Source organism: Actinopolymorpha alba DSM 45243, from assembly GCF_000373925.1.
In the GTDB taxonomy this organism is placed as follows: domain Bacteria; phylum Actinomycetota; class Actinomycetes; order Propionibacteriales; family Actinopolymorphaceae; genus Actinopolymorpha; species Actinopolymorpha alba.
Genome location: NZ_KB892746.1, coordinates 172,882 through 230,552 on the forward strand (window position 1 = coordinate 172,882; position 57,671 = coordinate 230,552).

At 69.2% G+C, this 57,671-nt stretch carries 48 protein-coding genes, 2 tRNA genes, 1 pseudogene and 1 riboswitch (2 of these 52 only partly in view); of the genes and pseudogenes, 31 read left to right on the plus strand and 20 right to left on the minus strand.

Going from position 1 to position 57,671, the window contains the following annotated elements; translation table 11 throughout:
* From B141_RS0112255 to B141_RS0112280, 6 genes are all read right to left on the minus strand, one after another.
* Nucleotides 1–42, minus strand: partial view of an adenosylcobinamide-GDP ribazoletransferase gene (locus B141_RS0112255; protein WP_063828599.1) — the 5' end (the start) only. The gene continues 789 nt to the left of window position 1, outside the view; only the first 42 of its 831 coding nucleotides appear in the window; the start codon lies at nucleotides 40–42; its stop codon lies off the left edge, out of view.
* Nucleotides 39–1,655, minus strand: coding sequence for a nicotinate-nucleotide--dimethylbenzimidazole phosphoribosyltransferase (cobT, locus tag B141_RS46770; RefSeq protein ID WP_020575461.1), 1,617 nt, complete (start codon nucleotides 1,653–1,655; stop codon nucleotides 39–41). The genes B141_RS0112255 and cobT overlap by 4 nt, the downstream gene beginning before the upstream one ends.
* A 78-nt stretch (nucleotides 1,656–1,733) precedes the next feature.
* Nucleotides 1,734–1,909, minus strand: a riboswitch (cobalamin riboswitch).
* 129 nt (nucleotides 1,910–2,038) lie between these two features.
* Nucleotides 2,039–2,620, minus strand: coding sequence for an HNH endonuclease family protein (locus B141_RS0112265; RefSeq protein WP_237742685.1), 582 nt, complete (start codon nucleotides 2,618–2,620; stop codon nucleotides 2,039–2,041).
* 225 nt (nucleotides 2,621–2,845) lie between these two features.
* A complete protein-coding gene (locus B141_RS0112270; RefSeq protein WP_020575464.1) occupies nucleotides 2,846–3,664 on the minus strand; it encodes a class I SAM-dependent methyltransferase in 819 nt (272 codons plus the stop codon).
* 85 nt (nucleotides 3,665–3,749) lie between these two features.
* A complete protein-coding gene (locus B141_RS0112275; protein WP_026257151.1) occupies nucleotides 3,750–4,214 on the minus strand; it encodes a nitroreductase/quinone reductase family protein in 465 nt (154 codons plus the stop codon).
* A 98-nt stretch (nucleotides 4,215–4,312) separates the two neighbouring features.
* Complete coding sequence (locus tag B141_RS0112280; RefSeq protein ID WP_020575466.1) at nucleotides 4,313–4,741, minus strand: PPOX class F420-dependent oxidoreductase; 429 nt, start codon at nucleotides 4,739–4,741, stop codon at nucleotides 4,313–4,315.
* 100 nt (nucleotides 4,742–4,841) lie between these two features.
* On the opposite strand from B141_RS0112280, the gene B141_RS40310 reads away from it, so the two are divergent.
* The 4 genes from B141_RS40310 to B141_RS45550 all read left to right on the plus strand — a co-directional run bounded on the left by B141_RS40310 (nucleotide 4,842) and on the right by B141_RS45550 (nucleotide 9,165).
* Nucleotides 4,842–5,366 carry a MarR family winged helix-turn-helix transcriptional regulator gene (locus tag B141_RS40310; RefSeq protein WP_157180965.1) on the plus strand — a complete coding sequence of 175 codons (525 nt, stop codon included), beginning with the start codon at nucleotides 4,842–4,844 and terminating at the stop codon, nucleotides 5,364–5,366.
* 527 nt (nucleotides 5,367–5,893) lie between these two features.
* Nucleotides 5,894–6,625, plus strand: coding sequence for an N-acetylmannosamine-6-phosphate 2-epimerase (locus B141_RS0112290; RefSeq protein ID WP_020575468.1), 732 nt, complete (start codon nucleotides 5,894–5,896; stop codon nucleotides 6,623–6,625).
* Between the two features lie 30 nt (nucleotides 6,626–6,655).
* Complete coding sequence (locus tag B141_RS0112295) at nucleotides 6,656–8,167, plus strand: DUF4127 family protein (RefSeq protein WP_020575469.1); 1,512 nt, start codon at nucleotides 6,656–6,658, stop codon at nucleotides 8,165–8,167.
* Entirely contained in the window at nucleotides 8,164–9,165 is a 1,002-nt protein-coding gene (locus tag B141_RS45550; RefSeq protein ID WP_020575470.1) for an N-acetylglucosamine kinase, read from the plus strand. The genes B141_RS0112295 and B141_RS45550 overlap by 4 nt, the downstream gene beginning before the upstream one ends.
* 1 nt (nucleotide 9,166) lies before the next feature.
* Here the strand turns inward: B141_RS45550 and B141_RS0112305 are convergent, their stop codons facing one another.
* Entirely contained in the window at nucleotides 9,167–9,919 is a 753-nt protein-coding gene (locus tag B141_RS0112305; protein ID WP_020575471.1) for a GntR family transcriptional regulator, read from the minus strand.
* Between the two features lie 107 nt (nucleotides 9,920–10,026).
* On the opposite strand from B141_RS0112305, the gene B141_RS0112310 reads away from it, so the two are divergent.
* Nucleotides 10,027–10,587, plus strand: coding sequence for a hypothetical protein (locus B141_RS0112310; RefSeq protein WP_157180966.1), 561 nt, complete (start codon nucleotides 10,027–10,029; stop codon nucleotides 10,585–10,587).
* Between the two features lie 542 nt (nucleotides 10,588–11,129).
* Here the strand turns inward: B141_RS0112310 and B141_RS0112315 are convergent.
* Both B141_RS0112315 and B141_RS0112320 read right to left on the minus strand, forming a co-directional pair.
* Complete coding sequence (locus B141_RS0112315) at nucleotides 11,130–12,407, minus strand: mandelate racemase/muconate lactonizing enzyme family protein (protein ID WP_020575473.1); 1,278 nt, start codon at nucleotides 12,405–12,407, stop codon at nucleotides 11,130–11,132.
* Complete coding sequence (locus B141_RS0112320; protein ID WP_020575474.1) at nucleotides 12,404–13,222, minus strand: RraA family protein; 819 nt, start codon at nucleotides 13,220–13,222, stop codon at nucleotides 12,404–12,406. The genes B141_RS0112315 and B141_RS0112320 overlap by 4 nt, the downstream gene beginning before the upstream one ends.
* 117 nt (nucleotides 13,223–13,339) lie before the next feature.
* Here B141_RS0112320 and B141_RS49220 point away from each other — a divergent pair, with 117 nt between their 5' ends.
* From B141_RS49220 to B141_RS0112345, 6 genes are all read left to right on the plus strand, one after another.
* On the plus strand, nucleotides 13,340–13,693 hold the full coding sequence (locus tag B141_RS49220; RefSeq protein WP_157180967.1) for a hypothetical protein: 354 nt from the start codon (nucleotides 13,340–13,342) through the stop codon (nucleotides 13,691–13,693).
* A 164-nt stretch (nucleotides 13,694–13,857) separates the two neighbouring features.
* A complete protein-coding gene (locus B141_RS0112325; RefSeq protein WP_202805744.1) occupies nucleotides 13,858–15,309 on the plus strand; it encodes a type 2 periplasmic-binding domain-containing protein in 1,452 nt (483 codons plus the stop codon).
* Nucleotides 15,306–17,306: an ABC transporter permease gene (locus B141_RS0112330; protein ID WP_020575476.1), complete on the plus strand. Its 2,001-nt coding sequence runs from the start codon at nucleotides 15,306–15,308 to the stop codon at nucleotides 17,304–17,306. The genes B141_RS0112325 and B141_RS0112330 overlap by 4 nt, the downstream gene beginning before the upstream one ends.
* A gap of 131 nt (nucleotides 17,307–17,437) precedes the next feature.
* Nucleotides 17,438–18,016, plus strand: coding sequence for a YceI family protein (locus tag B141_RS0112335; protein WP_020575477.1), 579 nt, complete (start codon nucleotides 17,438–17,440; stop codon nucleotides 18,014–18,016).
* Between the two features lie 191 nt (nucleotides 18,017–18,207).
* On the plus strand, nucleotides 18,208–19,176 hold the full coding sequence (locus tag B141_RS0112340; RefSeq protein WP_020575478.1) for a TerC/Alx family metal homeostasis membrane protein: 969 nt from the start codon (nucleotides 18,208–18,210) through the stop codon (nucleotides 19,174–19,176).
* A gap of 151 nt (nucleotides 19,177–19,327) precedes the next feature.
* Entirely contained in the window at nucleotides 19,328–22,099 is a 2,772-nt protein-coding gene (locus tag B141_RS0112345) for a sugar-binding protein (RefSeq protein WP_063828593.1), read from the plus strand.
* Between the two features lie 846 nt (nucleotides 22,100–22,945).
* Here the strand turns inward: B141_RS0112345 and B141_RS0112350 are convergent.
* Together B141_RS0112350 and B141_RS0112355 are read right to left on the minus strand one after the other, a co-directional pair.
* Nucleotides 22,946–23,149: a DUF397 domain-containing protein gene (locus tag B141_RS0112350; protein WP_020575480.1), complete on the minus strand. Its 204-nt coding sequence runs from the start codon at nucleotides 23,147–23,149 to the stop codon at nucleotides 22,946–22,948.
* Nucleotides 23,150–23,151: 2 nt separating this feature from the next.
* Complete coding sequence (locus B141_RS0112355) at nucleotides 23,152–24,006, minus strand: helix-turn-helix domain-containing protein (RefSeq protein ID WP_020575481.1); 855 nt, start codon at nucleotides 24,004–24,006, stop codon at nucleotides 23,152–23,154.
* A gap of 402 nt (nucleotides 24,007–24,408) precedes the next feature.
* Here B141_RS0112355 and B141_RS0112360 point away from each other — a divergent pair, with 402 nt between their 5' ends.
* The 3 genes from B141_RS0112360 to B141_RS40320 all read left to right on the plus strand — a co-directional run bounded on the left by B141_RS0112360 (nucleotide 24,409) and on the right by B141_RS40320 (nucleotide 28,217).
* Nucleotides 24,409–24,654, plus strand: a complete 246-nt coding sequence (locus B141_RS0112360) for a DUF397 domain-containing protein (protein WP_063828594.1) — start codon at nucleotides 24,409–24,411, stop codon at nucleotides 24,652–24,654.
* 129 nt (nucleotides 24,655–24,783) lie between these two features.
* The gene (locus tag B141_RS0112365) at nucleotides 24,784–26,622 is read left to right on the plus strand and encodes a hypothetical protein (protein ID WP_157180968.1); all 1,839 of its coding nucleotides are present in this window, start codon (nucleotides 24,784–24,786) and stop codon (nucleotides 26,620–26,622) included.
* Nucleotides 26,623–26,753: 131 nt separating this feature from the next.
* Entirely contained in the window at nucleotides 26,754–28,217 is a 1,464-nt protein-coding gene (locus B141_RS40320) for a diguanylate cyclase domain-containing protein (RefSeq protein ID WP_202805745.1), read from the plus strand.
* 99 nt (nucleotides 28,218–28,316) lie between these two features.
* Here B141_RS40320 and B141_RS0112375 read toward each other — a convergent pair whose 3' ends face one another.
* The 6 genes and pseudogenes from B141_RS0112375 to B141_RS50675 all read right to left on the minus strand — a co-directional run bounded on the left by B141_RS0112375 (nucleotide 28,317) and on the right by B141_RS50675 (nucleotide 31,914).
* The gene (locus B141_RS0112375) at nucleotides 28,317–28,529 is read right to left on the minus strand and encodes a cold-shock protein (protein WP_020575484.1); all 213 of its coding nucleotides are present in this window, start codon (nucleotides 28,527–28,529) and stop codon (nucleotides 28,317–28,319) included.
* A gap of 210 nt (nucleotides 28,530–28,739) precedes the next feature.
* Complete coding sequence (locus B141_RS50285; protein ID WP_169512923.1) at nucleotides 28,740–29,096, minus strand: hypothetical protein; 357 nt, start codon at nucleotides 29,094–29,096, stop codon at nucleotides 28,740–28,742.
* A gap of 67 nt (nucleotides 29,097–29,163) precedes the next feature.
* Nucleotides 29,164–29,370: pseudogene (locus tag B141_RS52785) on the minus strand (glycoside hydrolase family 28 protein); the annotation flags it as partial.
* Entirely contained in the window at nucleotides 29,315–29,932 is a 618-nt protein-coding gene (locus tag B141_RS47365; protein ID WP_084678258.1) for a glycosyl hydrolase family 28-related protein, read from the minus strand. The pseudogene B141_RS52785 and the gene B141_RS47365, both read right to left, overlap by 56 nt.
* 99 nt (nucleotides 29,933–30,031) lie before the next feature.
* A complete protein-coding gene (locus B141_RS50670; protein ID WP_202805746.1) occupies nucleotides 30,032–31,183 on the minus strand; it encodes a right-handed parallel beta-helix repeat-containing protein in 1,152 nt (383 codons plus the stop codon).
* The gene (locus B141_RS50675; RefSeq protein WP_020575489.1) at nucleotides 31,159–31,914 is read right to left on the minus strand and encodes a hypothetical protein; all 756 of its coding nucleotides are present in this window, start codon (nucleotides 31,912–31,914) and stop codon (nucleotides 31,159–31,161) included. Before B141_RS50675 ends, B141_RS50670 begins: the two co-directional genes overlap by 25 nt.
* Before the next feature lie 324 nt (nucleotides 31,915–32,238).
* Between B141_RS50675 and B141_RS40330 the strand changes: the two genes are divergently transcribed.
* The 3 genes from B141_RS40330 to B141_RS0112405 all read left to right on the plus strand — a co-directional run bounded on the left by B141_RS40330 (nucleotide 32,239) and on the right by B141_RS0112405 (nucleotide 34,984).
* On the plus strand, nucleotides 32,239–32,970 hold the full coding sequence (locus B141_RS40330) for a metal-dependent hydrolase (protein ID WP_084678259.1): 732 nt from the start codon (nucleotides 32,239–32,241) through the stop codon (nucleotides 32,968–32,970).
* A 192-nt stretch (nucleotides 32,971–33,162) separates the two neighbouring features.
* Nucleotides 33,163–33,312, plus strand: coding sequence for a hypothetical protein (locus B141_RS49225; protein WP_157180970.1), 150 nt, complete (start codon nucleotides 33,163–33,165; stop codon nucleotides 33,310–33,312).
* A gap of 157 nt (nucleotides 33,313–33,469) precedes the next feature.
* The gene (locus tag B141_RS0112405; protein ID WP_202805747.1) at nucleotides 33,470–34,984 is read left to right on the plus strand and encodes a N,N-dimethylformamidase beta subunit family domain-containing protein; all 1,515 of its coding nucleotides are present in this window, start codon (nucleotides 33,470–33,472) and stop codon (nucleotides 34,982–34,984) included.
* A 25-nt stretch (nucleotides 34,985–35,009) separates the two neighbouring features.
* Here the strand turns inward: B141_RS0112405 and B141_RS0112410 are convergent, their stop codons facing one another.
* Nucleotides 35,010–36,089, minus strand: a complete 1,080-nt coding sequence (locus B141_RS0112410; protein ID WP_020575492.1) for a metallophosphoesterase — start codon at nucleotides 36,087–36,089, stop codon at nucleotides 35,010–35,012.
* 186 nt (nucleotides 36,090–36,275) lie between these two features.
* On the opposite strand from B141_RS0112410, the gene B141_RS40335 reads away from it, so the two are divergent.
* The 7 genes from B141_RS40335 to B141_RS0112445 all read left to right on the plus strand — a co-directional run bounded on the left by B141_RS40335 (nucleotide 36,276) and on the right by B141_RS0112445 (nucleotide 40,220).
* Nucleotides 36,276–37,433: a glycerophosphodiester phosphodiesterase family protein gene (locus B141_RS40335; protein ID WP_020575493.1), complete on the plus strand. Its 1,158-nt coding sequence runs from the start codon at nucleotides 36,276–36,278 to the stop codon at nucleotides 37,431–37,433.
* A 136-nt stretch (nucleotides 37,434–37,569) separates the two neighbouring features.
* Nucleotides 37,570–37,642 (plus strand) — tRNA-Thr (locus B141_RS0112420).
* A 41-nt stretch (nucleotides 37,643–37,683) separates the two neighbouring features.
* Nucleotides 37,684–37,756 (plus strand) — tRNA-Met (locus B141_RS0112425).
* A 148-nt stretch (nucleotides 37,757–37,904) separates the two neighbouring features.
* The gene (gene rpmG, locus B141_RS0112430; protein ID WP_020575494.1) at nucleotides 37,905–38,075 is read left to right on the plus strand and encodes a 50S ribosomal protein L33; all 171 of its coding nucleotides are present in this window, start codon (nucleotides 37,905–37,907) and stop codon (nucleotides 38,073–38,075) included.
* A gap of 212 nt (nucleotides 38,076–38,287) precedes the next feature.
* Entirely contained in the window at nucleotides 38,288–38,737 is a 450-nt protein-coding gene (locus B141_RS0112435; RefSeq protein WP_020575495.1) for an FAS1-like dehydratase domain-containing protein, read from the plus strand.
* Nucleotides 38,734–39,159 carry a MaoC family dehydratase gene (locus B141_RS0112440; RefSeq protein WP_020575496.1) on the plus strand — a complete coding sequence of 142 codons (426 nt, stop codon included), beginning with the start codon at nucleotides 38,734–38,736 and terminating at the stop codon, nucleotides 39,157–39,159. Before B141_RS0112435 ends, B141_RS0112440 begins: the two co-directional genes overlap by 4 nt.
* 20 nt (nucleotides 39,160–39,179) lie before the next feature.
* Nucleotides 39,180–40,220: a UDP-N-acetylmuramate dehydrogenase gene (locus B141_RS0112445; protein WP_020575497.1), complete on the plus strand. Its 1,041-nt coding sequence runs from the start codon at nucleotides 39,180–39,182 to the stop codon at nucleotides 40,218–40,220.
* A 102-nt stretch (nucleotides 40,221–40,322) separates the two neighbouring features.
* Here B141_RS0112445 and B141_RS40340 read toward each other — a convergent pair whose 3' ends face one another.
* Nucleotides 40,323–41,255: a phosphotransferase family protein gene (locus B141_RS40340; RefSeq protein WP_020575498.1), complete on the minus strand. Its 933-nt coding sequence runs from the start codon at nucleotides 41,253–41,255 to the stop codon at nucleotides 40,323–40,325.
* A 353-nt stretch (nucleotides 41,256–41,608) separates the two neighbouring features.
* Here B141_RS40340 and B141_RS0112455 point away from each other — a divergent pair, with 353 nt between their 5' ends.
* The 7 genes from B141_RS0112455 to B141_RS0112485 all read left to right on the plus strand — a co-directional run bounded on the left by B141_RS0112455 (nucleotide 41,609) and on the right by B141_RS0112485 (nucleotide 57,375).
* Entirely contained in the window at nucleotides 41,609–48,595 is a 6,987-nt protein-coding gene (locus tag B141_RS0112455) for a type I polyketide synthase (RefSeq protein ID WP_020575499.1), read from the plus strand.
* 3 nt (nucleotides 48,596–48,598) lie between these two features.
* Complete coding sequence (locus B141_RS0112460; protein WP_020575500.1) at nucleotides 48,599–53,248, plus strand: type I polyketide synthase; 4,650 nt, start codon at nucleotides 48,599–48,601, stop codon at nucleotides 53,246–53,248.
* A gap of 6 nt (nucleotides 53,249–53,254) precedes the next feature.
* Nucleotides 53,255–53,578, plus strand: a complete 324-nt coding sequence (locus B141_RS0112465; protein ID WP_020575501.1) for an acyl carrier protein — start codon at nucleotides 53,255–53,257, stop codon at nucleotides 53,576–53,578.
* Between the two features lie 3 nt (nucleotides 53,579–53,581).
* Nucleotides 53,582–54,400 (plus strand): alpha/beta fold hydrolase, encoded by an 819-nt coding sequence (locus tag B141_RS0112470; protein ID WP_020575502.1) that lies wholly within the window; start codon nucleotides 53,582–53,584, stop codon nucleotides 54,398–54,400.
* Nucleotides 54,397–55,719 (plus strand): nucleotide disphospho-sugar-binding domain-containing protein, encoded by a 1,323-nt coding sequence (locus B141_RS40345; protein ID WP_040421144.1) that lies wholly within the window; start codon nucleotides 54,397–54,399, stop codon nucleotides 55,717–55,719. Before B141_RS0112470 ends, B141_RS40345 begins: the two co-directional genes overlap by 4 nt.
* A 25-nt stretch (nucleotides 55,720–55,744) precedes the next feature.
* Nucleotides 55,745–56,362 carry a TetR family transcriptional regulator gene (locus B141_RS0112480; protein ID WP_020575504.1) on the plus strand — a complete coding sequence of 206 codons (618 nt, stop codon included), beginning with the start codon at nucleotides 55,745–55,747 and terminating at the stop codon, nucleotides 56,360–56,362.
* Between the two features lie 68 nt (nucleotides 56,363–56,430).
* A complete protein-coding gene (locus tag B141_RS0112485; protein WP_020575505.1) occupies nucleotides 56,431–57,375 on the plus strand; it encodes a hypothetical protein in 945 nt (314 codons plus the stop codon).
* Between the two features lie 42 nt (nucleotides 57,376–57,417).
* Here B141_RS0112485 and B141_RS0112490 read toward each other — a convergent pair whose 3' ends face one another.
* Nucleotides 57,418–57,671, minus strand: partial view of an adenosine deaminase gene (locus B141_RS0112490; RefSeq protein WP_020575506.1) — the end only. The gene runs 805 nt beyond the window's last position; the window shows 254 of its 1,059 coding nt (coding positions 806–1,059); the start codon falls outside the window, past its right edge; the stop codon is at nucleotides 57,418–57,420.

Consider the following 57,671-nt stretch of genomic DNA (forward strand, 5'->3'; position numbering starts at 1 on the left):
CAGTCCGGCGCCGCGGCGTACCGATCCGTCGACCTGCCTCATCGGAGTCGCTGCGCGATCCCGGCGGTCGTCAACCACACCTCGTCGGAGTCCGACGCGAGCCGGGAGTTGAGGACGCCGAGCTGGTCACGGAACACCCGGCCCGACCAGGTGGCGGGTACGACCCCGGACCCGACCTCGTTGCTGACCGCGACGACGGACCGCGTGGTCGTCCGCCAGCTCGCGACGAGCGCGTCGACCTCGGCGGCGACGGCCTCCTCGGCGTCCGGCTTCTGGTCCCACAGCCCGTGAGCGTCCATCACGCTGGTCAACCAGGTCGACAGGCAGTCGATGAGGAGGGGCTCTGGCCCGTCCGCGTCCAGATGCGCCACCAGGTCGCGGGTCTCCACCGTCGTCCAGTGTGCTGGGCGACGCGCGCGATGGAGGCGTACGCGTTCCTCCCATTCCGGGTCGTCCGGCGTGGGCTGGGGACCGGTGGCGAGATAGGTGACCGGCGCCGACAGGGGATCCTTGACGAGGCGTTCCGCGGTCGTGGACTTGCCCGACCGCGCACCGCCCAGGACGAGGACCCGCCGGGGTCGAGACCGCGGCCGGGACGGCGCGGCGCTCGGAGTCTGAACGTCAGCCAGCGCGGCGACCTCGCGCAGGACCCGGGCCGCGGCGCCGATGACGGGCAGGGCGAGAACACCGCCGGATCCCTCACCCAACCGCAGGTCCAGGTCGAGGATCGGCCGCAGCCCAAGGGCCGACAGGGCCAGCCCGGCGCCGGGTTCGGTCGACAGGTGACCGGCGAGGAAGGCGTCGCGCGCATCTGGCGCGAGCGCCACCGCCGCCAGGGCGGCCGCACCGGCGACCACGCCGTCCAGCACCACTGGCACCCGTGCCGCCGCCGCGCCCAGCAGGAACCCAACCGTGGCGGCGTGCTCCAGCCCACCAACCGCCGCGAGGACGCCGAGCGGGTCGCCCCGGTCGGGCCGGTGCAGGTCCATGGCCCGGCGTACGACGTCGACCTTGTGCGCCCAGGTGGCATCGTCGATGCCCGCGCCGCGGCCCGTCACGTCCTCGACGCTGGCTCCGGTGAAGGCGGCGATCATCGCTGCCGACGGCGTGGTGTTGGCGATTCCCATGTCACCCGTCACCAGACAGCGGCACCCTTCGGCCACCAGGTCGGAGGCGGTCTCGATGCCGACCTCGATCGCCTGGACGGCCTCGGCTCGGCTCATCGCGGGCTCGGTGCTGAGATCCCGCGTCCCACGCCGGACCTTGCGCGACACGAGACCGGGCGCGGGGTCGAGGTCGGCATCGACACCCACGTCGACCACCCGGAGCCGGGCTCCGGCCTGCCGGGTCAGCGCGTTGACGACCGCTCCGCCGGACAGGAACGTCGCGACCATTGCCGCGGTGATCTCCTGCGGCCAGGACGACACGGCTTGGCGGTGCACACCATGGTCACCGGCGAAGACGGCGAGCCCGGCCGGCTCGGGGATCGGCGGTGGGCAGCGGCCGGCCAGTCCGGCAAGTCGTACGCCGATGTCCTCCACGACGCCCAACGCACCCGGCGGTTTGACCAGGCTCTCCTGCCGGGCCCGCGCGTCGGCGACCGCGCCGGAGTCGAGAGGTCTGATCGCGCGCACGGTCAGCTCGAGCGGAGTCACGTGACTACCTCCACGAAGCCACGGACGAGCGACGTCACGGCACGCGCGACATCACATCCTTCACGGGAGTCCTCGCCCTGGATGGATAAGCCGACGGCCGGAGTGTCCTGGCTCCCAGATCGTCGCGCGCCCTTCGCCTTCCAGCCGCCTGTGCGGCCGTGGCTACAAGCTCGAAGGGACGCTACCTGGTGACAGTGGCGGGACCGCCCCGGATTCGCACCGGGTTCCTCCGTGCCGTCGGCGAACAGGATGGCACACCACACCCCCGAGGTGGGCACCGCGGATGGGGACGAGGCTCCCTCGACGGACTGCTCGCAAGCTTGCTTTGACGTCTCGTCGAGTGAGTCTCATCCCCATCCGGCGCGTGGTTGGGCCGGATCCTGTCAGTACGAGCAGGAGTTGAGCATCGACTGGAGCGCGGACTTCTCAGAGGACTGCAGCTTGAGGGACCAGTGGTACTTCACCCGGATCCACATCTTCGAATAGGTGCAGTAGTAGGACGTGCGTGGCGGCTTCCAGCTGGCCGGGTCGTTGTCGCCCTTCGCCTGGTTGACGTTGTCGGTGACCGCGATGAGTTGTGGGTACGTCAGATCGTTGGCGAACGCCTGCCGCCGGCTGGTGGTCCAGCCGCTGGCGCCAGACCGCCAGGCCTCGGCGAGGGGCACCACATGGTCGATGTCCACGTCGGTGGGGCTGTACCACGTGGCCCCGTCGTACGGGCTGTACCAACTGCCGGAGGTCGCGTAGCAGGAGCCGTCGACGACGACGTTGCTGCCGTCCCGCTTGAGGACGGTCTCGCGGGTGTTGCAGGTGCCGGAGATCGTGATCCAGTGCGGGAACAGGTCGCGCGAGTAGCCGGTCATGGAGCCTTCGGAGGCCACCGTCAGCGCGTTCAGCTCGGCCTGGGCGGTCGACTTGCTGGGAACGTTGCGCGGCGTCGCGGCGGCCGGGGGAGCCAGGCTCACCGACGCGATGACGGCGCTCAGGGTCGCGGCGACGATGCCGAACCAGCGTCTGCGGGCACAGTGGTCGATCGGAACACGGGACCTCCTGGTGCTGCAGGGGCGAGTGCTGCGGGTTTGACCCCTTTGACCGTTGCAGACCAGTATGACCAGAGTTCCGCCGCTGCGTAACGGTGCCGCAACGGATAGTGGAAGATCGCGAGTGACTGCCGGCGGAAGCAGCAAGGACTATCGGCGGGCCCGGGCGAGCAGGGCCGCGTGCGGCAGTGTCAGCAGGCCGTCCGCATCAGCGAACTCCACGCTGAACGTGTCGAAGTAGTTCTTGATCGCGGCGCGTGTCCTGGGGGTCTGGCTCTGCACAAGCTGCCCAGTGAACGCGACGCCGGCCTCGGGACCGCTCCACCATTCCTCGGCGCTGGCTCGGTGGTCCCACCGGAGCGTCTCGCAGGCGGCGTTACGCAGGCCCGCTGACGAGAGCAGATCAGTCAGACCGCTCTCGTCACGAGGGAAATCGTCCTCGGGAGCGAGCGGGGACGGGTGGGCCGGCCGCACCGCGCCCGCGGCCTGGATCGCACGACCGAGCAGGGCCTGCCCCGCTGCTGCCGCCGACGGCCAGATCGTCAGCGCGATCCACCCATCAGTGCGCACGACGCGGCGTAGCTCGGTCAGCGCGGCCCTGGGCTGTCCCACGTGGTTCAGAACAAAGTTGCAGACGACAGCATCGAACTCCCCATCACCGAAGGGAAGCTCGGGCAGGGCAGCGACCTGCACCTCAACCGCGGCCCCCGAACGCCTGGCCAGCTCGACCATGCTGGGCTCCGCGTCGACGGCTGTGACCCTTGCGCCTCGGGCGCACGCGGCCACGGCGACCGTGCCCGGCCCGGTCCCGACATCCAGCACCCGCACGTCCGGCCCTACCTCGGCGGCATCGAGCAACCAGGGCACCGTATGAGCGCACAGCTTGGCGAAGGTCCCTGCGTACGCCGCGGCCCGTCCCGCCCAGATCCGCCGCTCGCTCTCGTCGAACCCCGTCACCGCCACCAGCACCCACCCACCCTCAACAACCAACGCGGTGCGAAAACGCTAGCGCCGGAGTACCCACCGCGACCTGCCCGGTTGATGCGCGCCCAGCTCAGCTGGATCGGGGCACTAAGCGGATGACCGGGAGCTCCCGGTCGGTCTTTTGCTGGTACTGCGCGAAACGGGGCGCGGCGATCACGATCTGCTGCCACGCCTCGGCGCGTTCCGTCCCGTGGAGCTGCTCGGCGGTCACGGCGACTTTGCGGCCGGCCAGCTCGATCTGGACGTTGTCGGGTTGCGCGGCGATGTTGTAGTACCACGCCGGATTCTTCGGCGCCCCGGCCGCCGACGCCACGATCAGCCAGCTGCCGTCCTTGCCGGGAAACCAGCCGACCGGATTGGCGCGCTCGGCTCCGCTCTTGCGGCCGATGGTGGTCAGGACCAGCGCGTCCATGCCCATGAACTTGCCGCCCTTGCGCCGGATCCGGTTCATGGCCGCTTGGTTCAGCCACCGCACCACACGGCCCGCACGGGGCTGACGGGCGCCGCGGGTTCCGCCCGGTGTATCGAAGCTCATGCGCGTCCTCGCTTCGCTCCGGGCACGCATGAGGCACCCAACGCACTGTGCTGAATGATTCGCCCGCTCATGTGGCCCTCCTCCCTGGTGTGAACAAGCTACGCGTCCTGCTCAGTCGCGGCGTGATGAACGGTGCGCCGAACATTCACCTCGCGGTCGTGGGTGAAGGGGTGCCCCTCCAGATTGAAGCTCCACGAGATGCTGGGCGTGATCCGCATGTAGGCAGCGGGCCCGAACTGCCCGTCGCGTTCGACGAGTTCAGCGTTGCCGTAGATCCGTAGGTAGCGCGGCGTCCACGGATTGGCGGACAGCAGGTCGTCGATGACGAGCGCGACCTTGGTGTTCCCGGCCCGCACGTTGCGGAACTTCCGGGTCCGGGCGGGGTCGAGGCCGCCCACGTACACGTACGTCCCGTCGAACTCGAACCCCACCGGGGCCACGTCCGGCTGGCCGTCGGCCGAGACGGTGGCGATGCGAGCGAGCGGCTGGGACCGCAGGTAGGCGATCTCTTCTTCACTGAAGGACACCCGGGCCTCCTTCTGACGTCATGACCAACACGCAAATCCAGAACGTTAATGGACGATACTGTATGTGACCTTAACTATATCTGCCATGTACCGTAGTGCTGTGAACGAGACGGCGCAAGGGACCGCGGCCGCACTGGCGGCGTCAGGTCAGGGGTGCGCAACGGATGGACACCACATCGGCGGGGACGACGCGCAGATCGACGTCGCCACCGGGCTGGTCCAGCTCACCAGCCTGGTGCAGGGCCTCTATGCGCGTGTTTCCGAACGCCACAACCTGACCCCCGTCCAGGCCAAGCTCCTGTGCGTCCTGCTGGACGGTCCCAGGGGAATGGCCGAGCTGGCGCGCTGCTTCGGTGTGGAGAAGGCCGCGCTCACCGGTCTGATGGACAGAGCCGAGCGGCGCGGCCTCGCCAAGCGATCACCCGTGCCAGGCGACCGGCGCGCACTGCAGGTGATGCTGACTGACGCCGGCCACCGGGCGGCGGCCGCCTTCCACAATGAAGTGGATGCCGAGCTCGGCCAGCTCGTCTCGACGCTCGCAGCACACGACCGCGAACACTTCCGCGCCACGATGGCCGAGATCATCAACCGGTGCAGGACCTCGCCCCGCCCGGATCATCGCTGACCGCCGTCAGGCGGGCGATACCTCGATCACCTGTGTGAGACCGGCGGCGCGGCTCCTACTTGAGTCCGCTGGTGGCGATTCCGGTGACGAAGTAGCGCTGGGCCGTGAGGAAGCGATGCCGTACTGCGCGTTGAGAATCCACCGCCACAGATAGGTGGCGGTCACCATCGGGACGACCGAGGTAGGTAGATCAACGCCCGATAGAGCGCCTGACCGCGAACCTCGAAATTCAAAGCCAGAGCGCCGCCCATTCACTGGTCGTCCTAGGCGGACCGGCGATGCCGGCCTGCTCGAAGAGCTTCTTGTTGTAGAGCAGCTGGTGCCAAGGACGCTCAAGATCTTTTCGAGCAACAATGGTCTATATCAATTGGTCTGCTGTCAACGAGCTTGGGGCGACTCTTGACGGCTTCTTTGGACACTCAGGCGGGCGATCTCGCGGCTCATGGAGCACTCGTAGCTGGCAGTGGTCCCGTATTGGTAATGTCCTATGTTGCAACCGGATTGCGCACGGCAAGGATGGAGAACGGATGGCAACAAGCGCCGAGGTCTGGCCCGGCGGGCGTCGACCGGGAAGTGACGTGGTGGCCGCCCTGCGCGGCGGGCTGGTGGTGTCCTGCCAGGCAGCGCCCGGTCACCCGTTCGACGATCCGGCCGCGATCGCTCTGCTCGCCGCCTGTGCGGAGCAGGGTGGTGCGGTGGCGGTACGCATCGAGTCGGCGCCGAACGTCCGGGCCACGCGTGCCCGGGTCGGAGTTCCGATCATCGGCATCAAGAAGGTCCACACCGGGGCGCATCGACCGTTCATCACGCCGACGCTGGCCGACTGCGCCGAACTCGCCGCCGCCGGCGCGGACATCATCGCCCTGGAGACCGTGCCGGACAACCGTCCCGACCCCGGCGAGGTGGCCACCCTGATCGAACGCGTCCACCGCGAGGTCGCCCGGCCGGTGATGGCGGACGTGGCCACGATCGACGAGGGAATGGCGGCCTGGTCGGCCGGCGCGGACCTGGTGGCCAGCACGCTCTCCGGCTACACCCGGCACTCCGCCAGTCGTACCGGACCAGACCTCGACCTGGTTGCAGCCCTCGCCGCCCGGGGCGTCCGCGCAGTCCTGGAAGGCCGGGTCGACAGCCCAGACCAGGTACGCACCGCCTTCGAGCGGGGCGCGTGGTCGGTGGTGGTCGGCACCGCGATCACCGATCCGCTGGTGATCACCCGCAGGTTCGCTGTCGCCGCGCCCCGCCCGCCACTGCCATAAAGGCCGCCGTCACGGAACCAGGAGGACCCCGTGCGAATCGCGCTTCTGCCCTTGGACGAACGCCCCGTCAACGCGACCCTGCCGGCACAGGTCGCGGCGATCGCCGGTGCCGAGCTGCTGACTCCGCCGGCTGAGCTGCTCCCCAGCATGCGGGTGCCGGGCCGGGCCGACGAGCTCGCCGAGTGGCTGGACGACGTATCCGGAGCAGCCGACGCGCTCGTGGTCTCACTCGACATGCTGGGGTACGGCGGACTCATCGGCTCCCGCACCACGCATGACCCCGCGTCCACCGTGATCCAGCGCCTGTCGGTCCTCGACCGGATCAGGCCCCGCCGCCCCGACCTGCCGATCAGTGCCGTCACCACCGTGATGCGGGCCTCCCGGTCGTACAGCCCGGCGGAGGAGCCGGAGTACTGGTCGAGCTACGGCGTCGAGCTGCACGAACTCGGTGCCGCGCTGCATCGGCAGTTCCTCGGGGAGCCGCACGATCGGGACACCCTCGCCGCCGTACCCGCCGATATCCAGGCCGACTTCCTGTTCCGGCGGCTCCGTAACCACACCGTCGACCTCTACACGCTGGGTCTGGCCGGCCGCGGGACGGTCGACCCGCTCCTGGTGACCGCCGACGACACCGCCCCGCGGGCCGCCGGATCGCTGGAGCAGGTCTGGCTCCGCCACTGGGTGTCGACGACCGGCCTGGACGGCCGGGTGCTGATGTATCCGGGTGCGGACGAGGTCGGCTCGGTACTCGTCGCCCGGGCCCTCGGTGCCGGACTCGACCAGCCGGTGCGCATCGCGGTGCGGTTCTGCGAGGAGACCGGGCCGAGCCGGATCGCGCCGTACGAGAACGTCCCGATCTCGGCGGGCGTCGCCCGGCAGATCGTGGCCGCCGGCGGCGTACCCACCGAGACGCTGTCTGACGCGGATGCCGTCCTGGTGGTGCACGCGCCTGACCCGGAGCGGGGTGACCAGGCCGGCCGGACCGGCAAGGCCGGATCCGACCAGGCCGCGGCGCGCGCGGTCGCGGACCACGTGGCTCATCTCGTCGACGACGGTCACAGCGTCGGTGTGGCCGACGTGCGGTACGTGAACGGCGCTGATCCCGTCCTCGTTCGGGAACTCGCGGAGCGGACCGTTCTCGACCAGATCCGGGCGTACGGCGGATGGAACACCGCCGGCAACACCGTGGGCTCGGTGGTGGCCGCGCTCGTCGCCCATGTGGTGGGCCGGAGCCGCGGCGTGACGGACAGGACGCCGGAGAGCCGGCTGCGCTGGCACCGGGTCGTCGAGGACTACGCCTACCAGGCGGTGGTACGCGGAGAGCTGGCCAAGCTGGCGCCGTACCGTGACCACATGTCCGTGCCCTTCCCGGACCCCGCCACGGTCGAGGCGTACCTCACCACCTGTGCCGAGCGGCTGGCCGCGGTCTCGAGCGAACTCGGCGGCTCCGACGCGCGCCGCTGGGAGATCACCCGGCTCCGGCTGCCCTGGCAACGCACGTTCGAGATCGACTTCGACCTGGTGCCGGTGCCAGGGTCATGACCAGTCCGAGCGGATCACGGAGCGGGTCCCCGGTCGGATCCCCGGCGGGGGTCGCGGCGATTGACGGCGGCCAGACCGGGCTCCGTCTCCGGGTCTGGCACGGCGGTCGGGACGCCACCGCCACCACCGGCGGGTTCGCGTACGGCGAGGACCCGGCGACGACAGTGATCTCCTTGGTCGAGCGGGCCTGGTCGCAGCTGCCCGCCTGGGCGCAGCAACCCGTCGAGCGGGTGGGAATGGGCCTGACGGGGGACTATCGGCCCGAGGAGCTACGCCGGATCGCGTCCGCGACCGCGCACCGTCGCGATGCCTCTGAGGTACGGATCGCGCACGACGCGACGACCGCGCACCTGGGGGCGCTCGACGGCGGACCGGGAGTGGTGGTGGTCGCCGGCACCGGCGTTGTTGCCCTCGCCGTCACGAGCGCGGGCGAGACGCAGCGCGTCGACGGATGGGGGCACGTCCTCGGCGACGAAGGCGGCGGCTTCTCCGTCGGGCGGCATGGGCTGCGCGCGGCCCTCGCGGCGTACGACGGCCGGGGACCCCAGACGCTGCTCGCGGCGCAGGCCCGGGACAGCTTCGGTCCGCTGGACGCGCTGCCGCGCCATCTCTATGGGACGCCGGCGATGGTTGCCGAGATCGCGACGTTCAGCCGGCAGGTCGCCGAGGCCGCGCGGGCGGGCGATGCGGTCGCGCGCGGGATCTGGCAGGGCTGCGTGGAGGCGCTGGCCTGTACGGCGACGGCCGCCATCGGCTGGTACCTCTCCGGTGGGTGCGACGTCGACGTGCGGGTGTCGTGGGCGGGCGGACTCTTCGGGCTGGAGGACCTGGTCGGTGCGCCCTGGCGGCGGCAGGTGGCGACCAAGAATCCGGCGGCGGTCCTGGTCGCGCCGGCCGGGGACGGTATCGCCGGCGCTCGGGTGCTCGCGCTCGCCGAGCGGCAGCACCCGATCTCGCTGGCCGGCGGTGGGACGGTGTTCGTCCACCGGGCGCGCTAGGTCACTGGCTACGGCGCAGAGTCTGCTCGAGGCTGTAACGGTCACCGCGGTAGAGCGAGCGGGCCAGCTCGACTGCCCGGCCCCGCGAGTCGTAGGTCACCCGTTCGACCTGGAGCGCTGGTGTCAGCGCCGGGACCTCCAGCAACGCGGCCTGCTCGGTGTCGAGCACCGTCGCGCGTACCTCCTGCTCAGCGCGGTCGAGCGTGATCCGGTAGCTCGTGAACAACGTCTCGTAGAGCGAGTCCTCCAGCGGAGACTCCAGCAGGTCCGGCGCCAGCCGCGCCAGCAGCCACACCTCCTCGATGCACATCGGCACGGAGCTGGCCAGCCGGAGCCGGACCAGGTGCAGCAGTGGTTCGCCTGGACTCACGCCGAGCCGCCAGCTCTCCCGGGCACCGGCCACGGTCTGCTCGGCCCTGATCAGCTTGGCGCCCGGTGTCAGGCCGCGAGAACGCATGTCGTCGCTGAACGACGTCAGCAGCTCGCGCTTGCGGATGGCGGGTTCGGCGACGTAGGTGCCAGATCCCTGGATGCGGTAGACCTCGCCCTCGCCGACCAGTTGCTCGACCGCCCGGCGTACCGTCAGCCGGCTCACCCCAAGCTCGTCGCACAGCTGGCGTTCGGTCGGCAGCTTCTGGTGCGGCTCCATGCTGCCCCGGATGAGGTCCAGCAGGTGGGCACGGACGGCGGCGTGCTTGGCCAGGGTGCCACCTGAGCCGGACCTCGTGGTCCGCCGAGTTTCCGAACGTGGCACGGCGCCTCCCCGAGAAGATCACAGCCCAGGCAGCACCAATTCAATCACCCTGCCCGCATCGCGGTGACCGCGCCGCCGGGTGGGGTGCGGTCCGCTAGGGTCGCCGGATGAATGGGGCTCAACCACCTGGTGCGGGTAGCTCGTCCGATCGGGAGACCCGATGGGAGAGTTCGGCGCTGCCCCGGGACATCCTGCGTACTCTCTCCGCGCCGAAAGACCTTCGAGGGCTTGCGGAAGAGTTGGGAGTGACCGACGCCCGGGTGCTCTGGTATCTAACGAAGCTCGCGTCGTCTGGGCACGTGGTCAGCGAGGCCGGCCGGTGGGTGCGTACCCCATCCGGCAAGCTACTTCTCGACTCGCCGGTGCCGGAGTCCACCGACGAGACGGTCATGCCCGGCCGCACCGTCTATGACTTCCGCCAGGCGTTCGCCGACACGGCTGCCGGAATGTTCGGCGACACCTATGTACAGACCGGCGGCGAGCACGGCGGCCGGCTCTCGACCGCCCAGGCGGGCGAGTTCAGGGATCGCCTCGCCGCCCTCATCGCCGAATACTTCGGCCCCGGCCAGGGCGATCGGAGCGGTGTCAAGTACGGCTTTCACTGGGTGCTGACGCCGACCGACCTCCACCCTCTTGACGACGACGAGATGCCGCCCAACACCAGATAGAGGCTATTCAAAACCCCTTCGCACCGACGGATCGCGGCACCGTCGAGGGAGTGCCAGCAACGCCGGTGCGGGTTGTCAGAGGGTCCGCCGCAGTGTGGGATCAGGGGCTTGTCCGAAGGACCGACCCCCTCCACGCGGAGAAGCTTCGGACAAGTCGCGGACGCATCCGCAGGTGGCGGGTTGTCTCACAGGCCGGACCACTAGCGGTCTGTTTCATGATCAACTTGCGGAAATCGACCACGACCCGCGCGACGCGTGGTCGATTTGTGCAAGTTGATCATGAACGAGCTGCGAGCCACCCAAAGTGCGGGCAGCTCGAGAGCGTGCTCCCACCCGAACCTTGAGTAGATGACGGACAGGCCGCGGCATCTTGCGGGGAGCCGGGGCCGACTTGGTGGAGGTATCTCGGCTTCTTTGCCAAAACTCCTCTGCCAAGTCACCGCAGTCGCCCCGACAAAAGTTGATCAACGGTCCCGGCTCCGGTTGCTCGCGCTGAACCCCGCAAGGTCACCTGTCGCCGCGCGCCATATCCACGCGACCTCTCAGCTCCAGAGACGGTCCCGGCGAATTTCGTTGTCCCAGCCGGACGTTTCCTCGAAGAACCCGGGATCGGCGGGGTCGAGGTGCTCCCGGAAAAGCTCCTCGTTGATGTCGCCGAAGCCCAGCCCGGGAGTATCGGGAACGGCGATGTATCCGTCCTCGACGAGCGGGTTCGGCAATCCGGTGACCAGGTCGCTCCACCACGGAATGTCGACCGCGTGGTGTTCGAGGGCGAGGAAGTTCTGGGTTGCGGCCGCGATGTGAACACTTGCGAGCGTGGCGATCGGAGTAGCGGCCATGTGAAGCGCCATCGAAATGCCGCACTCCTCGGCCAGGTCGCCGATTCGCTTGGTTTCCAGGATGCCGCCGGAGGTGGCGGGGTCGGGGTGGACGACCCGGATCGCCTCACGTTCGAGAAGTGGCCGGAAGTTCTCCGCGAGGTAGATGTCTTCGCCCGTGCAGGTCGGCGTGCTGAGGGCGGTGGTGAGTTCCCGCCATTGCTCGGTCAGCTGCCAGGGCACCAGATCCTCAAGCCAGGCAAGGGTGAAGGGCTCGAGGGTGCGGCCGATCCGCAGGCACGACTCGACGCCGATGTGGCCGAAATGATCGACCGCCAAAGGAATGTCGTACCCCACGATCCCGCGGATCGTCGCCACCTGTTCGGCGAGGTACTCCGCGCCCTTCTCGGTGACCCGGATGCCGGTGAACGGATGCATCGTGGTCGTCGACTCGCGGGCGCCGGGAGGGGCGATGAGAGCACCTGGAACGTCCCACAGAAGATCGATGCCGACGTCCATCTTCAAGAACTTGTAGCCGAGCTTGCGGCGTCCGAGGAGGCGCTCGCCGAGGATGGTCGGATCGGGTGACCTCGGAGTGTCGGCATAGCAGAGGATCCGGTCGCGGAACTTCCCACCCGCGAGTGCGTACGCGGGTACGCCGTACGCCTTGCCGGCAAGGTCCATCAGCGCCATCTCGACGCCGCACACCCCGCCGGCCTGCCGGGCGTGATGCCCGAACTGCTTGATCTTGCGGAACAGCTTGTCGATGTTGCAGGGATTCTCGCCAAGGAGTCGGCTCTTGAGAAGGAGCGCATAGGTCTTGCTGGCCCCGTCGCGGACCTCGCCGTAGCCGCTGATTCCCTGGTTGGTGTCGATCCGGATGATGCTGGACCGGAACGGTACACCTATCAGCGTGGCGACGCGGAGGTCGGTGATCCGTAGGTCACTGGGACGGGAATGCGTGTTGACGTTGTCCAGCAGGGCCGCGCCATCGGATGTCATCGCTGCGCCTTCTTCCACTGCTGGAAGTCTTCCTCGATATGGGCCGCCCAGGTGCCGGTGTCGATCTCGGCGCTGGTGTAGGTCTGTTCGGCCAACCGCAGCTTGCCGAACACATCCCGGACCCTGATGTCCTCGCTTTCCTCAGCGACCGCCTGCGCCAGGTGCGGCGGAATGAAGATCAACCCGCTCGGTGTGCCGAGCACGATGTCTCCGGGCAGGACCGTGGCCTCACCGATCCGGATGGGGAGGTTGATCCCGGCGAGGGTGACGTTCCGGATCGGTGTGGGGTCGACGTCGCGAAAGAAGAAGTTGACGTCCTTGAGTTCGACGATGCCCTGGTAGTCACGGACGCCGCCGTCGATCACCGCGCCGACGCCGGTACGCGAGGCGACCGCGGTGCTGAGGTTGTCGCCGACAACGGTGCCCTCCTTCACCTTCCCGAAGATGTCAGTCACCATCACGTCCCCGGCCTGGAGCGTCTGGATGATCCAGGAGTTCTGCTTGTCGGGGGCAAGGTGACCCTCGCGGCGACCGGCCGTGACCGTCGCGGCGTCGAGATCGGGCCGGTGTGGCAGGAACTGCGAGGTCACCGCGCGGCCGACGAGGATGGTGCCGGGATGTGTCTGCCGCCAGCCTCCGGAGAACTGCCGGTCGTATCCCTCACGCCGCAGCACGCCCCATGCCTGCTCCGTGGTGGCGAGCCGGAGCTGGTCGAGGATGTCGTCGGACACTCGAGGTCGGCCGTCAGGAAAGCGGTCGCCCGACCAGGAATGCGTGAGCTCGATGATGTCGTCAGGGGTGGGTTGGATACGCATGGGCGGGCCCGAGCCTCCACACTTGGTTGGCGCGCCGGTCTCGGTTGACATTGGTTCTCCACACCCTGATGTGCTTCGAACCCACACGAGGGAAGGGAAATCGAAGGTAGTGGCGGCGTGGACGACATGTACACCGAAGCCGTGACGCGTTCACGTGGCATCGTCTCCTGGAGACTACGAGTGCCCGCACCCGAGCGCAACGCGATGCCCGGGCCGGTGGGATGCCCACCGCGAAGCGTTTCCGAGATCGGCCACCGCGACCGCACCCGGGCCCCGATCCGCAACGTCAGGAGGTCTGCCACGGCAGGCTTCGGGACTCGGGCGCTGCCATCCACATCGTTTATGCGGCGCATACGCCATGCGTATAAAGCGGGTCTGGATTTCACCGACCTGCCCGAGGAATATGGGAGGGCCAACCTCCTCGGCCGCGACGTCGACCGCAGACCCGATCTCAGTCGGCTCCTGCCCTGAACGCGTCCCACCCCCAGGCACGAATCACTCCATACAGATCCGTACCACGTCGATCGAGTCAGACGGCGGCACGAGCCGGGGTCCCCCTGGTGCTGCTCCGTCCTGGCGTGTCTGCCGCCTGTGGTCCCTCGACGTGGACGTGTACGTGAGAGGTGGTAGAACGCATGAGAAACCCAGCGGGCTTTGATCGACGCCGCTTCCTTGCTGGTACGACCTGGATGGGCGCCGCGCTCGCCGTGCCGGCCCTCGCCTCGTGTGGCGGCAAGTCCGAGCCGGAAACGCCATCACAGCTAGCGTCGGCGAAGGTGCCCGAGAAGCTCCGCGCCGAGGCAGAGGCGTTGACCGACAAATCCGCGTCCATCCTCTCGCAGAAGCAGTACTTCGCGGAGGCCAACAAGGCGATCGACCGCGCTCTGAAGGTGTTCTCGCAACAGACTGGTACGTCGATCAGGAACGCCGAGGTCAACCCCGACGAAGGCAACTTCGTCGCCAAGCAGGACGCGGCCGTCAAGGCGGGCAACGTACAAGAGATGGCCTTCGTCACGGCTGGACGCTTCGTCGCCCAGCTCCACGAACTCGGCGACATCGTCGACGTGTCAGATGTCGTTCAGGAACTCCAGGACCAATACGGCCCGGCTGGTGGAACGGCCAGCAGGTCGTTGCAGATCGACGGGAAATGGTGGGGAATCCCCTTCTACACCATCGGTGGCGGCTGGTTCGTCCGCAAGGACTGGCTGGAGGAGAAGGGAATCAAACAGGAGGATCTCAAGACCTTCGAGAACGCGCGCGACATCGCACTCGAGATCTCTGACCCCGCCCAGAACCGCTATGGCTGGGGCGTGACTGTCAACCGCGGTGGGGACGCCAACGGCTTCATCCAGACAGTGATCAACAGCTACGGCGGAGCCATCACGGCAGACGACGGGCGCAAGGTTGTCTTTCGATCGCCGGAGGCCCTGGAGGCGATCAACTTCATCGCCGACATGTTCACCAACCCGAAGTACAAGAAGATGTTCCCGCCCGGGATCATGAGTTGGACGGACACCGGCAACAACGAGGCGTGGTTGGCGGGCCTCATCGGCATCACGTCCAACCAGTACAGCCTCTACGCGCAGTCCAAGGCGACCAAGAACCCCGTCTACGACAAGACCCTGCCACTCGAAGGGTTCCTCGGTCCGGCGACCGACGTGGTCCTCAACACCGCTGACCTGAACGCGTTCGTGATCTTCAAGGGGGCGAAGAACCCCGACCTGGCGAAGATTCTCGCGAAGTACCTCATCGCCGGTGACGCCTTCCTTGGCCTGGCGAAAGACTCTGGTGGTCTGACGTTCCCGGCGTACGAGAAGGTTTGGACCTCCGATCCCTTTTACCTGGAAGGCGATCCGATCTTCAAGGTGGCGCACACGGTGAGCACCAAGAAGCTCCCGTTGCGCACGCGTACCGGCTACACCTTTCCCCAGGCGGCGAGTGCCGGCCAGAACGCCGTGCTCCAGGCCTACATCCTCACCGACATGATGGGGGAGATCGTCCAGAAGCGCGTCGGCGTCAAGGAGGCGGTCGACACCGCCAACAAGCGGATCATCCAGACCTTCGAACAGCTGGGGATCAAGCAGTGAACACGCTGCCGGAAACCCCCGCGCGCACGGGATGGTTGCCCAGGGGCTCGCTACTGCTGACCAGGCGGGCCCTCGGACCTGACTGGAGGGCGGGCTTCCTCTTCGTCGCTCCGATGGTGTTGCTCATCGGTGGCCTGATCGCCATCCCGTTCCTCGACGCGATCCGGCTCAGCCTGACGGCCCGGCACGGCAGCGACAACGTGTTCGTGGGTTTCTCCAACTACACCGACCTCCTTGGGGACCCCTTCTTTCGTACCTCCGTCTCCAACACCGTCCTCTACACGGCCTATTCGGAGGTCTTCAAGGTCACCGCCGGCCTGATGGCGGCGCTGCTCCTCCACAATCTCCGGCGCGGTCGGGCGGTGGTGACCGGCTTGGTCCTTCTCCCGTGGGTGATTCCCACGGTGGTGACAGCGGTGAGCTGGCGCTCGATCTTCGATCCGTTGTTCGGCAGCCTGAACTTCGTGCTGACCCAGCTCCATCTCGGACCGTTACTCGCGACAGTGCACCTGGTCCCGCAGTGGCCGACCACCTGGCTCGCCGATCCGCAGTTGGCGATGTCCTCCGTCATCCTGGTCAACGTCTGGAAGGGCATTCCGTTCTTCACGATCAACTTCCTCGCCGGTCTCAAGGCGATCGACGGACAGTTGTACGAAGCCGCGTCCGTGGATGGTGCGAACGCCTGGCGGCGCTTCCTTCACGTCACCCTGCCGGGTCTCCGGTACGTCATGCTGGTCACCGTCTTGTTGTCGACCATCTGGACGTTCAACAACTTCGACCTGGTGTGGCTCCTCACCCAGGGCGGTCCGGGAAGTTCGACCGCTCTCTACACGCTCTTCGCCTACCAGAAGGCGATCCAGCAGTTGCAGCTCGGCCTGGGTTCGGCCGCTGCGGTGCTGCTGCTCCCGATTTCGGCGATCCTCATCTTCATCCTCGCCCGCCATCTCAGGTCGGGTGAACGCCTCACCACCGGCGCCCGCCGCTGGTCGTCGTCCAGTCCCGCGCGGATCGCGGTCCGTGTCACGTTCGCCGCTCTCGTCGTCCTGCTCTTCGTCCTTGACCGCGGGCTGTTCTGGCGGTCGGCGGCGGTGTTCGCGGTCCTCGTCGTTCTCGGTGTGCTGGTGGGGCGGGGCGCCGAACTCCTGTCGGGTCGCAGCAGCGCGGGCCTCGGCGTGAGCCGCGCCGGACGGGTACCCATCTGGATCGGGCTTGCGGGGTTGCTCTTCTTCATGCTCGCGCCGCTGTACTGGATGGTGGCGACGGCGTTCAAGTCCGATCTCCAGATCACCACCCGCACCAGCCTGCTCTGGCCCGCGCCCTGGACGATCGAGCAGTTCACCGGACTCCTGGCCGACAACGCCTTCGGGCTGTGGTTTCGCAACACCGCCGTGGTGGCCGCCGTGTCGACGGTGGTGGCGGTGAGCCTGTCGGCACTGGCGGCGTACGCCCTGGCTCGACTGCGTTTTCGCGGTGCCGCCACCCTGACCGGCGCGGTCCTGCTTACCTACGTGATGCCGGGTGCTCTGCTGTTCATCCCGCTTTACCAAATTCTGAGCCGGGCACATCTGATCGACAGCCTGTGGGCGTTGTTCGTGGCCTATCCGACGTTCACGCTGCCCTTCGCCTGTTGGTTCCTCATGGGCTATTTCCGCGGAATTCCACAGGACCTCGAGGAAGCCGCCATGACCGACGGCGCGACGAGGCTGCAGGCGTTCCGGCTCATCATCCTTCCGCTGGCGAAGCCGGCACTGCTGGCCGTCGGACTCTTCACGCTGACCAATGCCTGGAACGAGTTCCTTTTCGCTTTCGTGTTCATCACGGACGAAGGCCTGAAGACACTGCCGCTCGGGCTGCAGTCGATGATCGTCGGCGACGTGGTGCCCTGGGGGCAGCTCTCAGCCGCCTCGATCCTGATCAGCGTGCCGGTCGTCGCCGCGTACGCCTACGCTCAGCGGTTCCTCGTGGAGGGACTCTCCGTCGGGGCTGTCAAAGGCTAGGGGCCTGGGGCCCTGAAGGGTTGGGGCGCCCGCGCCAGCGCGGCCCCCGGAATACTCTGGAGGCCAGCGGGGCGACCCGCGCAGGTCGCGCGGAGGGGGAGCGGAGCGGTCGCCCGCAAGGGGAGCGGGACATGGCAACGACGAGATGGTTCTTCGAGCCCGGCCACACGGCGGCGGAGTTTCAGGCCAGGCACATGATGGTCACGTACGTCCGCGGGCAGTTCAAGGACGTCCACGGGTTCCTGGAGGTGGATCCGGACCACCCCGAGGACGCCAAGGTCGAGGCGACGATCGACGCGTCGCGGGTCTACACCGGCCAGCCCACCCGTGACGCACATCTGCGCAGCGCGGACTTCTTCGACGTCGAGCACCATCCGACCTGGACGTTCAGGGGTACCAGCGTGGAGCAGTTGAGTGCGTCGGAGTTCGAGGTCATCGGGGAACTCACCGTACGCGGCGTCACCCGGCCGGTGACCCTCAACGTGAGGTATCTGGGCCAATGGGACACGCCCTGGTGGGAGGACGGCCGCGACCTCGGGCCGCGGCGCCGGGCCGGGTTCGTCGCCACCACCCGGGTCAACCGCCACGACTTCGGTGTGAGCTGGAACGACACGGTCGACCGCGGCGGGGTCGTCGTCGCCGACATGGTGGATGTCACGATCGACGTCGAGGCCGTTCTGGCCGAGGAACTCGCCGCCGCGGCCACCTGAGGGCGCAGGAGTACGCCACTTCGCTGGCGGTGGTTACACTGCCCGCCAGTTGGAGGGGAGTACTCCCTCGCGGTGGTGTCGTCAACACGACGTGCCTGGTGGTGCGTCCGGCGTCACGGCCCGGGTGCGCTGCGTAGCCCGGGTGGAGGAGACCTCTGGCGGTCGACGTCTGTCTCTCGCCGGAGGTCATCGTGAACGTGCCCCTGTGGGTCTGGCTCGCCACCGTGCTCGGCATCCTCACGGTGATCGCCGCCGACCTGATCTGGGCGAGCCGGCGCCCGCACGCCGTCGGTATCCGCGAGGCCGCGCTGTGGGTGCTTGTGTACGTCGGACTGGCCGGGGTGTTCTTCGTCGGTCTCGCCCTCGCCGCGGGGCCCGGCCCAGGTGGCGAGTTCGTCGCGGGCTACATCACCGAGTACACCCTGAGCATCGACAACCTCTTCGTCTTCGTCCTCCTGCTGTCGCGGTTCGCCGTACCCCCGGTCAACCAGCACAAGGTCCTGCTCATCGGTATCGCCATCTCGCTCGTCCTGCGCGCGGTGTTCATCGCCCTCGGTACGGCGGTGGTCAGCACCTTCGAGTGGGTCTTCTTCGGCTTCGGCGCGCTGCTCATCTACACCGCCGTCAAGCTGGCCCTGCCAGGTGACGACCACGAGTCCGACTTCCACGACGGCCGGATCGTGCGGGCGATCCGCCGCATCGTCCCGACGTCGGAGGCGTACGACGGTTCACGACTGCTGACCACCGTCGACGGGCGGCGGGTGTTCACCCCAATGGTCATCGTCGTGACGGCGATCGGCGCCGCCAACGTGATCTTCGCCCTCGACTCCATCCCGGCGATCTTCGGCCTGACACAGTCCGGCTACATCATCTTCACCGCCAACGCGTTCGCCCTGATGGGCCTGCGTCAGCTGTACTTCCTGATCGGTGGGCTGCTCGACCGGCTGCGCTACCTCAACTACGGACTCGCCGTCATCCTCGGGTTCATCGGCGTGAAGCTGATCCTCGAGGCGATGGAGGCCGAAGGACTCAGCGACCTCGGTCCGCTGCACCTTCCGCACATCGGTATCGCCGCCTCGCTCGCGTTCATCGCGGTGACGTTGGCAGTCACCAGCGTCGCCAGCCTGACCCACAGCCCGCGCGCCGCCGAAAGCGACTGACGCCCGCCACCCTTCCAACCGTAGTACCCGCGTGATCGTGCCTTTGGGCAGACGGGTCGACGATCATCGTGGGAAGATCTGCAGTCGCGACCTCAGGGGCAGCGGGGGAGCTCCGTCGCAGGAGTCCGCAGCATCATCTCCGGGAGGAAGCATGCAGGTCCCACCCTCGCGGCCGCGAGTCAGGTCAGCGATGGCCGCCCTGGCCGTCACGCTCACCGGCGGCGTACTCACGGCCGCGCCGTCGCCCGCCGCCGCGAACCCATCATCAACAGCACCGTCGTCGACATCCGCCGGCAGCCCGATCGACCTCGACGCGCTCTTCATCGGCGCCCATCCCGACGACGAAGCCGGCACCCTGTCCACCTTCGGACAGTGGGGTGAGTCGCACGGCGTGCGCACCGGTGTCGTCACCATCACCCGGGGCGAAGGCGGTGGCAACGCCGTCGGCCCCGAGGAAGGCCCGGCACTCGGCCTCCTGCGCGAGGACGAGGAACGCCGCGCGGTCGGCAAGGCCGGCATCAGCGAGGTCTTCAACCTCGACAAGGTCGACTTCTTCTACACCGTCTCCGCGCCACTCACCGAAGAGTTGTGGGACCAGCGGGACACGCTTGAGAAGGTCGTACGTCTGGTACGCCAGACCCGGCCCGAGATCCTGGTGACGATGGATCCCGCACCGTCTCCGGGCAACCACGGCAACCACCAGGAAGCTGGCCGGCTGGCGCTCGCGGCCTATTACGCCGCGGCGGATCCGGCGGCGTTCCCCGAGCAGATCAGCAAGGAGAAGTTGACGCCGTTCGCACCGGCGAAGGTCCTCCTCAACCGCGCCCGCGGCACCGGCCCGACCGGCCCTTCCTGCGTCAACACCTTCTCCCCGACAGACCCGTCCCAGGACATCTACGGCGTCTACTCCGGCGCGATGTCCACCAAGCAGGCTCGCACCTGGGCGGCGATCGAGCGGGACGCCCAACGGGAGTACGCCTCGCAGGGCTGGGCCGGGTTCCCCGACGTACCCTCTGACCCCGCTCAGCTCGGCTGTGATCGGTTCACCCTCGTCGACTCTCGTGTGCCGTACCCACAACCTGGTACGCCGGCCGCCGCGGCGTCGACCGCCATCCTCGACGGCGCGCTGACCCGCGCGAAGGGCACGGTCCCCCTGGGCACCCAGCTCCAGGTGGACAGTCCGTTCGACGTCCGGCCCGGCCTGCCCACCGCGGTCACCGTCCGCGTCAGCGCGCCGAAGGCGCACAACCTCGGCCAGTCCTCGGTGGCGCTTCGGGTGCCAGACGGATGGCGGGTGGCCGGTAGTGGCACGCTGGGCCAGGTCGCCGCGGGCTCGTCGGCAACCGCTCGCTTCACGGTGACGCCAGCACCCGACGCGAACCTCAGCACCCGCGCGCGGATCGGGGCCTTCCTCACCACGCGCGCTGGCAACGGCTACACCGCCGCCCAGGTCGAGGTTGCCCCGGATGTCCGCACGCAGCAGCGACTGCTCCCGCAGGTGTCGTCTTTCGAGGACTGGGCAGCTGAGCTGGGCGCCGCCCAGCTGCGTGGATTCGTGGTACCCGTGCTAACCATCCCGTCCGGAGGGTCGCGCTCCATCGACTACACCGTGACGAACCTCAGCTCCGAAGCCCAGTCCGGCACCGTCAAGCTCGCCTTGCCGGCAGGGTTCGGGGCCGACGTGGCCAGCCGGAGTTTCAGTGACCTCGCCCCCGGTGCCACCACCACGGTGGCGTTCCCGGTCACCAACACCGACGCATCGCTGCCGACGTCGAACGCCGGTGGTACGCCTGGTGCCGCGGCCGGCGACTACGCGTACACCGTCACCACGACCACCACCAGCGGGTCGGTGTCGGTCACCCGTCCGGCGCTGGAACTCGTGCCCACCACCACGATCTCCGCGGTCGCGCAGGCGCCGACACTGGACGGCGTGGTCAGCGCGAACGAGTACCCCGGTGGGGCGCTCGACATCTCGCGGCGGTGGGAGGGCAGCGACTGCGAGTCCGCCGCGGACTGTTCTGGCACCGCCCGGCTGGCCCGCCACGGCGACACGTTGTACGTCGCGGTGGAGGTTCGCGACGACACGGCCGGCACGCCCCTCGCAACCGCGGACTGCAAGCGGCACTGGCGTACTGACAGCGTGGAGATCGCTCTCGATCCGCGTGGCCGGAGCGAGAACACCTCGACCACCTTCAAACTGGCCGTTCTGCCGTTCACCGCGGAAGGTCCGGCCTGCGCCCTCCGCGACGCCGACAACCACCAGGGCCCGATCGAGCAGACCGCGCCCGGCGTCCGTTGGGCGAGCTCCCTGCGCGAGCCCTTCACCGGCTACACCGTGGAGGTCGCCATCCCGTTGTCGGAACTCCCCGACACCGTCGATCCCGACCGGCTCGGCGTGAACGTCCTCGTCTACGACTCTGACACCCAGGACAAGACCGGCCAGACCCGCATCGGCTGGTCCACGTGGGGTGGTGTGCAGGGGGACCCGTACCGCTGGGGGCAAGCACGCCTTGACGGCTATCAGCCGCCACCGGGTGGCCCGGCTGATGAACCGGTCATCCCGAACACCGCCCTGCGCAGTGTGGAGTCGCCGCAGACCATCGACCAAGCGGTACGCATCCACGTCCCGCTCTCCGGAGGTACGCCCGCGTCTGCGAACAGAAGCGGGTGGCTCACCTCGGCCCGCGGAATTTCCGGTGGCGTCAAGGTGGAACTTCGGGCGACCGGCCCGGGGGAGGCGCACCTCTTCGTGGTCGACGAGGCGGGTACGCCCGGCAAGATAGTGGTTCCCGTCACCCGCGCGGGCCGGGTCACGGTGACCGTGCCGCTCGAGCGTGCCCTGGGGGCTGACCCGCGGGTCCTCTCGGGATGGGCCGCGCCTGATGGTGCTGGAACGCTTGCTTCGAAGATTGCTGTGAACTAAGGCCGGAGATGGCTGGGCGGGCATTTCGCCTGCCCAGCCAACGGCACGTGTGACGCGCGTTGGCCCTGACTAGGTGATTATTCGGGGACCCGACGCAGATAGCGGCGACTGCTGGAAAGCCATTCCTCGGCCCATCTCATCTCCGGGCAGGGCCAGTCCTGGGCGCACGAGACGCAACACGAGGCCTGCCTCGCCGGCCAGGGGAATATCCCCCACCAGCGAATCACCACTGGAGACTTGTCGGGCCGGTGCGTGCGATCGACAAGGATCGCGTGGGCGTCAATCTCAGCTTCGGGCCACTCGACGTATCCGACCCTTGGAATGCCGATCATGCTGACCTCCGTGAGAGGTAGCCGCGGCCTGGCGTCGACGACCTGCTGCCGTCGACCGGAGACGGCGGGCCTGAGAACTCAAAATGAGGGCGCCCTCTAAGGAGCGCGGACCAGCCGGGTACCTGTTCGTACCCGCTGCTGAGGAGGGCTTTGGGGTTGTCGCGCCCCGAAAGGCTGGCCAGCGGCCCATCACCCTTCGGGCGTACAGCTCGGCTCTCGCTTCCCCGCATACGCACGATCCTCGCTTCACGACTCGGAATCTCGGAATCTGTGAATCACACTTCACGAAGCGTATGGCACGAATCGGGCTCTTGACAATCACAAGCTGGGAAAGATGTGCGTGATTGGCCGGCTGACGGGGTATGGGCCGCGCTGGAGTACGTGTGTTCCGGCCTGTACGGTCCGTCGCCGGCCGTTGTAAGGTGACCGCCTGCCCCCTGAGACAGGGCACAGCTAAAAAGATCCCCCCGGGAGTGCGCCCCGGGGGGATCTGCTGTGTTGAAGGTCGGCCGGATCAGATGTCGTAACGGCCGACCTTCACGTCGGCGAGGAATGCGGAGAAGGCGCCTCGGTCAACGACGTGGGCACCGCGGTCTGGGTGCACGCTGTCGCGCACTGCGGTGACGTCGGAAAAGTTGGCTGCGACTTCCACGCAGCCGCCGTTGTTCTGGCCACTACGGCTGGCCTTGCGCCACTGAGCCTGAGACAGGTCGATCATGCTTACTCCAGTGTTTCGGCGAGTTGTTTTAGATGTGCCGTGGTCGCAGGTGGTTCCAATGCCGCGGCACGGGCTTGCGTGAAGATCTCGGTGTAGGAGTCCACCTCAGCTGCCTTGACCACCTCCTGGAGTGCGAAGTCGGTCTCGACGTAAACCATCTTTGGCTCGTCGCCGGGGAAGTCAAAGGTGTTGATGGGACCACACATGCCTGGGTGTGGTCCGTCCGCGAAGCGCAGTAGGCGCAGCTCGATGTTGGGCCGGCGGCCCATCTCGACCAGGTGAGCGATCTGCGCGCGGCGGTCGGCCGGCGCGCCCCAGCGGTACATCAGAGATGCCTCGGTGAAGACGGCGACGAGTTCGGGTGCGGTGCCGTCGTCCTTGCGGTCGAAGATCTCCTGGCGCCGCAGTCGCGCTCCGACGGCGCGGTTACGCCACGCCGAGGACCGTGAGCCCACCCGCATGTGCGCTTCCATGTACGCGGGCGTCTGGAGAAGCCCCGGCAACACAAGCGGCGTATAGACACTGACGCGTACGGCGTCTGACTCGTAGCCGGGGAACTCGTTGTCGAAGATTTCGTTGTAGTCGCGCCACCATGCCCGGGTGCGGGCCAGTGCCGCGAGGTCCTCGAGTTCCTTGCTCGTCTCCTCGTCGGCGCCGTAGATACGGAGCAGGTCCCGGATGTCGCTCATCTCTGGGCGCACCCAGATGTTGGCTTCGAAACGCCCAACCTTGCCGCGGCCCCAGTTCAGTCGGTCACAGACCTGGTTGGCGGTGTAGCCCGCCTCGACTCGGAGTTCGGAAAGCCGGCGAGCAAGTCGACGCTTGGCGACAGTCGCGCCGTACGCCTTGTCGCTCACACTGCCCCTCCTCGGTCGCCGCGCTCCCGCCCCTCTTGACAGGGCGTCTCAGGCACCATAGTGCTCCCTTAAATTGTGAATCACAAGTGCGATCCCTCGGGATCGCGAATCACGACGCTCGCTCGTCTCCTGTAGCGTGTTCCGGATCCATCCTCCCCAAGGCTGCTCTCCATGATCATGGCTACCCGGACTTGCTGCGTCGTATCTACCACGCCGTACCCGCAGTTCAGGTTCAGGCCGTCGCGAGGAGACCGTACAAACGCTGTACGCCCACCCATTCGCCTCGGACCGCGGAGTAGGTCCCAGGCGGTGTGCCCGAGCCCGCTCACCAGGGCGGACTGGCGGAGGCGTAACGTCGGAACGTCGTGATCGGTGACGGCCGTCGGCCGAATGCATACCGAAATGAGGAGCATCGTGGCCGGAAACGGCAAGCCCACGGTCGAGGAACTCAACCTCGACCTCGACACACTGACGTGGCAGAGCTCGAGCGACGGCCCCGGCGCGATCGAGGTGGCCTTCGCGGGTGAGTGGGTGTTGATGCGGGTCTCCGATGATCTGGCTGGCCGGGTGCTGGTGTATGACCACCATGAATGGGAGTGCTTCCTCGACGGCGCCCGGAAGGGTGAATTCGACGACGCGGCAGAGTGAGACGCTTCCCGGCCCTGAGCTTCGGACGTCCCGTGGGTCTGGCAAGTCCACCCGACAGGGATGAAGCGCCCGGCCTTCGTACGTGATGCGGTTGGCCCAAACCTCAACCACGTATGAAGAGGGCGGGTCATGGCGCAGGTAAAGGGAATCGGGCGAGTGCTCCCGATGGCCGCGGTCGCATTGGTCGTACTCTCCGGGTGTACGACGGGCAGCCATCCGGGTCCGCCGACGCCATCCCTTGGCGGTCCGGCCGGAATGCCGCCGCCACCCTCCAGTACACCGAAGAAGGTTCAGGCGAAGGCGGCGCCGGAGGAGGCAGCGGCATTCGCCCGACCGGTGACCGGAGACATCGCCCGCTTTCCGGCACAACAGCAGTGCCTCGCCCAGGAACAGAACGCGCCGTGGTTCCGGAGCATGGTCGCCGCGGAGCAGCACGACTCCCAGCGCACCCACCTCTTTACCTGTGCGGATTTCCTGGGCAGCTTCAACGGCCGGAACGAAGTCTTTGAGTACGCCTCCAGCGACAATTACGCCGCGCCGTACAACCTGGTGACCAAGGGGGCCGACGAGCTCTACCTCTATGGCGGCGGGAACGCTCCCGGGACCTCCGCGCCCTATGTCGCGCGGATCGACCCGTCCACCCTGAAGCAGGTCTGGCGTACTCCGCTCAACAAGATGCCTGGGCAGTGGACCGGGCCGGCGTCCGTGGTGATTCCGGCCAACGGTGACGTCATCGCGACGTACGGACGCCAGGCGGTACGGATCGCGGCGGCGACGGGTCAGGTCGTGGCGGAGGCGTCCCTTCCGACCGGGCCCGGGGATCCGCTGAACACCTACTTCGACACGACCGTGGGTGGCCCCGACGGGACGCTCTTCTCGGTGTCACAGACCCGGCCTGCCGGATGCCGGGAACAGGGAATGGACGTGACGCTCAGGTGTAAGGGCAAGCGGCCGAACTCGGTGATCGTCGCGTACAACCCCGACACGCTCCAGGCGCTGCACGCGATCGCGACGGCGCCGACCGCGGCCCGCGGTCTGGCCCTGTCGGTCATCGGCGGTAAGACGTACCTCTATGTGAATGGGGGGAGCAAGACCGTCCGCTACCTCTGGGACCCGGTAAAGAAGAAACTCGCTGTTGACACGGGGTGGGCTCCCGCGAGCTACCTCAGGCCGGGACAGACGATCGCGTCGGCGCCCGCCGTCATGAACGACTGGGTGGTGTTCCAGACGAACGCCGTCCCAACCAAGACGCCAATGAGCGTGGTCGCGATCGCGCAGTCGGACGCGAAGAAGGTCGTACGGATCGACCCGATACCGCTTCGACCCGGGCAGGAGAGTTACGCGTCCGCCGCGCCAGCGGTGGATCCCCAGACCAACATGGTCTACGCGGCGGACGCCGGGACCGGCACGCTCACCGGCATCTCGCTCCAGAAGGACGCGATGCGGAAGGTGTGGGGCGCCAGCCAGCGGACCATGGCTGGAATCGCCCTGGTCGGACCTAAGGATCGGCGGGTCCTCGTGGGGACCGCCGTACGCCCCAACGCCAACGCACAACAGTTGAGGAACCTCACATACACCGAGCAGGTGGTGTGGAGGGCCGCCGGCAACGGCAAGGAACTGGCCCGATCGGATCTCCTCGACCCGACGGGACAGCGGGTCGTGACCCCGGGCTGGGGCGGCGTGATGTACGGGCTCGGCGCCAAGGGCCGGATCTACGCGCTGCAGGTGGCCGGCCCGCCATCAGCGTCGTTGGTCGTACCGACTCCGCCCGCCTCGGCGGTTCCGCGTCCGGCAGGCTCGGCGGCGCCGGTTCCTGACGGATCGGCGAAGCCAGATCCGGAGGCCACGTCGGCGTCGGATTCCGAAGGCCCGTCGACGCCCGAGCCTGGCGCATCAGCGGTCGTGACTCCGGCGGCGACCGAAGCCCCGAGCCCGGCCGAGTCGCCGGAGGAGGACGACGCTCAGTAGCAAGCCCACAGTGAGAAGCCGTTCACCGTGCGCAGGCTAGGCTCATCGACGCAGGATCTCGGTGGGCGGCCGGCATGGGGGCGCGGGTGGGCGAAGATCAGGGTCTGCGGCGACATCTCGAGGCGTTGCGCATGCTGCATCGCGTCAGCCGCGAACTCAACGCGGCCCGCGATCTGACGGCAACCCTCCAGCGGCTGGTCGACAGCGTGGTGTCGAGCCTGGGGTTCCAGGTCGCGGCGATCAACGTCGTACACGATGACGTCCTCCAGGTCGCCGCTGTGGCGGGTCCGGCCGATGTCAGGAAGGCCCTCGAGGGGGAGTCCGGACCGCGCGCGGCCTGGGATGATCTGCTGGCTGCCGCTGAGCACTGGGGTGCGTTGCGGTACCTCCCTCACGGCACGGCGAGCCTCCCCGACGAGGTCCCGGTCTGGACGCCAGGACAGAGCCCGTCCGAGGATCCCGACGCGTGGCACCCCGAGGACATCCTGGTCGCTCCGTTGTACTCGCCGGTCGGTGAGTTGGTCGGCGTTCTGAGCGTGGATCTGCCGATCGACGGTCGGGTGCCGGGCCCTTTGCAGCGGGAGCTACTCGAGATGTTCGCGGCGCAGGCGGCGATCGCGCTGGACAACGCCCGCCTCCACGCGGAGGTCCTGACGACGATGGACCGTCTCGAACGGGAGCACCAGGCTCTGCGGGCCAGCGAAGAGAGCTTCCGGCAGGCGTTCGAGTACGCGCCGAGTGGGATGGCGGTGGCGAGCCTGCGCGCGCAGGACGACCGGCGCCTGCTCCGGGTCAACGCCGCGTTGTGTCACATGCTTGGGTACTCCGGCGAGGAGCTACGACGCGTGGGGCTCGCGACGGTCGTGCATCCCGACGACCGGCCGCTCCTGACGGCCGGTGGCATCGCCTACCAGGGCGACCTACGCCTGCGGCACCGGGATGGACACCTCGTCTGGGTCTCGATGAACAGCTCGGTGGTCCTGGACTCCGCGGGCGCACCGGACTACCAGCTCATCCATATCCAGGACATCAGCGAACGCCGGGACCGGGAGGAGCAGCTCGCCCACCTGGCGGCGCACGACCCGTTGACCGGGTTGCCCAACCGCTCGGAGCTGCGGGCCCGACTGGGGCAGCTGCTCGCGGACCGGGAGGAGGTGGTCGTGTTGTTCTGTGACCTGGACGGCTTCAAGCACATCAACGACAGGTACGGTCACGACGCGGGGGACCTGGTCCTGGTCGAGGTGGCTCGCCGGCTCCGCTCGCAGGTCCGCGACCATGACGTCGTGGCGCGGGTGGGCGGTGATGAGTTCGTGCTCGTACTCCGCGACACCGACAAGGAGGCCGCGGCGCTCGCGCTGCGCCTCGCCCGCGAGGTACGGCGTCCGCTGCGACTCGGCCCGCGGGAGGTCGCGGTGACTGTCAGCATCGGCGTCGGCTCCTCCGGCCTGGCGTCGGACGTCGACGGGGTGCTGCGGGCCGCGGATCAGGCGATGTACCGCGTGAAGCTCGCCCGGGACTATCGCGGCGACTACCACGATGACTACCGCGATGAGTACGGCGGCGGGGCGTCGGCTGGCGGGCCGAGTGTGGCCTAGCGGCCATGCGAGAAGACGACAGTCCGCGGCCCGTTACCTGCTGAGGAACGGGCCGCGGCTCTCGTTTCGGCCGGCCGCGGCTGAGCGGCCGGAATGGACTCAGATCGGGCGAACCTGGCTGGCCTGCGGGCCCTTCGCGCCCTGGGTCACCTCGAACTCCACGCGCTGGTTCTCCTCGAGCGTGCGGAATCCGCCACGTTCGGATTGGACGATCTCGGAGAAGTGGACGAAGACGTCCTTGGCGCCGTCGTCTGGCGTGATGAAGCCGTAGCCTTTGTCAGTGTTGAACCATTTGACGGTTCCCTGTGTCATTTCTTCCTCCGGACAGGATGGTGGAAAGGCGCAGACCGCTCCGGGTCTACTGGTCACGATCGAGCGGCGGAGCCCCACCATTTCTGGGAGGGTGACGCCCGCATCGACTTCCGCGGGCGTGCAACAACAAGGTCAATCACGTACACAGAAATGCCGCAACCGCCACCAGTATTACCCACGTTCGGGGCGTAAACACATCGACCTCGCCGGTCAGGTGGCAGGTTCTCCGGCGATGGTGACCCGGCGCAGGACGAGGTCCCGGGTGTTCTGGACAAGTGGGGGGTTGTCGGCACGCGCGAAGGCCAGATTGGTGAGCTCGACCTGACCGGCCGGCGCCGCGACGGCCGCCCGGATGCGGTACGGAATGCCGCAGGGGTCGACCCGCCAGCCCCGCGCGAAGAGCCCGTCCACCTCGGCGAAGAGATCGCCGCCGGTGCCTCCGGAGTACTGATAGGTGACGTCGAAGGGATACTGCACCCAGGCCGGGGAGTCGACATTCCGGATATGGACGTCGCGTACGTAGCCACCGCGGGATGTCGCGCGAGGGAACGCCGACCCGCCGGCCATCGGCGTCGCGGCCGGACTTGATCGCGATGCAGTCGTCGTGGGTCGCGAAGGTCACCCGCCGGATCACCACGTCCTGGCTGGAGTCGGGGTTGCCGCCGTCGCCGTTCGGCCCGACGCACTCGATCCGAACATCCTGAACGGTCACGGATCGGCAGTACACCGGATGGATGTTCCACATCGGTGAGCGGCGCAGGGCGATCCCTTCGATGAGGACGTTCTCACACGCGTAGGGCTGAACGAAGCTCGGCCGTGGGTGGTGGCCGGCGCCGAACACGCGCTCCTCGACGGGCGTGCCCGCCGCGCCGGACTGCTCCAGCGCCGTCCAGTCCGCTCGCTGGTTGGGCATGCCGGGCTGCCAGCCGTACTGCCCCGATCCGATCCAGAACCACCAGTGGGCGTTGTCGGACTGGGCGTCGAGCACTCCGCGACCCGTCACCGCGATGTCGCGCTGGTTGTAGGCATAGATCGGCGGTGAGCGCACAGCGGCCGGCCGGGACCAGCACATGTCCGCCGCCCGCGGCATGGCAAGCCTGGATCGCACCGGCGATGGCCGCGGTGCAGTCGGTGCTGCCGTCGCCGACCGCGCCGTGGTCGGTCACCGGGAACCACCGATCAGGGAACGACGGTGGGCGTACCCGCGCGATGATCTGGGCCGCGCGATCCCACGCGCGCGCTTCGCGGGCATCGGGATCTGGCACCGACGCGGCGGCAGGCTCGCCGAGCACCCACGCGTCCGTGCCGGGACCACCCTGTTGCCCGAGACTGATGGAGCCGCTGAGACCACCCACGGCGAGGGCGCCCATCCTGAGGAACTGGCGGCGGGCAGGTGTTGCCATCGGGCTTCTCTCCTCTTTGGGCGGGCCTCCCGGTTGACCCGGGAGACCCGCCGCCACCGTCGGAACGTAGGGAACTGACCGCGTGCCGTATCCCCGTACCTATTCAGGAACGGGGTAAGGGAAACTGGGCGTGACGCCGATCTTGTCGTACTCCATCTTGGACGGATCGAAGCCCGGGTCCCAGCTGTTGTTGGCGAGGGTGTTGCAGCTCCGGCTGCCCTTGAACTTGTTTCCCTGGACGTTGGTCACCGAGATATTGGAGAAATGGAATCCGCAGCCGCCGAAGTCCATGTGCACACCGTGCGTCGCCGGAGACGGCACTGACGGGTCGGGATTGATGTCATCGATCGTGATCTGGTCCCAGACGCCGCTGGTGCCGTGCGGCTCGAAGTTGCTGACGCCATAGGCGTAGAGCGCACCCATGTCGTTGCTGTCCTTGCCGACATGGGCGATCCGGAGATATTGCAGGAGGTTGTTGCGCGCGTAGTTGTCGGCGTTGGTGACCTCGGGACGGCTCTCCAGGCTGATGGCGTACCTCGAGCTGTGTTCGATGACGCTGTGGGTGATCTTGTTGTTGCCGCTGTTCATGATCTCGACGCCGGCCGCGTCACCGGGTACGAGTTCGCCGACATGATGGATGTAGTTGTTGGTGAAGACGTTGTCGTGGGCGACGTCGCCCTCGCCCGGATAGGGGCCCTCGACCTTGATGCCGTCACCGCCGATGTGTTCGATGAGGCTGTCTGACACGGTGATGTTCTCGTTGGCGAACAACATGTAGACCGCGGTGAAGCCGGTGTTGGAGATGTGCATCCGGCGCAGGTCGATGTCACGTGCGTTGGTCAGGGTGATGGTGCCGAACCTGTTACGGGGTAGCTCGATCTGCCGGTCGTACTGCGGATACTTGTGCACCTCGCCGGAGTCGCCGTCCTGGTTCCAGCCGTTGCGGTACCACGGCACGAAGTCGGAGTACTCGACCGCGAGACCGTCCAGGGTCACGTCGTGGGTGCGGCTCTCGGGTGACTTGCCGGCGAAGGAAAAGACCGTCTTGACGGTCGGCGCATAGATCCGGGTGTTGTCGATCGACCCGCTCCGTGGCCAGTAGTAGAGCAGGCCCTCGTCCCAGTCGAGATAGTATTCGCCCGGCTGGTCGAGGAAATGCAGGGAGTTCTGGATGAAGTAGCGGGAGCCGCCCTCGTCGCTGGTGACCGGATATCTCGTGGCGTACTTCAAGGTCGCGAGGTTTTGTTCCACGACATGTTCTGGATCGGCACCGTGTCGGTGAACCACACCCAGTCATGACCCGACCATACGACCACCTGGGCATCCGCGAGGTCGCCCCACGTCGGCTCCCATGCCGGATCCCAGTCGCCTTCCTTGAAGCTCAGCCATTTCGGGGTGTTCCAGCGAGCGGGATCCTCGTTGGTGGAAACGAGATACGGCGCGAACGTCTCCTCGTTGTTGCGGTTGGGTGTGCGTGCCGTCGTGGCCCGTTGGCGTCCTTCGAACAACGTGTAGAAGAGTTTATTCTTGTCGACCTGGGTGCGATAGATGTTGCCCTTGTAGGGCTCCCATCCGGTGACCTCCTTGGCGCCGAGAAAGCGGGCCTTGCCCGGACCATCAGCGCTTCGATAGATCACCTGGTGGCCGTTGCTGCCGGAGTCGCCGTCCTTGAAATCGATGGTTTTGTTGACCGGATAGTCGCCGGCCTGGAGATTGACCACGATGTCGCACCGCATCGAGGTCGCGGAGTTCAGGCCGTTCTTGCGGATGTGGTCACGGGCGTGCTCGAGCGTCTTCCAGGGGGCCGTCTTCGTGCCCCTGGCCCGGTCACTGCCCTGAGGCGATACGAAGAACTGCTTCGGTGTACACGCGTTGTCTGCCCGTGGGTCCGCCACGGCGTTCGCGGACAAGGTCGCGCCGATGAGCGCGATCACCGAGCCGGTGGCTATGCCGAGGAAGGTGCGAGGAGACCTTCCGAACATGTGCCCTCCTCCTGCCGATGAACTGGGGATGCGGAAACGTCAGGAGCTGATTCGCGAGGCAGGGTCGCGCCGTCGGTGCGGCGCGGGGTGTGCCGGCGCGTCGTTCGGCCGTTCGATGCTTGGGCACAGTAATCACAATGCCGAGCCCGGGCAATAGGTTCATCCGATGAAGGTCACTCTTCATCGGATGAAGCTTGCACAGCGGCGGCCTGGCGCCACGTGAAGGATGGCCGGCGACCGGCATCGAGGTCCTCCCGGGCCGGCCGGTCGCGACCCGGACCCGAAGCTGGTCTGGGGGTGGCGAATGAGATCGTTCCGCCCGTGATGGGACATACGCATGCCGTGTCAGGGATAGCTGTTGGAGCCGCACTTCTGCCTGTGCTGCCGGTGGACCGGTTGGCAGGGCAGGTGGCGTGGGTCGCCTGCTGTGGAGGTATGGCGCTCCTGCCCGACCTCGACCACGAGTCGTCAACCGCGGCGAGGATGTGGGGGCCGCTCTCGCGGCTGCTCGCGGGGTTGGTCGTCAGGATCGGGCAGGGGCATCGGGGCGCGACGCACGACGTGGTGGTGGCCCCCGTCGTCCTGGGAGGAGCGGCGTACCTCGCGAGCTTTCACCGCTGGGCCGCGATGGTCGTCCTGGCCCTCGCGATCGGACTGGCTCTGCGCGCCTGTCATTTCGTGATTCCGGGTGAGTACGAGAAGTCCTGGCCGATCAACCTGCTCGCTTCGGCTGCGGGTGCCTGGTGGCTGGTCGACAATGGCGCCGCGACTCATGCGCAGTGGCTGCCATACGCGGTGGCGGTCGGGGTCCTCGTCCATATCGTGGGCGATTCTCTGACCGAAGGCTCGGTCCCCATACCCTTCAGCTGGTTGGACGGCAAACCCAATCGCATGGGCAAGGGGCCGTTGACAACGGGGCGGTGGTACGAACACCTGATCGCCTCTGGCCTCCTGATCGCCTCGGCGTTCCTGCTCTATCTCCACATCCCGCAGATCAAGGAGATCGTCGACACCTCGGCGGAGGCGATAGTGACGACTCTCGCCGGCCTGGGCTGATCAGCGGACGCCTCCCGCGGCCGGAAGGGGAGAGAACAGAGGCGTTTGCCGACTCCTATTTGGGTACGTCCCATTGCGATCGGTCGCTTGAAGTTCGCCCGCTGTGGGCGATGTGAAGGCAATCGAGGTGGGGTGACACTCAGGCGAACGCCCCGGGTCTGGTCCCGCGGGAAATCGCGAAAGAGGTGAAGCATGCCATCCATCACCCGCCGGTCGAAGTCGCGGCAGATGGGGTCCACGCAGCGTCCTCGCCGGGCAGTCAAGGCCATGGGCGCCATGATCGCCATCGCTGGTGCGACGGCGGCGGCAGTCGCCCTGTTGGCACGACGGTCCCGGCACTGACGCGACGGTTTCCAACATCGCTCAGATTTCGGCGACATCCGCCCGCCCGGCCGCTCTCGTCCAGCGGCCGGCGGGGCCGGGCCATGACGGGAGGGCTGCGAGCGCGGCCCGCGGTTTTGAGGCACTCGCGGGAGGGGGTTGAGTGAGGCGGGTCCTGGTGGCGATCCTCGTTCTGCTCGTTGCCACCGGCTGTACGGGATCCGGCCCTCCGGAAGGCAAGGCGACCAGTGGTGCCCCGACCCCAGGCGCCCGGTCGGGTGGCGACCCGAACCGTCCCACCCCCACCCCCAACCCCGTGGTGGTGGAGAACTCCCGTCCCGGCACGACGGCGTGGAAGCGTTCCCGGACCGGCCCGAGCCAGCTGATCGAGGGGTACGCCGACAAGATCGCGGTCCGGCCGGGAGATTCGTTCCGGCTCTTCGTCTCCACGACAGCGCCGGGATTCAGCGCGACCGCGTTCCGGGTCGGGTGGTACGGCGGGACGGGCGGGCGCGAGGTGTGGACCTCTCCGCGTATCCGGGGCATCCGCCAGGTCAAGCCCGTCGTCGAACGTCCCCTCAACACGGTCGTCGCGCGGTGGAAGCCGTCCGCCACCGTCTCGACGAAGGGTTGGCCGGAGGGCAACTACCTGATCAAGCTCCGGTCCGAGGCCGGCTACGAAAACTACGTCCCGATCACCGTGCGCTCCACCAGCACGAGCGGGAAGGTCGTGCTGGTCAACGGCGTCACGACCTGGCAGGCGTACAACCTGTGGGGTGGGTACGACCTCTACGAGGGGCCGACCGGCTACTCCGACCGGTCGCGGGCGGTCAGCTTCGACCGGCCGTACGACGACGCGGGCATGTCGAGGTTCCTGAGCGGTGAGCGGCCGGCGATCGTGCTCGCCGAACGCCTGGGGGTGCCGCTGGCGTACATCACCGACATCGAACTCGCGACGGATCCGGGACTGCTGGCGGGGGCCCGGGCGCTCATCACACTCGGACACGATGAGTACTGGACGAGCTCGATGCGCACCAACACCATCGAGGCACGTGAGGCTGGCACGAACCTCGCCTTCCTCGGGGCGAACGCGATCTTCCGGCACGCGCGGTTGGCGTCCACCGCGCTCGGGCCCAATCGGTTGGTCATCTGCTACAAGTCGTTCGAGGAGGATCCGATACGGAAGACGAACCCGTCGGAGGCGACGCAGGACTGGCGGTTCCCGCCGGATCCCCGCCCCGAGAGCGTGCTGACGGGCCTGATGTACGACTGCTTCCCAGCCAACGCCGCCTTCGTTGTCACCAACCCGACGAACTGGCTGTTCGCCGGGACGGGTGTGCGCAAGGGCACGAAGTTTCCCAATCTGGTGGGGGTCGAGTCGGACCGCCTGGACCTGCGGAAGCCGACGCCACGGCCGATCGAGATCCTGTCGGACTCGCCGGTGCTGTGTGGGACCGACCGGCGTACCTGGGCCAACTCCGCCTACTACACCGTGGGTTCGGGGGCTGGTGTGTTCAATACCGGCACGCTGCGGTGGGTGCAGGCGTTGGGTCACTCCAAGCGGTTCAACCCGCGGACCTGGCGGTTCGTCGAGCAGGTGACGGCGAACCTCCTGCGGGGGTTCGCGCAGGGCCCGGCCGGCCGGAGGCATCCGGCCCGTGACAACGCAGACGACTACACCCACGGGCGTTAGAGCCTGCTCAGATAAGCGCCTTCAGTCAGCGGGTGGGGAAGTCGATCTGGTTGAGGGTGAACTCGTTTGCCGGATCCTGTTTGTACGCGGGGCATTCACCGGTCTGCGCGCAGTACGGCGAGTAGGTGCGGACGATAACGGTCCCGGCCTGGGGCTGGATCCGCATGATCCGCAGGTAGCCGTTTTCGTTGACGTTCGGGATCGAATAGGTCTGGTAGTCGGCCTGGATGCCGTAGACCTGGTTGCCGAGGTCGCCGGTTTCCACCCGCAAGCCGGCGTTGACATAGTGGCCGGAGAGGATGAACCGCACGGTGGCGTGCTTGCGTGCGACGGCGTTCCAGATCCGGTCGCCGATCGGCGTTCTGGTGCTGCCGTTCTGGTATTCGTGAGTGTTGATGATCACCTGGCGGTCGGGGTGCGCCGCCACCACCTGGTCTGCCCAGGCGAGTTCGTCGTCGGTGGGATTGAACTTGATCGAGAGTACGAGCCAGTCGACGTCCGCGGCTGAGAACGTGAAGAAACTGTTGTCCACCAGGGCTTCGGGATAGGTTCCGCCGAACGAGCGCCAGCTCGCGAAGAGGCTGCGGGGGAAGTAGGTGTTGAGATAGTCGGCGCTGCGGTCGAGCGCGATCGATGCCCACGGATTACAGCTCGCCGCCGGCTCGCACGCCCACGCGTCGAGATCGTGGTTACCCACGGCGAGAGAATAGGGAACCCTCCCGTCGAGGCGGCGGAGTGCGGCTTTCGCGCGTTCCCAGTCAGACTGGCGCGACGGCCACTCGACAATGTCACCTTCGTGGATGACGAAGCGGATGTCGCGGGCCTTCTGGTTGTCCAGGATCCATTGCGTCTGGGCGTAGAAGAGTTCGGGTTTGTTCTGTACGGCGAGCTGCGTGTCGGGAATCACGACGAGCGTGAAGCTCTTCCGCTCGTTCGACCCCGACGTCGCCGGAGCCGCGTCGGCCGGAGTCGAACCTGCCTTGGCCGTGTCGGCGCGGCTCGCCGCTGGGTCGGTGGCCTGGAGCAGGACAGCCGCAGCGGCGGCGACGGTGAGGGTGAGGAGGGTCCGGCGAAGGGTGGCTACTGGCTTCAGCGACGGCAGCACAGCTTTCTCCTCTGAGATCGAGCCGGGCGGGTCGGTGCCGAGATCCTCAGCATGATCACCGGAACGCCGGCCGGGGAGGTGCGCGGCGCGGCCGATCCCGGCCGGGTCAGCAGGTGGGCATCGTGTGGACGCCGCACCGGTCAGTCGGCCAGGCTGTGTGGCCGCGGCAGGGGAGGAGTGTGCTCGATGTCCGGGGAACCAGCCGGCTCAACCAGTCCGTCGCCGAACGGCCGGCGGGAGGTGATCATCGTCGCCCATCGCGGCGCGTCCGGGATGGCACCCGAGAACACCCTCGCGGCGATCCGGGAGGCGGCGCGGCAGCGCGCACACTTCGTCGAACTCGACGTGGTCCTCAGCAGTGACGGCGTACCCGTCCTGATCCACGACACCTCGCTCGCCCGGACGACCAACGCCGTCCAGCTCTTTCCCGACCGCGCGCCCTGGCACGTGGGTGACTTCACGCTGGAGGAGCTCCGGAAGCTGGACGCGGGTTCGTGGTTCGACGAGCGGTACGCCGGCGAGCGCATCCCGACGTTCGCCGAAGCGCTCGACACCCTCCGGGAGGAGGGCCTCGGCCTCTGGCTCGAGCTGAAGAGCCCCGAACGCCACCCGGACCTCGAGCAGGCGGTCGCCGACGTCCTGCGATCCGCGCCGGGCGACTGGCTCACGTCGCCCGACCGGGCGCGGCGGGTGAAGGTGACGTCGTTCAACCACGAGGCGCTGGCGAAGTTCGCCGCGGAGATCGACCACGCGGTCCCCCTCGGCGGCCTGTCCGAGACGGTCCCGGACGACGCGACGCTGCGCCACCTGGCCGGCTGGCTGGAGTACTTCATCCCCGACCATCGGCGGCTGCGGCCGGGCGACGTCGTACGCATGCGGGCGGCCGGGCTCAAGACGGCGTTCTGGATCCCGAACGGCCCGGTCGCCGTCGCGTCCCTCGTCGCGCTGGGAGCCGACGCCCTCATCCAGAACTACCCCGCGGTCGCGCGCCAGGTGATCGAACGCGGCGAACCGGTGCCAGGTCCGGCGAGCGTGGTCATCGAGCGGGTCGCGGGATCCGGAGAGACCGAACACGTCGTCCTGCGGAACGTCTCCAGCGGGCCGGTCGATGTCGGCGGGTGGTACGTACGGGACGATCCCGGCGACCGGCTGTGGATCCCGCCGAGCTACGTGATCCCGGCTGGGGGCACCCTCGAGGTCTACAGCGGGGCGGGTACGGACATGCCGGACCGCTGCTACAACGGCCTGTCCGTGGCCACCCTCGGGGACGGCGGGGACAGCGTGGCCCTGCATCGGGCCGATGGGGAGGTGGCCGACGTGGCCGGGAACGATCTGACCGCGTAAAGTGTCCGAGGCTGCTGAGACAGGGCCTCGAAGGACCGACGACGTCTCGCCGGTCCTGGATCGCATGTTCGGTGACACCCGCCGGGTATCCGACTACCGATCCGGTTCGAGGCTCTTGTATCCTCGGTTGTCGCTCGCCCCAATAGCTCAGTCGGCAGAGCGTCTCCATGGTAAGGAGAAGGTCTACGGTTCGATTCCGTATTGGGGCTCTGCGGCCGGAACCGCTCTCAGAGCGGTCACCCGGTCCGGCGGCGGTGTAGCTCAGACGGTAGAGCAAGCGGCTCATAATCGCTGTGTCGCCGGTTCGAGTCCGGCCACCGCTACGAGGTGGGTTTGTGTGCTTGTTGGCTCTCAGCCAACTGCGCCGGGCCCGCAGTGTTAGTTCCAGGGGTTCGTCCCCCTGGAACTACCCGCAAGCCAGGGAGGCGACCCCCTGGAACCCCCGCCCCGACAGATCACAAGAGGCATCCCGTGGCTAGCAAGAGCTCCGACGTTCGCCCGAAGATCACCATGGCGTGCACTGAGTGCAAGGAGCGCAACTACATCACGAAGAAGAACCGCCGTAACGACCCCGACCGGCTCGAACTGAAGAAGTTCTGCCCGCGCTGCCGCACGCACCGCGCTCACCGCGAGACCCGCTAGTCGAAGCGGTTCGTTGACGGTCGAGAGGTCGGCGACGCTTCGCGCCTACTTGTCCGTTACGGATGGTCGATTCGTCCGGGACTGAGCGTTTCGGTTGCCAGGGCCGCCCCGTGTGATGCGGGAGCGGCCCCTTTTGCGTGCGTTCGTTCTTGCCTGACGCGTTACGGGGTGGCCGCTCGTGCCCGGCGGGGCTGCTCGGGTACGGTCGCGACATGCCCGTCGACGCCCTCGTAGGCCGCGCCTACTCCACGCGGACGCCGTACGAAGTCGGCCGCGAAAAGATCCGCGAGTTCGCCGACGCGATCGGTGATCCCAACCCCGTCTACCGCGACCCGGAGGTGGCGAAGGCATTCGGCCACACCGATGTGGTCGCGCCTCCGACGTTCCCGATCGTGGTGGCGTTCGGCCTCCTCAACCAACTCTTCGATGACCCCGAAGCGGGCGTGGCCCTGCACCGGGTGGTCCATGCCGACCAGAAGTTCAGCTACACCCGTCCGCTGCACCCGGGCGACCGGCTGGCCGCGACGCTGACGGTGGAGGGAGTACGCCAGGTGGCTGGCGCTGACCTGATCCTGACCCGGACGGCGATCACCACGGTCGACGGCGAGCCGGTCTGCACGGCCTCCGCCTCGATCGTCCACCGCGGGGAGGCGGAAGCATGAGCGCTGTGACTTTTGAGGCGGTGGAGAAGGGGACGGAGCTGCCGTCTCTCACGATCCACCTGCGACGGGCCGACCTGGTGCGGTACGCCGGTGCTTCGGGTGACTTCAACCCGATCCACTGGAACGCGCGGGTCGCCCAGGAGGTCGGCCTTCCTGACGTGATCTCGCACGGGATGCTCACGATGGCGCTGGCGGGCCGCGTACTCACCGACTGGCTCGGCGACCCGGCGCGGGTCGTGGACTACTCCGTGCGGTTCAGCCGTCCGATCGTCGTTCCCGACACCGAGGAGGGCGTGGCGGTGACGTTCGGCGGGAAGGTTGCCGAGAGGTTGGAGAACGGCACGGCGCGCGTCGACCTGACCGCCGTCGCCGAAGGCGGCAAGGTCTTCGGCGCGGCCCGGGCAGTCGTCCGCCTCACCTGACCAGACCGGACGGATCCGCTGTGCACGAACGCTTCGACGTACCCTTCTCCGAACTCACCACGCTCCGCCTCGGTGGGCCGGCCAAACGACTGGTCGAGGTCTCTGACGTCGACAGCCTCGTCGAGGCGGTCCGGGCCTGCGACGCGGCTGGCGAGCCGCTGCTGGTCCTTGGCGGGGGCAGCAATCTCGTCGTCGCCGACGAAGGCTTCCCTGGCACCGTCGTCCGTGTCCTGGCGCGCGGTGTGCGGGTCGAGTCGGCGAGCACCTGTGGTGGTGTGACGGTGCGGGTCGCGGCGGGCGAGGACTGGGACGAGTTCGTCCAGTGCGCGGTCGCGGAGGGCTGGGTCGGTGTCGAGGCGCTGTCCGGCATCCCTGGTCGGGCCGGGGGAGCGCCGATCCAGAACGTCGGCGCCTACGGCCAGGAGGTGGCCCAGACGATCGCACAGGTCCGGGTCTGGGACCGCGGCGAGTCCGCGATTCGTACCCTCCCGCTGGCCGACTGCGACTTCGGCTACCGCATGAGCAGGTTCAAGCGGGCGCCTGGGCGGTACGTCGTCCTCGAGGTGGTCTTTCAGTTCCGACTCGGGGAGCTCGGCGCGCCGGTGCGGTACGCCGAACTCGCCCGGACCCTCGGCGTGGAGCAGGGGGAGCGGGCGCCGTTGCCGGACGTGCGCGCCGCCGTGCTCGGCCTGCGGCGGGGCAAGGGCATGGTGCTCGATGCGGGCGACCACGACACCTGGAGCGCCGGGTCGTTCTTCACCAACCCGGTCGTGTCCGCGGAGGTGGCCGAGAAGCTGCCGGTCGAGGCGCCGCGCTGGCCGGGCGAGGACGGGCAGGTCAAGACCAGCGCCGCCTGGCTGATCGAGCGGGCGGGCTTTGGTAAGGGGTACGGCGACGGGCCGGCCCAGCTGTCGTCCAAACACACCCTCGCGCTGACCAACCGGGGTGCCGCGGCGACGGCAGACCTGCTGGCGCTGGCCCGGGAGATCCGCGCGGGCGTCCGTGCGGCGTTCGGCATCGAGCTCGTCAACGAACCCGTGCTCGTGGGCTGCGAGCTGTAAGCCGGACCGCTTGGGCAAGGCCCGCAATGATCACGTATACGTGATCATTTGGCGCCTCACACAGCAGGCGGCGACCAGGAGCCCTGCTCGGGCGGAGCACCCCTATCGCAGGCTGGCCCGCAGGTCGGGGCGGTTCAGCTGGTCGACGCACCAGGCGAAGTGGCCGTCGGCGCCGGCGGGGTCGTACGCGTGGGCACCCGCGATCGCGTACGCCGCGCGGTAGAGGTGGAGCCGCGCCCGGGAGTAACCGAACTCCGCACACAGCCAGTCGGTGAGCTGCTCGTCAATGGCACGTGCCCGTGGCCCGTACATGTCGAAGAAGCCGGCGCCGAGGCTCGCGTCGAACGCCGGGTCGCCAGCCGTCGTGAGGAACCCCCAGTCGAGCACGCTCACCACGCGAAGGTTGTCGTCCACGAGCAGGTTGGGCGTACACAGGTCGCCGTGCAGGACGGCGCTGTCGGGGGTGGGCAGAGCCTGGAGCGCGGCGACGACCCGCGCGTACAGCGCCTCGAAGTCCTCGACCGAACGCCGGAAGTGCTCGCCATAGGTGTCCACGCGGCGGGCGAGCAGCCGTGCCAGCGCATCCGGCCACGAGTCGTCGGGGTCGGCGTAGAACGGCGACGGCTCGTCCAGGACGGACAGCGCCCGGGTCGCCGAGGTCGGCGCGATGCCGCGCAACGCTCCGAGCACGTCGACGAACGTGTGAAGGGCACGGTCAGACGGCGCGTCGTCGGAGATGAACTCAGAGAGCGGCCGCCCGGTGAGTCGGCGTTCGATCGTGACGCTCACCCCGTCGACAACCATCACCTGATGGATCCGCGGGGTGGCGAAGGGAAGATCGGCGGAGGCGAGATCGGCATAGAACGCCTGCAGGCGGAGCAGGTCCTCGAACCCTTGCCGGGCCCAGACCTTCGCGACCGTGCCATCGGCCAGGGCGTACACCACGCCTTCCATGCCGGCGCCGAGTTGCTCGGTCACCGACAGGCCGACCTCGCGTAGCGAGTGCGGCCACGCTGCGGCGGGCGTTCGCGCCATGTGGGTTTCCTCCGGTCCTCGCCGTCCTGCTCGACTCCCTTGCCGAGGGTGCCTCGGCCCGGTCCAGGCGGCAGGTGGTCGCTCCCGAGCGGGCGGCCCAGCCTACGGCAGCTGAGACCACGCTCTGTCACAGCGCGGTTGTCTCCGCATTTCGCGACGTTCGCTTTGGGCAGCTAAGATCCGGTGCGCCCGATTTTACCCAGAAGTAATGTTTTTGCCTTGATGGCAGCTCATGGTCATCCCCTATAACTGTGGTTTCGCCGAGCGGGGGCTCGGAACTACCGGCGGATCCGCGGCCAGCGTTCGATCCCGGCTGCCAACCAACGTCTTGTCCGCATGTGGAAGGAGTACGCATGACCGGCCCCACGGCCAGGCGCGACCTCGTCCTCGGCGTGAGTCCGTGCGGAGAGCCCCAGGCACGCCTCGCCGCCGCGGTGAGCCGAGCTGGCGGGCTTGGTGTGCTGGACCTCGCGGGCGGTGACCGGCGGGCCCGCCGCGCGCTGGAGCTGACCGCGAGGTGGGCGCCGGGCGCGTTCGGCGTACGCGTGAGACCCGGGTGTGCCCTCGTCCCCGACGACCTCGAGCAGGCACTGGTGGGTACGTCCGCGCGGGTCGACACGGTGCTGCTTGGCGCGATCGTCGAGGAAAGTTCGCCATGGGACCCGGCGGCACTCGCCGGTCACTACCGCGTACTCGCCGAGGTGACCAGCAGGGACGAGGCGCTCGCGGCCGCGGCCGCCGGGGCGCACGGGCTGGTCGTCAGGGGCAACGAGAGCGGCGGCCGGGTCGGCGAACTCAGCTCGTTCGTCCTCCTCCAGCAGGTGCTGGCGCTGGAGCATCTGTCGCTTCCGGTGTGGGTGGCCGGCGGGATCGGCCTACGGACCGCGGCGGCCAGCGTCGTCGGCGGCGCGGCCGGCGTGGTCCTCGACTCCCAGCTCGCGCTGCTGGCCGAGTCCGAGCTCCCCGCGGACGTCGCCGCCGCGATCCACACGATGGACGGCTCGGAGACGGTCCTTGTCGACGGCCACCGTCTCCTTCCCAGGCGTGCCGGCGCGCGGACGCCGCGGTTGGACCCGCTGCCCGTCGGCCAGGACGGATTCCTCGCCGCGCGGTTCGCGGAGCGTTTCGGCGACGTGGGTACGACCGTACGCGCGGTCCGCGACGCGATCCTGGACGCGGCGCGGGACGCGGGTACGCCGCAGACGGCGCTGCGGCCCGGCTCGTCGTTCGCGACCGCGCACGGCATCGGCCTGCCGGTGGTGCAGGGGCCGATGACGAGGGTCAGTGACCAGCCCGGGTTCGCGGGTGCGGTGGCGGGTGCCGGCGGGCTGCCGTTCCTCGCCCTGGCACTGTCCGACGAGGCGTCGACGCGGGCGCTGCTGACCGAAACCCGGGCCGAGCTGGGCGAGCGACCCTGGGGGGTCGGCATCCTCGGCTTCGCTCCCGAGGAGACCAGGACCGCGCAACTACGCGTGATCGAGGAGGTCAGGCCGACCTGCGCCATCATCGCCGGCGGCCGTCCCGCGCAGGCGAAGGCGCTGGAGGACGCCGGCATCACGACGTACCTCCACGTACCCTCACCCGGGCTGCTCGAGCAGTTCGTGCGGAGCGGTGCCCGGAAGTTCGTCTTCGAAGGATCAGAGTGCGGCGGCCACGTCGGGCCCCGGGCCAGCTTCCCGCTGTGGGAGGCCCAGCTGGGCGTTCTCGACGACTTCCTCGCCGGGGAACCTGACGCGGCGCAGGAGCTCCAGCTGCTGTTCGCGGGCGGCATTCACGACGCCCGCTCGGCCGCGATGGTCGCCACGATGGCGGCGCCGCTGGCCGCGCGTGGCGTGCGGGTGGGCGTCCTCATGGGCACTGCGTACCTCTTCACCGCCGAAGCCGTGCGCTACGGCGCCATCCAGCCGGCGTTCCAGCAGCAGGTCCTCCAGGCCGAACGCACCGACCTGCTCGAGACCGCGCCCGGTCACGCGACCCGCGGCGTGGCCAGCGCCTTCACCGCGAGCTTCCAGCAACGCAAGGCCGAGTTGACGGCGGAAGGGCTGCCGGACCGGGAGGTCTGGGAACGACTCGAGCAGCTCAACGTCGGCCGGCTTCGGATCGCCAGCAAGGGCCTGCGCCGCGACGGTGCGACGCTCGTGCCAGTCGATCCGGACGGCCAGGTCACCGACGGGCTGTTCATGGCGGGCCAGGTGGCCGCCCTTCGTTCCGAGGTAACCGGTGTCAAGGACCTGCACCGCGCGGCCACCACCGGCGCGGCGGAGTTCCATGCCGCGCGGACGGAGCGGCTCCGCCGCGAGCTGCGGATCGAGGAGCCGGCCGCCGGCATCGAGCCGCCCCCGCCGGTCGACGTCGCGATCGTCGGCATGGCGTGCGTGTTCCCGCGCTCGCCCGACCTCGCGGACTTCTGGGCGACCGTGCTGAGCGGCGCCGACGCGGTGACGGAGGTCCCAGCGGACCGCTGGGACGTCGACACCTATTACGGCGAGTCCGGTGACCGCACGCCGTCGAAGTGGGGCGGCTTCCTCCCGCCGGTGCCGTTCGATCCGTTGGCGTACGGCATACCTCCGGCGGCCCTGGCCAGCATCGAGCCCACCCAGCTCCTGGCCCTCGAGGTCGCCCGCCGGGCTTTGGCGGACGCGGGGTACGCCGGGCCCGGCCACCAGCACGACCGCACCTCCGTCGTCTTCGGCGCCGAAGCCGGCAGTGACCTCTCCAACGCCGGGGTGCTGCGTACCCTCCTGCCGGCGTACCTCGGCGAACTGCCCCCCGCCCTCGACGAGCAACTGCCCCGGCTCACCGAAGACTCGTTCCCCGGCGTCCTGGCCAACGTCATCGCCGGCCGGATCGCCAACCGGCTCGACCTCGGCGGCGCCAACTACACCGTCGACGCGGCCTGCGCGTCATCGCTCGCCGCCGTCGACGTGGCCTGCAAGGAGCTGACGAACGGCACCAGTGACCTGGTGCTGTGCGGCGGCGCGGACCTGCACAACGGCATCAACGACTACCTGATGTTCTCGGCGGTGCATGCGCTGTCGCCGACCGGGCGGTCGCGGACGTTCGACAGTACGGCGGACGGCATCGCGCTCGGCGAGGGCGTCGCGTGCGTCGTCCTCAAGCGGCTGGCCGACGCCGAACGCGACGGCGACCGGATCTACGCGGTGATCAAGGGAGTCGGCAGCGCCAGCGACGGTAAGGCGCTGGGTCTGACCGCGCCCCGCCCCGACGGGCAGCGCCGGGCGCTGGAACGCGCGTACGCCAACGCCCGGATCGCGCCGTCGGAGGTCGGACTGGTCGAGGCGCACGGCACCGGGACCGTGGTCGGTGACCGTACCGAACTGCAGACGCTCACCGCGGTGTTCACCGAGGCCGGTGCGGCGCCTGGCCGCTGTGCGCTGGGTTCGGTGAAGTCGCAGATCGGCCACACCAAGTGTGCGGCCGGACTCGCCGGGCTGATCAAGGCCGCGATGGCGGTGTACGCCGGGGTCAAGCCGCCGACCATCCACCTCGACAACCCCAACCCCGCCTGGGACTCCGACACCAGCCCGTTCGCGTTCCACACCGAGAGCCGGCCGTGGCCCGCGCCGCCTGCCGAGCGGATCGCGGGGGTGAGTGCGTTCGGCTTCGGGGGGACCAACTTCCACGTCGTCCTGCGCGCGTACGACGGCGGGACCGAGCCGCGGCACGGACAGGCGACCTGGCCGGCGGAGCTGTTCTGCTTCCGGGGCGCCGACCGGCGGGCCGCGCATTCCGGTGTCCAGGCGCTGCTCGACCTCCTTGCCGCCAACGACGCCAGCGGGCGGCCCTGGCGGCTCCGGGATCTCGCGCACACCACCTCCCGACGTTTCGACGCGAGGGACGAGCGGGTCCAGGTCGCGGTGGTCGTGGATGACCTCGACCACCTGGCTGAGCTGCTGCGGCGGGCGCTGGCGGGCGAGCACGATCCGGTGGCGGGGTTGTTCCAGCCGCAGCCGCCGTCACCGGAGCACGGAGCCATCGAGGCGGCCGGCGAGGTCGCGTTCCTCTTTCCGGGCCAGGGCAGCCAGCGGCCGGGGATGCTGGCAGATCTCTTCGTGGCGTTCCCGGAACTCCAGCACTACCTGCGACTTCACCGCCGGGAGTGGGCCGACCTGCTGTATCCGCCGGCGGCGTTCGATCCCGAGCGGGCACGGGCGCAGGAGGATCGGGTCCGCGACACCCGGGTGGCGCAGCCGGTCCTCGGCATCACCGGGCTCGCCGTCGAGCACCTCCTCGACCGGCTTGGCGTACGCCCCGACCTGGCGGCCGGACACAGCTACGGCGAGCTGGTCGCGCTCTGCAGCGCCGGCGCCTTTGACCCGCGCACCCTGCTGACGCTGAGCGAGGAACGGGCCGGGGCCATCCTGGCAGCGGCCGGGGACGACCCGGGCGCGATGGCGGCGGTGTCGGCGACCCTCGACGAGGTGGTCGGCGTACTCCAGACCGCCGGCCTGTCCGGCGACGTCGTACCCGCCAACCAGAACGCGCCCCGGCAGGTGGTCGTGTCCGGGCCGACGGAGCGGGTCGAGGACGCCGTACGCGCGCTGCGCGACGCGGGCCTCGCCGCCAAGCGGATCCCGGTCGCGTGCGCGTTCCACAGCCCGGTGGTGGCTGGGGCGACGACGACCTTCGGCGCCGTCCTCGCGGACCTGCCGCTGCGGGCGCCGGAGATTCCGGTCTGGTCCAACCGCACGGCCGCGCCGTACGGCGCCTCGGTGGCCGACGTCCGGGCCGAACTCGCCGCCCAGGTCGGTGCGCCGGTGCGGTTCGTCGACCAGATCGAGGCGATGTACGCCAGCGGGGCCCGCGTCTTCGTCGAGGCGGGGCCAGGTCGCGTGCTCAGCCGGCTGGTGGACGCGATCCTCGGCGACCGGCCGCACGTGACGGTGGCCTTCGACGCTGTGTCGATCCAGCCCGTCACGGGTACCGCCCGTCCGGGCCCGCCCCCACCTCGCACGACCACGCGGCCGGGTACCGGCCTGCGGAGTTTCCTCGCCGGAGTCGCGCAGCTCGCGGTCGCCGGCGTTCCCCTGCGGACCGGCTGGCTCTTCGAGGGCCGCGACGCGCGCGACGTCAGCGGCCGGACGCCGCCCGCGCAGCCGGGCTGGACCGTGGACGGCCAGCTGGTGCGTACCCGCGACGGCGCCTACATCCCGGGTGGCCTGACCCCCGCACGACGTGTTCCGGAGGCGATGTTGACCAGACTCGATCCGATGGGTGCCGCTTCGACTGGTGCCGGTGTGCCGGGTGCCGGTGTTTCTGGTGCCGGTGTTTCTGGTGACCGGGACGCCCTGCTGGCGGAGTACCTCCGGACCAGCCGGGAGATGGTGGCGGCGCAGCGCGACGTGCTGCTCGCCTACCTTGGTACGCCGCCGGCCGGGCAGCTGGTCTGGCAACCCGGCCCGGGCACGGCGGCGACTTTGCCGGCGAACGGCGGAGTGGTCGCCGAAGCCGCGCCGGTCGTGCCGATGCCCACCGCATCGGCGCCAGCCGTACCCACTCCGGCAGCGGACGCGGAGCCGTCGGGTCACGAGACGTCACGTACGCCGGCATCGCCCGCGGCGGCCGCCGACCTGGCGGCGATGGTGCTCCAGATCATCAGCGAACGCACCGGCTATCCCACCGACATGATCGAGCTGGACCTCGATCTGGAGGCGGACCTTTCGATCGACTCGATCAAGCGCACCGAGATCGCGGGCGAGATCGTCCTGCGGTTGGGCGCGGGCAACCAGCTGGCGGGCCAGCTCGACGACTCCGAGCTGGAGGACCTCGCCAAGGCACGCACGGCGCGAACGATCGCGGACTGGTTGACGAGCAGGTTCGAAACGCCCGAGTCCACCGGCGGAACGCCGGAAGGCACGGAAGAGCTGCAGCCGGCTTCCGGCGTACCCCCGAAGCGCCTCGTACCCCAGCGGGTCGCACTCCAGGCGGCCTCGCTGCCGCCCGAGCAGACGCTGGCCGGCGCCGCCTTCACGGTGGTGGGCGGAGAGACCGCTGCCGCGGGCGAGGTGACCGCACTGCTCCAGTCGTACGGCGCGATCGTGCGGGGAGGGGACACGGAGCCGGTCGACGGGGTGATCCACCTCGGCGGACTGGTACCCACGGACGAGTGGCTGCTGCCCGAGCTCTTCGGCGACCTCCAGACGACGCTGCGGCAGCCGCCGCGCTGGCTGCTCGCGGCGTCCGCCAGCGGGCTGGAGCGCCCGGCCGGGTTGCGCGGGTTGTTCCGCACGATCGCGCGGGAGTACCCCCAGATCACGGCGAAGGCGGTCGAGGTCGACGCGTCGGCGCCGCCGACCGAGGTCGCCCGGATGCTGGTCGACGAGCTGCTCGCCGGCGACCAGGCGCCGGTGGTGGCCCGCGCGGGCGGCGCGAGGTACGGCTTCGAGCCGGTCGGGGCGGCGCTCGGCGGACTGGCCAGCACCGGAGCCGGCCCGGCCGGTGACGGTACGGCGGAGGCCCAGGCGCTCGGCCTGGACCGCGACGCGGTGGTCGTGTTGTTCGGTGGCGCCCGGGGGATCACCGCACAGGTCGCGGCGGCGTTCGCGACGGCCAGCCGCTGCCGGCTCGAGCTCGTCGGTCGTACGCCACTACCGGCCGACGCCGAAGAACCCGAGCTGGCCGCCGCGACTGACCGGACCGCACTGCGGGCCGCGCTGATCGCCCGCGGCCTGCGGACACCGGCGGAGATCGAGCGCACCGCCGACCAGATCCTTGCCGGCCGGGAGGTCGCGGCCACCCTCGCCGAGCTCAGCACGCTAGGGAGCCGGGCGCGCTACCACGCGGTCGACGTCCGCGACAGTGAGGCCGTCCACCAGCTCATCAAGGAGATCCAGACCGAGCACGGCCGGCTGGACGGTGTCGTCTACGCGGCGGGTGTGATCGAGGATCGCCTGCTGGTGGAGAAGGACGCGGAGTCGTTCCGGCGGGTCTTCGGCACCAAGGTCGACGGCGCGCGCTCGGTGCTGGCCGCATTGGAGGAGCTGCCGAACCTGCCCGGGTTCGCGGTGCTGTTCGGCAGCATCGCCGGCGTTCTCGGCAACCGCGGGCAGTCAGACTACGCCGCGGCCAACGACGCGCTGGAGGTGCTGGGCGAGCAGTGGTCCGCACGGACCGGCGCGCGCTGCCTCACCGTGCACTGGGGACCCTGGGCGCCGGCGGCCAGGCACAGCGGCATGGTCACGCCCGAGCTGCGGCAGGAGTACGCCCGGCGGGGGATCGAGCTGATCGACCCTGAGGAGGGCACGCTGAGCCTGCTCCGCGAGCTGGCCTGGGGTGAGCCGTCCACCTCCGCCGTGGTCTACACCGCGTCGGGGTGGTGAGCCGTGCGGGAGCAGGTCGCGATCGTCGGCATGGCGGTGATGCTGCCGGGCGCGGCGGATCTGGACGCGTACTGGCGCAACCTCGTCGACGGTGTGGACGCCATCAGCGAGGTTCCGGCGCACCGCTGGGACGCCGGCTTCTACGACCCCGAGGCGGGGGAAGGCCGCGCTGACCGGGTGTACTGCCGGCGCGGCGGGTTCATCGACGAGTTCGCCGAGGTGGACGCGGCCCGGTTCGGCATCATGCCCACGTCGGTGGCGGGCACCGAGCCGGACCAGCTGATCGCGCTGCGGGTCGCGGCGGCCGCGCTCGCTGACGCGGGCGGACCCGACCGGCTGCCCGCGCCCGACCGGATCGGCGTGGTCGTCGGCCGGGGCGGCTACCTGACGCCCGGGTTGGTACGCCTCGACCAGCGGGTCCGCACCGCCAACCAGCTCGTACGGACACTGCGGGACCTCCTTCCCGACGTGGGCTCGGATCAGCTGGAGCGGGTACGCGAGGCGTTCACCGAGCAGCTCGGACCGCACCAGCCGGAGTCGGCGATCGGGCTCGTACCCAACCTCGCCGCGTCCCGGATCGCCAACCGGCTGGACCTGCGGGGTCCGGCGTACACCGTCGACGCCGCCTGCGCGTCCTCGCTGATCGCGGTCGACCACGCGGTCGCGGAGTTGGCCAGTGGCCGCTGCGACGTGGTGCTGGCGGGCGGCGTCCACCACTGCCACGACATCACCTTGTGGAGCGTCTTCGCGCAGTTGCGGGCGTTGTCGCGCCGGGAACAGATCCGGCCGTTCGACCGGGCCGCGGACGGCATCCTCATCGGCGAGGGCACCGGCGTCGTGGTGCTCAAACGGCTCGCGGAGGCGGCCCGCGACGGCGACCGGATCTACGCGGTCATCCGGGGGACCGGGGTGGCGAGTGACGGCCGCAGCGCGAGCCTGTTCAATCCCGAACCCGCCGGGCAGGCGCGGGCAGTCAGGGCGGCGTGGGCGGCGGCCGGCCTGGATCCGGCTCAGCCCGGCTCGCTCGGGTTGCTGGAGGCCCACGGCACCGGCACTCCGGCCGGCGACACCGCCGAACTCGCCACGCTGGCCGACGTCTTCGGGCCGGCGAGCGCCGGGGAACGCGCGGTGATCGGTTCGGTCAAGTCGATGATCGGGCACACGATGCCGGCCGCGGGTGTGGCCGGACTGGTGAAGGCGGCGCTCGCCGTCCACCGAGGCGTCCTGCTGCCGACCCTGCACTGCGACGATCCCCATCCCGAGCTCAAGCGCACGCGGTTCCGCCCGATCAGCGCCGCGGAGCCCTGGACGACCGAGCATGGGCCGCGCCGCGCCGGCGTCAACGCGTTCGGCTTCGGCGGCATCAACGCCCACGTCGTGCTGGAGCAGGCGCCGGACGGCGACGGCACGTCCCGGTCGCGCGGCCGCCCGGTCGAGGTGGCCGAGGTGGTCGAGGTGGCCGAGCCGGAGCAGGTCCTGAGGTTCGCGGCGCCTGATCCGGCTTCGCTGGCCGAGGTTCTTTCGAAGGATGACGCCGAGGTGCGGGCGGCTGGGCTTCGCCATCCACACCACGCCACGCCCGGTTGCCGGCTCGGCATTGTCGATCCGACACCGAAGCGGCTCGCGCTGGCTCGGCGGGTGGTCGCCAAGGGGCAGGCGTGGCGGGGACGCAACGACGTGTGGTTCAGCCCGGCGCCGCTGCTCGGCGGCGATGGAGGCGCCCGGATCGCCTTCGTCTACCCGGGCCTCGAGGCCGACTTCTCCCCGCGGGTGGAGGACGTCGCCGCGATCTTCGGTACGCCGGGACGATCCGGTGACTCCAGCGACGTCGTGACCCGAGACGGCCGCTATGCCGCGACCAGCGTCGGCCGGCACGGCGTCGGCGTCGTCGAGGTGGGACGGCTGCTGGACCGCGCCCTTCGCGGCATCGGCATCCGGCCCGACCTGGTGGCCGGACACAGCGTCGGCGAGTGGACGGCGATGATCTGCTCGGGGCTGCAGTCGGGCGCGGCGGTCGATGAGTTTCTGGCGTCCTTCGACCCGGACTCGCTGCGGGTACCCGGACTGGTCTTCGCCGCCATCGGCGCTGGTGTCGACCGGGTCAGCGCCGCGCTGGCCGACCGGCCCGGCGTCGTACTCTCCCACGACAACGCGCCCAACCAGTCGATCGTCTGTGGCCCCGAGGCGGAGGTCGAGTCGCTGGTCCGCTGGTTCCGCCGCCAGAACGTGCTGTGCCAGGTCCTGCCGTTCCGTAGCGGCTTCCACACGCCGATGCTCGCGCCCTACCTCGGCCCGATCGAGGCGGCGGTCGACGGCTTCGAACTCCATCGCCCGGAGGTCCCGGTGTGGTCGGCGACCACCACCGCGCCGTACCCCGAGGATCCGGCTGAGGTACGCGCGTTGTTCCTGCGGCATCTGCTGGAGCCCGTGCGTTTCCGGCCGATGATCGAGGGGATGTACGCCGCCGGCGCCCGGGTCTTCGTCCAGGTGGGCACCGGGCATCTGGCGTCGGTGATCAGTGACGTTCTGGCCGGACGTGACCATCTCGCCGTCCCGGTCAACGTCCCGCAGCGCACTGGTGTGGCCCAACTCCACCGGGTGGCCACCGCGCTGTGGGTGGAAGGCGGCGCCCCCGACCTTCGGCCGCTGCGGCCGGCGCCGGATCGGGGGGTCATGTCCTCGGAGAGCCGGACGAGGGCGGTACGCCTGGACCTCGGCGGTGCGCTGGTCTCGCTGGGCGACGGGGCGTCCGACCTGCTGGCTGGGGATGCGCCTGCAGAGAACGCGCCGGGCGGGAATCTACCTGCCGGTCGTACGCCGATGGCCCCGGATCGGCTTGCCCCGCTGGACCACCTCGCGGGCCGCCATCCGATCGCCGCCGAACTCGCGAACCTCCTGCGTGAGACGGCCTACAGCGCCGTCGCCGTTCTCGGAGCGGGTAGCGCGCGGTCCGCGCCCGTTCCCGCGGCTCCCCGCCGTCCCATGGAGACCGTTCTGACGGTCTCGACCGCGACCATGCCGTACCTTCTCGACCATTGCTTCTTCCGCCAGCGTGCGGGGTGGCCCGACCTCACCGACAGGTTCCCGGTGGTACCGGCGACGACGGTGCTCCACCACCTGATGGCGGCCGCGGAGGAGTACCTCCCGGGTATGCGGGCGGTCGCGATCCACGACGCGCGGTTCCACCGCTGGGTGGTGGCCGAGCCGTCCGTCGACGTCCCGGTCACGGTCACGCCGGTCCCCACGTCAGGGCCCGAGGCGGCCGGCCCTACGGGTCCCGGACCTTCCGGCGTACGCCGGGTGCGGGCGGCGTTCGGCTCGTACGCCCACGCCGTGATCGACCTCGCGCCGAGCCATCCACATGACCTGCCGGCTCCCTGGGCTCCGGATCCCGCGACCGAACGCGCCCCCGAGATCAGTGCCGCCCAGCTTTACACCGAGCGGTGGATGTTCCACGACCGGAAGTTCCAGGGCGTGGCCGAGATCCAGGTGATCGCCGACACCCACGTGCGCGGCGTCCTCACCACGCCGTCAGCACCCGGCGCGCTGCTCGACAACGTGGGCCAGCTGCTCGGCTACTGGATCATGGCGACCCACTCGACCCGCAAGGTCGTGTTCCCGGTACGGATGGGACGCATAAGGTTCTTCGGCCCCCACCCACCCGCCGCCACGCGACTCGACTGCGTCATCCGGATCCGGTCGGTCACCGAGACCGAGCTCGTCGCCGACGCCCAGCTGATCCTCGGCGGCCGGGTGTGGGCGGCGTTCGACGGCTGGGTCGACCGGAGGTTCGACAGCCATCCCGAGACGCTCGGCGTGGAGCGGTTCCCCGAGCGCACGACGCTGGCCCGTCGCCAGCCGGGGGACTGGTGCGTGGTCTTCGAACGCTGGCCCGACCTGGCCTCCCGCGATCTGTTCACCCGCAAGCTGCTCAGTGCCGGCGAGCGCGCCGAGCTGGAACGCTGCCCGCCCCGAGGGCGGCGGCAGTGGCTGCTCGGGCGGTTCGCGGTCAAGGACGCCGTCCGCACCCTGCTGTGGGACGAGGGCGCCGGGCCGATCTTCCCCGCCGAGGTGCGGGTTTCCAACGACGAGACCGGTCGGCCACACGTCGCCGGCCTGCACGGCCGGGACCTTGGCGACCTCGACGTCTCGCTCGCCCACTGCGCCGAGGTGGGGGTGGCGCTCGTCCGCCGCTGCGAGGACGCGTCCAGCCCTGGTGTCGGCATTGACGTCGAGCAGATCGTCGACCGGACGGCGGCGACCCATGCCGTCGCCCTCGGGCCCGCCGAGTCGGCGCTGCTGGCCCAGGTGTGCGCGGACTCGACCGAGCCGGAACGCGTGTGGTTCACCAGGTTCTGGGCCGCGAAGGAGGCGGTGTCCAAGGCGGAGGGCACCGGGTTGCGTGGTCGCCCGCGGCGGTTCGCGGTGGTGTCGGCCACGGAGGACGCGCTTGCGGTCGCGGTGGAACCAGTGGAACCAGTGGAGCCGATGGAGCCGATGGAGCCGGCGAGCGGCCCGGAGCGGCCCGGGCAACGCCGGATCTACCCGGTCAGGTGTGCCCGGATCGCCAATCCCGATGACCTACCCGAACGGCAGTACGTCGTCGCCTGGACCGAAGGCCCGACGACCGAGAAGCACAGCAGGCAGGAGTAAGGACGCGTGAACGTCAGCATCGAGGAAGCGACGCCCAAGGTGGTCTTCGAGGAGATCACCCGCATGCTCCGCAAGGTTCTCGCGGAGTACGACGTGGACGACCTGGAGATCACCCGCACGAGTACGTTCCAGGGTGACCTGGAGATGGAGAGCATCGACCTGGTGACTCTCGCGGGGGAGTTGGAGCAGCGGTACGGCCGCCGGGTGAACTTCGCGGAGTTCATCGCCGACCTCGACCTCGAGCAGATCATCGCGTTGAACGTCGGCAGCCTCGTCGACTACGTCGCCGTGTCCCTGAACTCCGGGTCCGACCAGCCAGCGGGGGGCTGAGCGGTGAAGATCCTCGCCAACGGGATCTCCCAGCACGTACAGACGATGGCGCCACCTGGCCGGACGTTCGGCGAGGCGCCGGCGACGCTGGTCTGCCTGCACGGCATCGGCACCGACAGCCTGGCGAGTTTCTACTTCACCCTCGCGAAGCCCTTCGCCGACGCCGGGCTCGACGTCGTGATGTACGACCTGCGCGGGCATGGCCGGTCCGACCGCCCGCCAGCCGGCTACCGCCTGGACAACTTCGTCGCCGACCTGTCCGGGCTGCTGGACGCCCTCGGAATCGAGGGCCCGGTGCACCTGATCGGGAACTCCTTCGGCGGCACCGTCGCATTCACGTTCGCGGCCAGGTATCCGGACCGGGTGGCGGGACTGGTGGTCATCGAGTCCGAGCCGCCGGGCGAGACCTGGCCGGTGAAGATGGCCGGCAACCTGCTGCGTGCCACGGCGCAACTCGGGTCCGACGAGGCGAACACCTGGATCGCCGAGCGCCACGGCGCCCACACCGCCCGGCTCGCGCGGTCGGCGGCGAAGATGCTGCACTCCACCACGGTCGCCTGGGAGGTGCCGACCAGCCGGCTCCTCTCGCCGCGGCAGGTCGCTTCGCTCACCTGCCCGGTGCTGGCGTTGTACGGCGAACGGTCCGACCTGGCCGCCCAGGCGCCCTGGCTTGAGAGCGTGCTGCCCGGCTGTTCGACGGTGGTCATCCCCGACCAGGCGCATTCGGTGCTGGTCGAGGTGCCCGACACCGTGCTCGACGTCGTACTCCCGTGGATCGGCGACCGGACTCCAGCGCTCGCTGCCGGAGCCGGCGCGAGGTGAGTAGGTTCCTCTTCGTGGTGCCGCCGCTGGCGGGCCACGTCAACCCCACGGTCGGTGTCGCCGCGCGGCTTGTCGAACTCGGGCACGAGGTCGCCTGGGCCGGAAGTCCTGAGGTCGTACGCCAGTTGGTGGGACCCGACGCTCTGGTCTTCGCCTGCGCGCTGCCGCCCCTCGACGGCACCCACGCCGGCCGGCCGCCCGACCTGCGCGGGGTCGCGGCGCTGCGGTTCCTGTGGGAGCGCTTCCTGATCCCGTTGGGCGACGCGATGGTTCCGGGCGTCCGCGCGGCGGTTGACGCGTTCGCACCGGACGTCCTGGTCGTGGACCAGCAGGCCCTCGCCGGCGCGGCGGTGGGTGCCGCGCTCGGAATCCCGTGGGCCACCTCCGCGACGACGTCCGCCGAACTCGCCGGCCCGCTTGCCGACATGCCGAAGGTCGGGTCCTGGTTGGCCGCGCTGCTCGCGGAGTTCGGTGCACGGCACGGCGTTCCGGCCGGACATGATCCGAGGTTCTCCCCGCACCTGGTGCTGGCGTTCAGTACGCGTGAGCTGGTCGGGGAGATCCGGCTGGAGGCCTTGGGCGCGGGGCCTTCGCTTCCTGGCGTACTCCGCTTCGTCGGTCCGTCGATCGCGCCCCGGCCGGAAGCCGACGACGGCGAGTTTCCGTGGTCGTGGCTCGCGTCGCCGTGTGGTTCCGGCCCCGGTCGGGCCTCGCCCGTCCGGGCCCACCCGCAGTGTGGTTCCGGCCCCGGTCGGGCTTCGCCCTTCCGGGCCCACCCCCACCCGGACCCGGTGATCCTGGTGACCCTCGGGACGGTGAACGCGGACGTCGGCGTGAGGTTCCTGGACGCGTGCCTGCGGGCACTGAGGGAGCGGCCGGGACTGCGGGCCGTCGTCGTCGATCCGACCGGCGGAGTCGACGGTGCGCCGCCGAACGTGCTTCTTGTGCGGCGGGTTCCGCAACTCGCCCTGCTCCCGCACGTCGAGGCCGTCGTCTGCCACGCGGGCCACAACACGGTCTGTGAGTCGCTGTTCCACGGCCTGCCGCTGGTGGTCGCGCCGATCCGGGACGACCAGCCGGTGATCGCCCAGCAGGTCGTCGACGCCGGCGCTGGTATCCGGCTGCGGTTTGGCCGGGCGACGTCCGACCACCTCGGCCGGGCGATCGACGAGGTGCTCGGGCAACCCGGCTACCGCGTGGGCGCGCGACGGGTGCGGGAGTCGTTCAGGACCGCTGGCGGTGCGTCCGCGGCCGCTGATCACCTGGTGGCGCTCGCCCGCCGGGGCTCCGACAGAAAACCGAACCCGGTTTGTTTTTGAACCCGGTTCGGCTTATGGTCACCTCGTGGCCGGACTCAGAGAGCGCAAGAAGCAGCAGACGCGGCAGGCGATCGCCGAGGCGGCGATGCGCCTCTTCGCCGAACGCGGCTTCGAGTCCGTGACCGTCAACGAGATCGCCGAGGCGGCAGGGGTCGCCAAAGTCACGCTGTTCACCTACTTCCCGACCAAGGACTCCTTGGTGCTGCACGCGGTAGCCGACGATGACGTGCCGAAGGTCGTGGCCGAGCGGCAGCCGGGGCAGTCGCCGCTCGACGCGCTGCGTGCGCACTATCGAGCGTTCGCGGCCGAACCCGGCGATGTCGAACCCGAGGCATTGATCGCGATGATGCAGGTCATCACCGAGAGCCCGACGCTGGTCGCGGGCGTCAACCGGATCCAGTACGGCGAGCGGCTCGCGCTCGCGCAGGCTCTCACTGGCTCGACCGAGTGCCAGGTGGACGACCTGACCGCCTCCCTGATGGCCGCACAGATCTCGGCCGCCGTCCTGGCCCTCAAGGAGGCGTTCTTCAACCGCCTGGCCTCGGGCATGCCGCTGCCGGAAGCGGGCCGTCGGCTCGTGGAGGACATCGAGCTCGCCTTCGACCTACTGGAACGCGGGTTCGGTGACCGGTTCACCCGCTGAGAACGGCCGCTCGCCAACCCACGCCCCCTACCCACGAGCCCTGTCCAGACGACCGCCAAGGAGTCACGATGCGCGCGAGAGGAATCAACTACGACACCGGCTTCTACCCCGGCGGCAGCAGCTCCCGTGAGGTGTTCGACCCAGAGGTGGTGCGCCGCGAGTTGCGGGTCATCGCCGATGAACTGCACTGCACCGCCGTACGCGTCTCCGGTGGTGACCCCGACCGGCTCAGCATCGCCGCCGAGCACGCCGCCGCGGCGGGTCTGGAGGTGTGGTTCGCGCCCTTCCCCTGCGAGCTGACCACCGAGGAGATGCTGCCGTACTTCGCCGAGTGCGCAGAGCGTGCGGAAAACCTCCGCCGGTCGGGAGCCGAGGTCGTCTACGTCATGGGCTGTGAGGCCAGCGGCTTCGCGAAAGGGTTCCTGCGCGGTGAGACGCTCATGGACCGGATGGACACGCTGATGTCCTACGGCGCATCCGGGGACTGGTCGGAGCTCGGGCCGATGCTGGAGCGGCTGAACGCCTTCCTCGCCGAGTCGGCGGCGGGCGCGCGGAAGCGGTTCGGTGGGCGGATCACCTACGCCTCGGCGCCGTGGGAGTTCCTTGACTGGAGCCCGTTCGACCTCGTAGGCGTGGACGCCTACCGTGCCGACCACAACGCCACCCACTTCCGCGAGGAGATCCGCGCGCACACCAAGCACGGCAAGCCGGTCGCGGTCACCGAGTTCGGCACCTGCGCCTACCAGGGGGCGGGGCGGCGCGGCGGGATGGCCTGGACCGTTCCTGACGGCGCCGTACGCGACGAAGGCGAGCAGGTCCGCTACTTCACCGAACTCCTCGACGTCTTCGAAGAGGAGGGCATCGACAGCGCGTTCTGGTTCACGTTCGCGGGATACGCGCGGCCGGGCGACCGCGACCTGGGTTCCTACGGCGTGGTCAGGATGCTCGATGACACCAGGTGGGAGCCGAAGGAGGTCTTCCACACCATGGCGGCGAGGTACGCGCGCGGGTGAAGCCCGGGGCTGTGCAGGTCCTGGCGGGGGTCGACGCCCGGCTCACCCCGATGCGGCGAGCCAGGCGTCGATCCCCGCCAGCAGCCGGGCCGTCACATCGCTCGGCGCACACGACGCCCGCACCGACATCCGGGCCAGCTCGGCAAGCTCGGCGTCGGTGAACCCCAGCCGGCGGGCCAGCGAGTACTGCCCCGCCAGGCGTACCCCGAACAGCAGCGGGTCATCGGCACCCAGCGCGATCTGGATGCCCGCTTCGTACAGCTTGCGCAGCGGCACGGCGGACGGCTCGGGATAGA

What these genes read in the sequence shown, in the direction of transcription:
- B141_RS0112345 (WP_063828593.1), top strand. Translation starts at nt 19,328, where the DNA reads ATGCAGGTCCCACCCTCGCGGCCGCGAGTCAGGTCAGCGATGGCCGCC.
- B141_RS0112455 (WP_020575499.1), top strand. Translation starts at nt 41,609, where the DNA reads ATGACCGGCCCCACGGCCAGGCGCGACCTCGTCCTCGGCGTGAGTCCG.
- B141_RS0112435 (WP_020575495.1), top strand. Translation starts at nt 38,288, where the DNA reads ATGCCCGTCGACGCCCTCGTAGGCCGCGCCTACTCCACGCGGACGCCG.
- B141_RS40330 (WP_084678259.1), top strand. Translation starts at nt 32,239, where the DNA reads ATGGGACATACGCATGCCGTGTCAGGGATAGCTGTTGGAGCCGCACTT.
- B141_RS0112350 (WP_020575480.1), bottom strand. Translation starts at nt 23,149, where the DNA reads ATGATCGACCTGTCTCAGGCTCAGTGGCGCAAGGCCAGCCGTAGTGGC.
- B141_RS0112335 (WP_020575477.1), top strand. Translation starts at nt 17,438, where the DNA reads ATGGCAACGACGAGATGGTTCTTCGAGCCCGGCCACACGGCGGCGGAG.
- B141_RS0112375 (WP_020575484.1), bottom strand. Translation starts at nt 28,529, where the DNA reads ATGACACAGGGAACCGTCAAATGGTTCAACACTGACAAAGGCTACGGC.
- B141_RS45550 (WP_020575470.1), top strand. Translation starts at nt 8,164, where the DNA reads ATGACCAGTCCGAGCGGATCACGGAGCGGGTCCCCGGTCGGATCCCCG.
- B141_RS40340 (WP_020575498.1), bottom strand. Translation starts at nt 41,255, where the DNA reads ATGGCGCGAACGCCCGCCGCAGCGTGGCCGCACTCGCTACGCGAGGTC.
- B141_RS50285 (WP_169512923.1), bottom strand. Translation starts at nt 29,096, where the DNA reads ATGGCCGGCGGGTCGGCGTTCCCTCGCGCGACATCCCGCGGTGGCTAC.
- B141_RS49225 (WP_157180970.1), top strand. Translation starts at nt 33,163, where the DNA reads ATGCCATCCATCACCCGCCGGTCGAAGTCGCGGCAGATGGGGTCCACG.
- B141_RS40320 (WP_202805745.1), top strand. Translation starts at nt 26,754, where the DNA reads ATGCTGCATCGCGTCAGCCGCGAACTCAACGCGGCCCGCGATCTGACG.
- B141_RS40335 (WP_020575493.1), top strand. Translation starts at nt 36,276, where the DNA reads ATGTCCGGGGAACCAGCCGGCTCAACCAGTCCGTCGCCGAACGGCCGG.
- B141_RS0112290 (WP_020575468.1), top strand. Translation starts at nt 5,894, where the DNA reads ATGGCAACAAGCGCCGAGGTCTGGCCCGGCGGGCGTCGACCGGGAAGT.
- B141_RS0112315 (WP_020575473.1), bottom strand. Translation starts at nt 12,407, where the DNA reads ATGACATCCGATGGCGCGGCCCTGCTGGACAACGTCAACACGCATTCC.
- B141_RS0112485 (WP_020575505.1), top strand. Translation starts at nt 56,431, where the DNA reads ATGCGCGCGAGAGGAATCAACTACGACACCGGCTTCTACCCCGGCGGC.
- B141_RS47365 (WP_084678258.1), bottom strand. Translation starts at nt 29,932, where the DNA reads ATGGCAACACCTGCCCGCCGCCAGTTCCTCAGGATGGGCGCCCTCGCC.
- B141_RS0112275 (WP_026257151.1), bottom strand. Translation starts at nt 4,214, where the DNA reads ATGAGCTTCGATACACCGGGCGGAACCCGCGGCGCCCGTCAGCCCCGT.
- B141_RS50675 (WP_020575489.1), bottom strand. Translation starts at nt 31,914, where the DNA reads ATGTTCGGAAGGTCTCCTCGCACCTTCCTCGGCATAGCCACCGGCTCG.
- B141_RS0112310 (WP_157180966.1), top strand. Translation starts at nt 10,027, where the DNA reads ATGAATGGGGCTCAACCACCTGGTGCGGGTAGCTCGTCCGATCGGGAG.
- B141_RS0112320 (WP_020575474.1), bottom strand. Translation starts at nt 13,222, where the DNA reads ATGCGTATCCAACCCACCCCTGACGACATCATCGAGCTCACGCATTCC.
- B141_RS0112325 (WP_202805744.1), top strand. Translation starts at nt 13,858, where the DNA reads ATGAGAAACCCAGCGGGCTTTGATCGACGCCGCTTCCTTGCTGGTACG.
- B141_RS0112440 (WP_020575496.1), top strand. Translation starts at nt 38,734, where the DNA reads ATGAGCGCTGTGACTTTTGAGGCGGTGGAGAAGGGGACGGAGCTGCCG.
- B141_RS0112365 (WP_157180968.1), top strand. Translation starts at nt 24,784, where the DNA reads ATGGCGCAGGTAAAGGGAATCGGGCGAGTGCTCCCGATGGCCGCGGTC.
- B141_RS0112360 (WP_063828594.1), top strand. Translation starts at nt 24,409, where the DNA reads ATGAGGAGCATCGTGGCCGGAAACGGCAAGCCCACGGTCGAGGAACTC.